Raw genomic sequence first — 48,375 nt, forward strand, 5'->3', positions numbered from 1 at the left:
GGAACGCTCGACGCGGGACCGTCCGGCGCACGCGGCTGGGCCGTGCGCCTCGCCCTTCCCCGGAGCGCGTCGTGACGGCCGTGCGCGTGCTCATCGCCGACGACCAGGCCCTGATCCGCGCCGGTCTCGCGATGGTGCTGGGCGCGCAGCCGGACATCGAGGTGGTCGGCGAGGCGCAGGACGGCATCGAGGCCGTGGCCCTCGCGAAGGTGCACCGGCCCGATGTCGTGCTGATGGACGTGCAGATGCCCCGCATGGACGGCCTCGAGGCGACGAGGGAGCTCGTCGCCTCCGGCAGCGGCATCAGGGTGCTCGTGCTCACGACCTTCGACCTGGACGCCTACGCGTTCGGCGCGATCGACGCCGGAGCCAGCGGCTTCCTGCTCAAGGACTCGGATGCCGACGACATCGTCGCCGCGATCCGCGCGGTGGCCGCAGGCGACGCCGTGCTCGCGCCGCGGGTCACGTCGGAGCTGCTGCGGCGCTTCGGCGCGCTCGCCCGCGCCGCGGAGGATCCGGGCCGCCGCGCGAGGGAGGACGACCGCCGCGCCGCCGCCGCCCGGCTGCAGGTGCTCACCGACCGGGAGCGCGAGGTCTTCGACGCCCTCGTGCAGGGGCTGTCCAACGCCGAGATCGCGGAGAAGCTCTGGCTCAGCGAGTCGACCGTCAAGACCCACGTCGGCCGGGTGCTGCAGAAGCTCGGCATGCGGGACAGGGTGCTGGCGGTCGTGTTCGCGTACCGCAACGGTCTGACCGATCCGCAGTGACGGCAGCGACTACGCTGAAACCGTGCTGCTGAGCGACAGGGATATCAGGGCGGGGCTCGACGCGGGGCGGATCGGACTGGATCCGCTCGAACCGTCGATGATCCAGCCGTCGAGCATCGATGTGCGGCTGGACCGCTACTTCCGGCTGTTCGACAACCACAAGTACCCCTTCATCGACCCGGGGGAGGACCAGCCCGAGCTGACCCGGCTGATCGAGGTCGAGCCGGACGAGCCGTTCGTCCTGCATCCGGGGGAGTTCGCGCTCGGTGCGACGTTCGAGCAGGTGTCGCTCTCGGACGACGTCGCCGCCCGCCTCGAGGGCAAGTCGTCGCTGGGCCGTCTCGGGCTCATCACGCACTCCACGGCCGGCTTCATCGACCCCGGCTTCACCGGGCACGTCACGCTCGAGCTCGCGAACGTCGCGACCCTGCCGATCAAGCTCTGGCCCGGCATGAAGATCGGTCAGCTGTGCTTCTTCCAGCTGTCCTCCCCGGCGGAGAACCCCTACGGATCCGGTCCGTACGGCAACCGCTACCAGGGGCAGCGCGGCCCGACCGCCTCGCGCTCCTTCCAGAACTTCCACCGCACCGACGTCGGCGTCACCGACGCGGGATCCACCGGAGGTTGACATGACCGCGGACGAGACGGATCCGAGCCAGGACGAGCAGTCCGCACCGAAGCCGTCCGCCGCGCCCGAGCCCGAAGGCTCTGTCACGGACCGGTTCCTGAGCGAGCTGGGCGAGGCGGAGGCCGCCCCCGTGCCGGTGGAGACCGAGGGGCTGGCCGACATCCTGGCCGACCCCGAGATCGCCCCGGCCGAGGTCGCGGCGGGGCTCCCGCCGGTGCTGCCGCTCGTCTGACGGCGCGGTCCACCCGCGACACATGCACGATCCGGTGACACCTGCACGACGCATCCGCCGGATCCCTCGTGCAACTGTCACGGGATCGTGCAGATGTCGCAGGATCGGCGATCGGGCCGCGGGCCACGCGCTGCGCGAGCCGGTCCTGATCCGATCCGGACGATCGGTCGGATCCGCCGGACGCATGGTCGGGCGCGCGCGGGGCCGGTGCGGAAGGCTGGAGGCATGACCACGACCGCCCCCGTTCCCACGATCGAGGCCGCCCCGCGCCGGCTGAACTATGGCGCGCTGCTCGCCATGATGGCGACCGCGTTCCTGCTCGTCACCGCGGAGTTCCTCCCCGGTGGTCTGCTCACCGACATCGCGGCGGAGATCGGGGTCACTCCCGGTCAGGCCGGCCAGATGGTCACGGTGACGGCGCTCGCGGGGCTCATCGTGGCGCCGACCATCGGCCTCATGCTGCCCCGCCTGGACCGCCGCTCGCTGCTGGTGTGGATGGCGATCGGCGCGGCGGTCTCGAATCTGATCGTCGCGGTCGCGCCGAACCTGCCGCTGCTGCTCGTCGCGCGCGTGCTGCTGGGCGCCGCACTGAGCGGCTTCTGGTCGATGTCGGTGACGGTGGCGGCGCGGATCGCCGGGCCGGAGCGCCTGGGCCGGGCGATGATGTTCAACTCGGCCGGCGTCTCGCTCGCGACAGTGGCGGGTGTGCCGGCGGGCGTGCTGCTCAGTCAGGTGCTCGACTGGCGCGGGGTGTTCGGGATCGCCGCAACGGCCAGCGTCGTCCTCGCGGTCCTTCTGCGGATCCTGCTCCCGAGCGTGCCCGCAGAGGGGACCGCGCGGTTGTCGACCCTGCTCGAGACGTTCCGTCGTCGCGGCATCGGTCTGGGCGTGGTCGGCCATGTGCTCGTCGTGCTCGGACACTTCATCGCCTACACGTACATCCGGGTCGCCCTCGAGCGGGTCCACGAGGGCGGCGCCCCCATCACCGAGGGAACGATCATCCTGCTGCTCGCGCTGTTCGGCATCGGCGGCTTCATCGGCAACATCGCGATCGGCGTCATCGTCGACCGCAGCTACCGGACGCTCGCCGTGATCACCCCGCTCGTGATCGCCGGGGTGGTGCTGCTGATGAACGTGATGGTCGGATCCCTGTGGGCGATCGGCGTCGTCGCCTTCGTCTGGGGCTTCTTCTTCGCCTCGTGGCTGCTGATCGTGAACACCTGGATCGGGCACCGCATGCCGGACCGGCTCGAGGCGGGCGGGAGCCTGGTGGTCATGGGGTTCCAGGCCGCGATCATGATCGCGGCGGGCATCGGCGGACTGCTGGTGGACGGCATCGGCATCGGTCAGGTCTACGTGATCGGCGCGGCCGTGCTCGTCGTCGGTGCGGTGCTGTTCGGGTTCTCGAGCCGGATCAGCGCCCGCGCGGATCGCTGATCGGACCGGCGGCCTCGCAACTCTGAAGGACGATGGCGACTCTGCAGGAGTATTCGGACGGATCCATCCTCGGAAGTCGCCATCGTCCTTCACGGTCGAGGCGAGGATCCGGCCGGATCGGCGCGTCGTCAGGCGGTGCGGGCCTCGCGCCAGGCCGACGGGGTCTGTCCGGTGCGGCGGCGGAACGCGCGGCTGAAGCCCTCGTCGGAGCTGTAGCCGAGGTCGCGGGAGATCTCGCTCACGAGGCAGCCCAGCACGAGCCGGTCCTGGGCGGCGCGGATGCGCACCTCGGTCACGTAGCTGGCGGGAGAGGTGCCGAAGGCGGCGCGGAAGCGTTCGGCGAACACGGTCCGCGACATCGCGCCGACGCTGGCGAGGCCCTCGACGCTCCAGTCGTTGCCCGGTGCGGCGTGGATCGCCTCGATCACCTTCTCCAGGAAGGGATCGCTCGTCCGGGCGGGCCAGCCCGCGGGGGCGCAGCCGTGCGCGGCCCAGGCGCGGATCACCGATGCCAGCACGGTATTCGCCATCATGCGGCAGATCACGGCGTCGCCGTCGCGGCTCGCGTCCTCGAGGGCTGCGGCGTCCACGGGCAGCGCGGTCAGATCGAGCCCGACCTGGGACGCCAGCGCGGCCGCGGCCGGCTCGTGGTGGGCGAAGTCACGGACGAGAGCGACGTCCGGCAGCGCGTTCGCGACGTGTGCGGCGTGCGCGACGAGCGTGAGGGTCGACACGAGGATCCGGGTTCCGGGATCCGTCTTCACCGACATCGGCACCCGGCCCGGCGTCAGCATGGCGTCGCCCTGGGAGAGCGTCATGGGCTTGTCGCCGCAGCGGGTGTGCACGACGCCCTCGATGACGTAGACGATCGAGAGGGCGTCCCGATCGAGCGCGATGGTCTCGGCCGGATCCGGCGCGATGCGCACCTGTCGTCGCAGCCGGACGTCGACCGCCGACAAGAGAGCCTCGACCGCGCCGCCGGTCTCGGCGACCGCGCCCGCGGCCGCGATGCCGGACGGCATCGGGTCGGGGGCGAGGAGCGTCATGTGAAGGGGAAACCGCTTCCGCGGGGAGTGTATTCCGCCGCCTGCCCGGGAGACGGGTCCGGCCCCTGCCGCGGATCGCGGGCAGGGGCCGGATGACGTCTGCGGATCAGCCGTTGCGACGGCCGTCGTGCAGGTGGATGTGGATGTGCTCCGCCGGGTGCCGGTGCCCGCCCCGCCGGCCGAGACCGCGAGGGTGCTCCCCGTGACCGTGGGCGCCGTGCCGGTGCTCGCGGTGCAGCCACTCGCGGCCGAAGCCGGGGTGCTCGGCGAAGCGGTCGTGATCGAAGCCGCCTCGGAATCCGGCCTCGTGACCGGGGTGCTCGCCGTGGCGCGGGGCGAAGCCGCGGTGCTCGTCGAAGCCGTGGCGCGGGCCGAAGCCGCGGTGGTGGCCGCGATGACCATGACCGTCGCGGCGCGGTGCGCCTGCGCGACGGGGGAGGCGCTTGCCCTCCTCGTAGCCGAGGCCGCGGGCGAGCTTCTCGAGCGAGGCCGCCATCGCGGCGAACTCCTCGGGATCGAGGGCGCCGGCGACCTGCGCGCGGATCTCCTCGACGGCGGCGGTCAGGCGCGCCTTCGCGGCGGCGCCTTCTGCGGTGAGCGTCCAGCCGTCCGGGCCGGGCTCGACCCAGCCGAGGGCGGCCAGGTGGTGCACCTTCCCGTCCGGGAGATCCCGGCCGAGCGGCACGGTGCCGTCGACGGCGTTGAGGATCCGCCAGTCGCGGCGGGTGATCCCCTCGTCCTCGAAGGCGGTGGCGAACTCGGCCGCCAGCAGGCGGTCGACGGCGGTGACCCAGAAGCCGAACGGGCGGCTCTGGTCGGCGGGCGTGTTCTCTGGGGTGTTGTCTGTGCTGTTCATGCGAAGTCCTTCAGGTATCGGGGCGATGACGGCGGCTCGTCGCGGTGGCGGCCGTCTCTCCGAGTCCTGCTCGGATTCATGTCATCTGCCATGTACATGCAGTGTGACATGCAATTGGGATCCATGTCAAGTCGCATGTAAAATCGGAGCATGCCTCACGATGCCGAGAACCCGGATCCGCTCGACGCGATCGTCGCCGCGCTCGGCCTGCTGCGCGGTCGGGGGCCGCGCCCGCCCCGTGAACACCGCCACGGGATGCACGACGGAGATCCGCGGCATGGGGAGGGGTTCCGCGGGCACGGCGGACTGCACGGTGAGCACGGCGATCATGGTGCGCACGGGGGTCCGCACGCGGATCCGCGCGCACGCGGTGCTGGGCCTTGGAGCGGCGGGCCCTGGGGTGGCGGGCGCGGCGAGGCGCCCGCGCGCCTGCGGATGCTCGAAGCGCTGGCCGCGGGGCCGCTCAGCGTCAGCGCGCTGGGTGAGGCGATCGGCGTGGATCAGCCGCGCGCCTCGCGCCTGGTGCAGCAGGGCGTCGAGCGGGGCTGGCTGAGCCGCGAAGCGGATCCGGACGACGCCCGCCGCACGCGGATCGTGCTCACCGACGAGGGGCGGCGGATGGGGCGCGGCGTCCGCGGCGACCGGCGCGAGGCGCTGCGCGGCGCGATGTCGGCGCTGACCGCCGAGGAACAGGCCGAGTTCGCCCGCCTGCTCGCCAAGGTCGCCGCGAACTGGCGCTGACCGGCGCGGCCGCCGCTCATGGCGCGGCGATGACCTGCGCTTCGGCCGGGCGGTCGATGCGCGGCCCGGACTGCACGGCGCCGTCGCCGGCGGACTCGGTGCGCCCCTCCTCGTATTCGCGCGCCTCGAGGCCCGCGATCCCGGCGCCCGCGAACGCGACGACGGCGTCCAGGACCGGATCCGCCTGCAGCACGCGATTGTGTCCGAACCCGTCCGTGCGCAGCAGGTGCGAGCGGCCGGCGTGCGCGGCGTGCAGGCGCAGCGCGTCCGCGTCGGGCATGCGGCGGTCGGCGCGATCGTGCACCACGAGCAGCGCGGTGCCGGCCGGCAGCGGGTCCTGCACCGCGTCGTAGGCCGCGACGATGCCCTCCCGGTCGAGGCCGAAGCGCGCCCCGAACCGCTGCTCGAAGCGCGCGGCGACCGCGGGCTCGAGGCGCAGCGTGCGGGAGAACTCCGCGAGGAACGCGGCCGGCGCGGAGGCGCCGGCGACGACCGCGACACGGGGGGAGGGCACCGTCGTCCGCGCCGCGGTGAGTGCGGCCAGGCCGCCGAAGGAGTGGCCGACGATCGCGTGGAACGGGCCGTCGCTGCGCTGCAGCTGCTCTGCGGCGGTGATCCAGTCCCGGAGGTCGGTGCTCCGCCCCGCGGAGTCCCCGTGCGCCGGGGCGTCGAAGGAGACCACGCGGAAACCGTCCGCGACGAGCTCGCGCACGAGCGGGGCGAACTGCGAGGCGCGCCCCTGCCAGCCGTGCAGGAGCAGCACGGAGCGCTCGCCGCGCCCCCAGCGGTAGGCGACGATCTCGGATCCGCGGATCGGGATCCGCTCGCGCTGCGCGTCCCGATGCGTCGCGAGGTCGGCGTCGCGCACGGCCATGCGGGGCGTCGTCGTGAAGAACAATCGCAGGGCGAGGCGGCCGGCGAGGCGCGGCGACACGGCTCCGGCGGCGCGGATGCCGCCGAGGATCAGGCGGGCGGAGGCGGACATCGGTTCCCCTTCGGACAAAGAATACGAACGGTCATACGTAGAATAAGCGAACGATCGTTCGTACACTAGGGGCATGTCGGAAGTCGTCATTCACGAAGCGTCCGTCGCAGGGACCGGACAGGGCCGGGCATCGGACGGACGCCGCCTGCGCGGCGACGCCTCGCGGCGCACGGTGCTCGAGAGCGCGACCGACATCGCATCGGTGGACGGCCTGGACGGCCTCACGATCGGGCGGCTGGCGACGGCGTCCGGGCGGGGCAAGAGCAGTATCGCGACCCTGTTCCAGAGCAAGGAGGGGCTGCAGCTCGCGACGGTCGCCGCCGCACGAGAGGTCTTCACCGCGCTCATCGTCGAGCGGGCCCGTGTCGAGCCCCGCGGGGTGCGCCGGCTGTCTGCCCTGCTCCGCAACGCCCTGGACTACTCCCGCGACCGCGTCTTCACGGGCGGCTGCTTCTTCGCGGCGACCGCGGCCGACGTGGATTCCAAGCCCGGTCCGGTGCGCGATGCCGTGCGCACGGCCCTCGTGGACTGGTACGGGTACGTCGAGGCGCAGGTGCGGCACGCGATCGCGGCGGGAGAGCTCGACGCCGGAGCGGACGCCGAGCAGCTGGCGTTCGAGCTCGTGGCGCTGAACGAGGAGGCCAACTCGCGTTCGCTGCTCCTGCAGGACGAGCGCCCCTACGCCCTCGCGGCGCGGGCGATGCGCGATCGACTCCGCACGGCGGGGGCGGGGCCCGAGCTCCTGACCGCGCTCGGCGCCTAGGGATCCGCCGGGCGGAAGAGGCCCTCGAGTCCTGCTCGGCCGGGATCCGACCTATCGCGCGAGCCGGACGCTCCGCCGCGTCTCCGTGACCGGCAGGAGCAGCAGCAGGCCCACCAGCAGCACCGCGACGATGCCGAGGATGCCGAACTTGGTGTTCCCGGTCAGGATGATCAGCACAGTCCAGGCGCCCTGGGCGATCCAGCTCGCAGCGCGGCCGGTCGTGGCGTAGAGGCCGAAGACCTCGCCCTCGCGGCCGGCCGGGGTGACCCGGGCCAGGAACGAGCGCCCCGCGGACTGCGCCGGTCCGACGAACGCGCACAGGATCAGACCGCCGACCCAGTACGCGACCTGGCCGGTGTCGACCAGCGCGAACACCGCGATGCCGGACACGATCATGCAGGCGAGCGAGATGATGATGAGCCGCTTCGGGCCCCAGCGGTCGTCGAGGCGTCCGGCCAGGATCGTGGACACTCCGGCGATGAGGTTGGCCGCGACGCCGAAGATCACGAGCTCGATGAACTTGAAGCCGAAGACGGTGCTCGCGATCACCGCGCCGAAGGTGAACACGGCGCTCAGGCCGTCGCGGAAGACCGCGCTCGCGACGAGGAACCAGAACGTCGTGCGGGTGCTCGGGTTGCGGTAGAGGCCGATCACGTCCTTCACGAGCAGCACGTAGGAGGCGAAGAAGCCGACCTTCCGATCCGGACGGCCGAGCGACGGCTCCGGCACGTTCAGGAAGATCGGGATCGAGAACGCGATCGCCCATACTGCGCAGCCGACCGCGATGAGGCGGAACGGCAGCCCGCCGTCCGCGGAGAGCCCGAACCAGTCCGAGATGTAGAACACGATCACCAGGACGAGGGCGACGATGCCGCCCAGGTAGCCGAAGCCCCAGCCGAGGCCCGAGATCCGGCCGACCGTCTTCGGAGTCGCGATCGAGATGAGCATCGCGTTCGAGTTCACCGAGGCGATCTCGCTGAACACGACGCCGGCGGAGATCAGGGCGACCCCCAGCCAGAACAGCGACGGCGTCGGCGTGACGAACCAGAGCCCGAACATGCACAGGATCAGGGCGCCGGTGCCGATCCCGAGCCACAGCTTCTGCCGGCCTGCCGCGTCGGCGCGCTGCCCGAGCACGGGCGCGAGCAGCAGGATCGCGAAGCCGGCGATCGTGCCGCCGAGCCCCAGACCGCTCGTGAGCTCTGCGATCCCGGCGACCTTGGCCGGGTCCTTGTCCGCGAGAGAGGCGAGGCCCGCCGGCAGGAACGCGTCGGACGTCAGATACAGCGCCGTGAAGATGAAGGTCAGGATCACGGAGTGGAACGGCTGCGTCGCCCAGTCCCAGAGCGCCCAGGAGTAGATCTGCTTCTTCGGCGCCGGTTCCTCCCCGCGGAGGTCCAGGCCCACGACCGCGACGGCCCCGCTGTTGGCCGTCGCCTGGGGTTCGGGATGATCGCCGTTGCTCATGCAGGAAGTCTCGTGCGTGCCAGTGAACGAGAGGTAGCGGCGCGCCGGTGCGGGATCCGCGATCCACGACGCCGCGGTCGGTGACGCCCGGTAGCGTCGGGGGATGGTGCTGCCCGTCGTGCTCGTCGAGGGGGAGAGCGATCGGCTCGCCCTCCTCGCCGCCGCGCGCGTCCGCGGGGACGACCTCCGTGCGGACGTCGTCTCGCTCGGCGGGATCACGAACCTGCGCTCCTGGCTGGAGCGGCGGGATCCGACGGTGCCGGTGCGCGGACTCTACGACGCCGCCGAGCTGCGCTACGTGATCGGGGCGCTCATCGCCGGCGGACTGATGGCGGATGGCGAGACGGATCCGGCGGTCATCGCCCGGGCGGGGTTCTTCGGGTGCGAACGGGATCTCGAGGACGAGGTGATCCGCGCGGCCGGTCCCGAGCTCGTGCTGGAGACGCTGGCCGCCCGCGGCGAGCTGGCGCTGTTCCGGGTCTTCCAGGGGCAGCCGGCGCAGCGGGTCCGCTCGGTCGAGGCGCAGCTGCATCGCTTCGCCGGGACGGCGAGCGGCCGCAAGGCGCATTTCGCGGCCGACGTGGTGGCGGCTCTGTCTCCGGACCGGATCCCGGATCCGCTGACGGCCGTGCTCGACGCCGCCGTGCGCGGCTGAAGGTCAGGAGCTCTTCCGCGGGGGCGTCACCCGGGCCGTCCCGGGCCCGCCCCGCGGCGGTTCCCCATCGGCCGCGTCCCGCTTCCGGCTGCCGGGTGGGCCCAGGCTGACCGGAAGCGGGACATGGTGCGACCGAACCACGCCGGGTCAGTGCGCCGTCGCGACGCCGATCGAGTCGTGGATCATCACGGCGGCGACCCTGGCGCCGGCGCCCGCGGCGACGATGAGCTGCTGCGGGCCGGGGGAGGCGACGTCGCCGGCGGCGTAGAGGCCGGGGACGCTGGTGCGGCCGGCGCGATCCGCGGCGAGATGGCCGTGCGCGTCGAGATCGGGTGGCAGCGCGGGCAGGAAGGAGAGGTCGGTCTCCCACTCCGGGCGCACGAAGCCGCCCTCGACCGCGTGCTCGGATCCGTCGGCGAGGCGGATGCCGGTGAGCGCGCCGCGCTCGCCGTGCAGTTCCGCGATCGGGCTGCGCTCCACTCCGATGCCCGCAGCCGCGAGCTCGGCCTCCTCCGCGGCGTCGACCACGTCGGCGCCGTTCGTGAAGACCGTGAGGTCGCGGGTCCATCGGGCGATGAGCCGGGCGCGGGCGGCCAGGTCCGGCGTCTCGCCGATGAGGGCGAGTGCGCGGCCCTGCAGCTCCCAGGCGTCGCACGCCGCGCAGCTGAAGAGGCTCACGCCGTAGAAGCCGCGCAGATTCGGCACCTCGGGCAGCGTCTCGCGCAGCCCCGTGGCGAGCAGCACGCGGCGCGCCGTGACCCGCGCCTCGGGCGCGCGGCGGCCGATCTCGGCGACGAAACCGGATCCCTCGGCCTCGATCTGGAAGACGCGCTCCCTGGTGCGGATCGTGACCTGGGGGTAGGCGGCGAGCTCCTCGCGGGCGAGGCGCCGCAGCTCGTGCGGGGGGATCCCGTCGCGCGTGAGGAATCCGTGCGAGATGAGCGTCGCGGCGTTGCGCGGCCGGTCGGCGTCGACGACGAGCACGCGCGCGAGCGAGCGGGCCAGGTTCAGCGCGGCGGAGAGCCCGGCTGGCCCTCCGCCGACGATGAGCACGTCGTAGACGTCGTCAGTCATGGCCGTCGGCCTGAGGCGGGAGCGCGGCCACCAGCGGGTGGTCGAAGGCGTAGACGCCGACCTTGGCGGCGCCGCCGGGGGATCCGATCTCGTCGAAGAACTCGACGTTCGCCTTGTAGTAGTCGGTCCACTCGTCGGGGAGGTCGTCCTCGTAGTAGATCGCCTCGACGGGGCAGACGGGCTCGCAGGCGCCGCAGTCGACGCACTCGTCGGGGTGGATGTAGAGGGAGCGCTCGCCCTCGTAGATGCAGTCGACAGGGCACTCGTCGATGCATGCCCGGTCCTTCACATCCACGCAGGGCAGCGCGATCACGTACGTCATCGGGCGAGCGCTCCGCTGCGCGAGATCTCCACCTGCTCCTCGCGCGGCACGACCTTGACCCGCTCGCGGGTGTGCGTGTGCGCGGCGCCGAGGGCGCGCTCGTGCGCGTCGAGCTCGAGCCAGCCGTCCCACGTGGTCACCTCGACCTCGCGCTCGGCGAGGAGCTCCAGGACGTCGGCGGTCTCGGCGGGCGCCACGAGGCGGCCGGCCTCGGCGTCCTCCAGCAGGTTCGCGATGGTCTCCGTCGCATCGGACTTGGTGTGCCCGATGAGCCCGACGGGTCCGCGCTTGATCCAGCCCGTCGCGTACAGCCCCGGAACGCCGTCGACGCGGCCCGCCTCGTTCGGCACGACCCCGCGCTGCGCGTCGAAGGGGGCGTCGACGATCGGTGAGCCGAAGTAGCCGACGGCCCGGTACACGGCGGTGATCGGGTACTCGACGAACTCGCCGGTGCCCGAGACGGATCCGTCCTCGCGCGGCGCCGTGCGCTCGAAGCGCACCGACTCGACGCGGTCGGATCCGGCGATCTCCACGGGCGCGTGCCAGAAGTGCAGGTGCAGACGGCGGGTCGCCCCGGTGCTCTCGCCGCGGTTCTCCGGACGGTCCCGCCAGGCGTTCAGGGTCCGCAGCATGATCTTCAGCTGGTTGGTGGGTACGGCGGCCGGATCCACCCCCTCGAAGTCGGCGTCGTCGAGGATGATGTCGACGCCGGCGACCTCGCCCAGTTCGCGCAGCTCGATCGGGGTGAACTTGATGTCGGCGGGCCCGCGGCGGCCGAACACGTGCACGTCCGTGACGGCGGAGGCCTCGAGCCCCGCGAGCACGTTGTCGGGCACCTCGGTGCTGCGCAGATTCTCCGGCAGCTTGGCGAGGATGCGGGCGACGTCGAGCGCGACGTTGCCGTTGCCGATCACCGCGACCCGCTCGTCGACGAGCGGCCAGGTGCGAGGCACGTCGGGGTGGCCGTCGAACCAGGACACGAAGTCGGCGGCGCCGTAGGATCCGGGCAGGTCGACGCCGGGGATCCGCAGGGCGGCGTCGCGGATCGCACCGGTCGCGAGCACGACGGCGTGATAGCGGGCCTGCAGCTCGTCGAGGGACACGTCGCGGCCGATCTCGATGTTGCCGAGGAAGCGGATCACGCGGCGGTCGGCGCCGACGGCCTGGGCGTCGAGCATCTCGTGCAGCGAGTTCACGATGCCCTTGATGCGGGGGTGGTCGGGCGCGACGCCGTAGCGGATCAGGCCGTAGGGCGCGGGCAGCGATTCGAACAGGTCGATCTCGACCGCGTCGTACCCGAGGCCGCCGGCGGTGGTGTCGGCTGCGTCGGCGTCGGTGTCCTCGGGGCCGCGGCCGGCGCGGGCCGCCACGGCGTTCGCGAGGATGTTGCCGGCGTAGATGCCGGCCGGGCCGGCGCCGACGATCGCGACGCGGAGCGGGGCGGAGGGGTTCAGAGCGGTCACGGCTGCAGGGTCTTTCGGTCGGTTCGATCGGTGCGGTCGGCGCGATCAGTGCGGTCGGGTCGGGCGAAGTATGACCGCGAGACTCCATCTCCGCGACGAGACTGCACGCCAGAAGCGCTGTCTCGTCGCGGAGTTGGAGTCTCGCGGGTAAGGGAGGGGGAGGCGTGGGGGCTCAGGCGCACCACGTCGCCGACGACGACGACCGCGGGGTTGCGGACCTGGCGTGCTGCGGCGAGGGCGGCGATCGTGCCGAGCGTCCCGATCGTGACGCGCTCGCCGGATCCGTAGCCGTCCTCGACGATCGCGACGGGGCAGTCGGCCCCGCGGTCGCCGCCGGCGAGGACGCCGGCGGTGTGCGCGAGCGTTCCGATGCCCATGAGCAGCACGACCGTGTGGTCGGATCCGCCCGGCAGCTGCTCGATCGGATCGTGCGCGCTCGCGACGGTGAAGGCCGTGGCGACGCCGCGGTGCGTGAGCGGGATCCCGGCCACGGCGGGCACCGAGATCGCGCTCGTGATGCCAGGCACCACGCTGACGGCGATGCCCTCGGCCTCGCAGTACAGCGCCTCCTCGCGTCCGCGCCCGAGCACGAACGGATCCCCGCCCTTGAGACGCACGACCTCGCGCCCGGCACGGGCGTGCCGCACCAGGAGGGCGTTGATCTCGTTCTGCGGCACGGGGTGGTGCCCCGGGGTCTTGCCCACGTCGATCACCTCGGCGGGGAGGACGACGCCCTCGGCGGCGAGCTGGTCGAGCACGGCGCGCGCGCCGAGACGGTCGGCGACGATCACGTCGGCGCGCTCGAGCGCGCGCAATCCGCGGATCGTGAGCAGTCCGGCATCGCCGGGTCCTGCACCCACGAGGGTGACGGTTCCGTACTGCGTGCTCATCATGCGCCTCCGAGCAGAAGTCCGCGGCGGCGCAGCACGGCCCGCTCGAGCGGCGCGAACAGCACCAGCTCGATCAGGATGCCGATCGCCAGGATCAGGATGATGGTGGCCAGCACACCCGGGAGGTCGGCGAGCTGACGGGACTGATCGAGCATGGATCCGAGCCCGAAGCCGATGGATCCGCCGGTCGCGATGATCTCCGCGGCCATGAGCGAGCGCCAGGAGAACGCCCAGCCCTGCTTGAGCCCGGCGAGGTAGCCGGGAAGGGCCGCCGGCAGCACGATCGCCGTCGCGGCCTGCCAGCGGCTCGCGCCGAGCACGGTGCCCACGCGGCGCAGCTGGGGCTGCACCTGGTCGACGCCGGCGAGCAGGCCGTTCACGATCGAGGGGATCGCGCCCATCAGGATCACGAAGTACACGGTCGCATCGGACAGACGGAACCAGATGATCGCCGCGGGCACCCAGGCGACCGACGGCAGCACCTGCAGCCCGGAGATCAGCGGACCCGCCGCGCGGCGCAGCAGCTTCCACTCCGCGAGCAGCAGGCCGATCGGGGTGCCGACCACGATCGCGATGAGGAAGCCGAGGCCGCCGCGCTCCAGGCTCGTCAGCACGGCCTCCTGCAGGCGCCCCGCCTGCCAGGCGTCGCCCAGCGCGCCCAGCACCTGCAGCGGGCTCGGGGCCATGTCCGGCCGGGGCTGCGCCAGGACGACGTAGAGCTGCCAGGCCGCGAGCAGCACGACCAGCAGGACGACCGGCGGGAGGATCGCGCGCAGGCGCTCGCGAGTGCGGGATCCGGATCCGCTCTCGACGGTCTGCAGGCGATCGAGACCCGCCTCGAGGCGGGCGAGGTCGTCGTCCCGCTCCGTGCTGCGCGATCCCGCGAGGGCACCGCGTTTCGTCTCGGCCGGCGCCGGCGCGCCGTCCTCGCTCAACGACCCCGGGGGGACGGCGCTCGCGGAGGGGAAGGTGTCAAGAGGCATTGCGGCGGATCTCCTTCCGCAGCTCGACGGTGATCTCGGCGGCCAGCGCCGACACCTCGGGCGATTCGATCCTGCGGCCGCGGGTGCGGGTGACGCGCCATTCGCGCGAGATCCGGCCGGGGCGGCTGCCGAGCAGCACCACGCGCTCGCCGAGGCGGGCGGCCTCGCGGACGTTGTGCGTGACGAACACGATCGTGCGTCCGGTCTCGCGCCACACGTTCTCCAGCACCTCGTGCAGCAGGTCGCGGGTGATCGCGTCGAGCGCGGCGAAGGGCTCGTCCATGAGCAGCACCGGCCGGTCCTGGGCCAGGGCGCGGGCGAGCGCCACGCGCTGCCGCATGCCGCCGGAGAGCTCGTGCGGGCGCTTGTCCGCGGCGTCGGCGAGGTTCACGATCCCGAGCAGGCGCAGCGCCTCGGCCCGGCGCTCGGCGCGGGGCACTCCGCGCAGGCGCAGCGCGAGCTCGACGTTGCGCCGGGCGCTCAGCCACGGCATCAGGGCCGCGTCCTGGAACATCACGGCCGCACCCTCGTCGGGCGCGCTGAGCGAGCCGGAGGTCAGGGGTTCGAGGCCCGCGATGAGGTTGAGCAGGGTGGACTTGCCGCAGCCGCTCGCGCCGAGCAGGCAGACGAACTCCCCCGGCGCGATGTCGAGCGAGACGTCGTCGAGCACGACAGGGCCGGATCCGTACCGCTTGGTGACGTGCGCGAGGCGCACGGCCGGATCCACCGGATCCGGAGCGGGCAGGACAGGGGCGACCCCGTCGAAGCTCGGCGCGAGCGGAGCGGTCATTTCTTCGTTCCCAGCCCGCCGTCGCTCACGGTCTTCTCGCCGCGCTCCTTCAGGGCGGCGTTCAGCGCGGCGAGGTCGAACAGCCCCTCGATCGAGCCCTTCGTCTGCGTGCCCGCCGTGACGCCGTTCTTGACGAGGGTCGCGAACGCCTTCGCATTCGGATCCGCCGAGAACGACACGTTAGACAGGGACTTCGCCAGCACGGCATCGGCCAGGGGCTTGCCGGTGGCCTTCTGCAGCGCGGCGTTGACGACCCCGCCGAGCTCGGTCGGGTTCTTCGCGATCCAGTCGAGGGAGTCGAGGTGCCCGGCCACGAGTTCCTTCACGGCATCGGGGTGCTTGTCCGCGAAGTCCTTGCTCACGAGCAGCACCGTGGTGGGGAACTTCCCACCCGGCCAGAGGTCGCGCTCGTCCTGCAGCACGTGCGCGCCGGCCTCGACGACCAGGCGGGATGCCCACGGCTCGGGCAGCCAGGCGCCGTCGAGCTGCCCGTTCTTGAAGAGCGTCAGGGTCTGCGCGTTCTCGGTCGGGGTGATGTTCACATCGCCGCCGCCCGTGACGCTGGTCTTCAGCCCCTTCGAGTCCAGCCAGGTGCGCAGCGCGACGTCCTGGGTGTTGCCGAGCTGCGGCGAGGCGAGCGTCTTGCCCTTCAGATCCGCGGCGCTGTTGATCCCGTCGCGCACGACGAGCGACGCACCGCCGCTGGTGGCGCCCGCGATCACGCGCGCCGAGGCGCCGCCCGACTTGATGAACGTGTTGATCGCCGGGTTCGGGCCGATGTAGGCGGCGTCGATCGCGCCCGCGGAGAGCGCCTCGACGGCGGCCGGGCCGGCGTTGAACACCTCGGTGTGCAGCTTCGTGTCGCCGAGCTCCTTCTGCAGGAAGCCCTTCTCCACGCCCACCAGGGCCGGGGCGTGGGTGACCGTGGCGAAGTAGCCGAGGCGCAGCGTGTCGAGCTTCTCCGGCGTGGACGTCGGGGTCGCCGCCTGGGCGGAGGCGCAGCCGGCGAGCATCGCCATCGCGAGTCCGAGAGAGGTGAGGGCCGTGCTGATGCGGGTCTTGCGATTCACTGTCGCCTCCTTAGGCGTTCTTTGGTGGGGGGTCTTATCGGTCGTTGAGCGAGCGAAGCGAGACGAAACGCGGTGCTCTTGCGGGATCGCCGCGTCGCGTCGCCGTCCTCGCTCGGCGTCCGCCTATGCCGCCGTGACGACGGTCGCGGCGGCGAGGGTGGCGCCGTCGGACGGGTGGATGAGCAGCAGAGCCCCGCCCTCCCGGTCCTCGGCGTAGGGCTCCAGGGGCAGGGCGGAGGCGAAGCGGATCCGCACCCGGCCGATCTCGTTCACCGCCAGCTCGGCGGCGTCCTCGAGGGCGAGCGTGTCCAGGTCGCGGCGCGAGAGCACCTCGGTCACGATCGCCTGCACCGTGGCGGTGCCATGCTTGGCGAGGACGCGCGCACCCGGCGCGATCGGCCGCACGTCGAGCTGGAAGATCTCGACCTCGGCCTCGGCGTGCCCGCTCGGCACGGTGCCGGCAGTGGCGATGAGGGCGCCGCGGGCGGCGTCCACCTCGTCGGCGAGCGTCACGGCGATCGACTGCGCGGTGTGCGCGGACTCCGCGACGCGGCCGGCGACGCGGATGCCGGTGACGGTCGTCTCGTGTCCGCCGGGGAAGACCTGCACGCGGTCGCCGACGCGGACGGATCCGCTCGACACCCGCCCGGCGAAGCCGCGGTAGTCGCGCAGGTCGTCGGCCTCGGCGCTGTCGATGAGCGCCGAGAGGCCGCCCTGCGGACGGATCACGGTCTGCACGGGGAGGCGGAAGGCGGCGTCCTCCTCGGCCTGACGGGCGGGGAGGGTCTCGAGCAGCTCGCGCAGCGTCGGGCCGTCGTACCAGGGGGTGCGCGCGGAGCGATCGACGATGTTGTCGCCCTCGAGCGCCGAGACCGGGATCACGTGCGTGTCGATCAGGCCGAGCTCGACGGCGACCGCGAGCGCCTGCTCCTCGACCGCGCGGAAGCGGTCCTCATCGAAGCCGGTGAGGTCGATCTTGTTGACCGCGACGATCACGTGCGGCACGCGCAGCAGCGACACCACGGCGAGGTGCCGGCGGGTCTGCTCGACGACGCCCTTGCGCGCGTCGATGAGGACGACCACGGCGTCGGCGGTCGCGGATCCGGTGACCATGTTGCGGGTGTACTGCACGTGGCCGGGGCAGTCGGCGAGGATGAAGCTGCGCGCGTCGGTCGCGAAGTAGCGGTACGCGACGTCGATCGTGATGCCCTGCTCGCGCTCTGCGCGGAGGCCGTCGGTGAGCAGCGCGAAGTCGAACTCGCCATGGGCGAAGCCGCGGTCGGCCGAGGTGCGCGCGACCTGCTCGAGCTGGTCGGCGAGGATCGCCTTCGCGTCGTGCAGCAGCCGGCCGACCAGCGTCGACTTGCCGTCGTCGACGGATCCCGCCGTCGCGAACCGGAACAGCGTGGTGTCGCCCAGCAAGCGTCCCCCGCTCAACGCCTCCCGCCCCTCTCCTGACCGCGAGACTTCATCTCCGCGACGAGACTGCACGTCTGCGGTGCTGTCTCGTCGCCCAGTTGCAGTCTCGCGGTCAAGGGAGGGGGATCCGATGTCGGTGCTCATCAGAAGTATCCGTTCTTCTTGCGGTCCTCCATGGCGGCCTCGCTGATCCGGTCGTCGGCGCGGGTGGCTCCGCGCTCGGTGAGCGTGGAGCGGGCGACCTCGGCGACCACCTGGTCGACGGTCGCCGCGTCGGACTCGACGGCGCCGGTGCAGCTCGCATCCCCCACCGTGCGGTAGCGCACCACGCGGCGCTCGACCTGCTCGCCATCGCGGGGCAGGGCGTGCTCGTTCACGGCCCACCACATGCCGTCGCGGCGGAACACCTCGCGCTCGTGCGCCAGGTACAGCGGCGGCAGCGCGATCCGCTCGCGGGCGATGTAGCGCCACACGTCGAGCTCGGTCCAGTTCGAGATCGGGAACGCGCGCACGTGCTTGCCCGGCGTGTGCCGGCCGTTGTACAGGCTCCACAGCTCCGGGCGCTGGTTGCGCGGATCCCACTGCCCGAACTCGTCGCGCAGCGAGATGATGCGCTCCTTGGCGCGGGCCTTGTCCTCGTCGCGGCGGGCGCCGCCGAACACGGCGTCGTGCTTGCCCGCGGCGATCGCGTCCAGCAGAGGCTGGGTCTGCAGCACGTTGCGGGTGCCGTCGGGACGCTCCGCCAGGCGGCCGTCGTCGAGGTAGTCCTGCACGCGGGCGACCTCGAGCGTGAGGCCCAGACGCTCCACGGTCTCGTCGCGGAACCGGATGACCTCGTCGAAGTTGTGCCCGGTGTCGACGTGCAGCACGGGGAACGGGATCCGGCCCGGCGCGAAGGCGCGAGCGGCGAGATGCAGCACGAGCACGGAGTCCTTGCCGCCGGAGAACAGCAGCACGGGGCGCTCGAACTCGGCCACGACCTCGCGGATGATGTGGATCGCCTCGGCCTCGAGCAGGTCGAGTCCGGTGAGGGATCCGGCGTCGGCCGGCGCGGGCGCGGGCAGGGTGTCGATGATGCTCATACGTGGAGTCCGCATTCGGTCTTGGCGAGTCCGGCCCAGCGGCCGGAGCGGGGGTCTTCGCCCGCGGCGACGGGCTTGGTGCACGGCGCGCAGCCGATCGACGGGTAGCCGTTCGCGACGAGCGGGTTCACCACCACGTCGTGCGCGGTGGCGTAGGCGATGAGGTCGTCGAAGGACCAGGCCGCGACGGGGTTCACCTTGATGAGTCCGTTGCGCTCGTCGAACGTGATCAGGGGGGTGTTCGCCCTCGTGGGCGCTTCCTCGCGGCGCACGCCGGTGAACCACACCTCGTAGCCGCCGAGGGCCTGGTGCAGGGGAGCGACCTTGCGCATCTCGCAGCACAGCGCCGGATCCCGGGAGAACAGGTCCTTGCCGAACTCGGCGTCCTGCTCGCGCACGGTCTGCGCGGGCTTCACGTCCACGATGCGCACATCGAGCGTGCGGGCGACCTCATCGCGCGTGAACGTCGTCTCGAGGAAGTGATAGCCGGTGTCGAGGAAGAGCACGTCGACACCGGGGAGCGCCTCGGCGACGAGGTGCGGCAGCGCCGCATCGGCCATCGAGCAGGCCACGGCGGCCAGGCGCGGGGAGACGTTCGCGGCGACCCAGGCGACGACCTCGGCGGGCGAAGCCTCATCCGCGGATCCGCTGCGCAGCTCCGCCGCACCGCGCTCGGCGAGTGCGCGCAGCTCGTCGAGCGAGCGGCGGGCGGGACGTCCTTCGTCGGATCCTGAGCGAGCGGAGCGAGACGAAGGGCGCTGCGCTCCTCGCTCAGGAACCGGGGAAGTCGCGGTGCTCACTGCAGTGCCTCCTCGTCGGCGCGGTGCGCCCAGACCGCGAAGGTCTCGTCGGCCTCGCGGTCGGCGAGGAACCGGCGCACGACCCGTTCCGTGTAGTCGGCGATGCCGTCGGCGGTGACCTTCAGGCCGCGCACCGTGCGGCCCAGCCCGGCCTCCTCGCGCAGCGGAGACGCGAGTCCGCCGCCGAGGTGCACCTGATAGCCGGGCACCTGCTCGCCGTCGATCGTGACGAGCTGGCCCTTCAGGCCGATGTCGGCGGTCTGGATGCGGGCGCACGAGTTGGGGCAGCCGTTGACGTGCAGCGAGATCGGGTGCGGCAGGTCGATGCCGGCCAGGCGCTCCTCGAGCTGCTCGACGGCGGCGGCCGCGTTCACCTTGGTCTCCACGATCGCGAGCTTGCAGAACTCGATCCCCGTGCACGCGATCGTGCTGCGTCGGAACAGGTCGGGACGCGAGGACAGTCCGAGCGCGTCGAGCCCTGCGACGAGGGAGGGGACGCGGTCCTCCGGGACGTCAAGGATCACCAGCTTCTGGTGCGGGGTCGTGCGCAGCCGCGCCGAGCCGTGCTCCTCGATGAGGTCGGCCAGCTTCGCCAGCGAAGGCCCGGAGATCCGCCCGACGAGCGGGGTGACCCCGATGTAGAAGCGGCCGTCCTTCTGCCGGTGGATGCCCACGTGGTCGCCGGGGCTGGTCGGCTGCGGGGCCGCAGGACCGTCGGGGAGCGGCGCCTCCAGGTACTCGGTCTCGAGGATCCGGCGGAACTTCTCGGTGCCCCATTCGGCCAGCAGGAACTTCAGCCGGGCCTTGTTCCGCAGCCGGCGGTACCCGTAGTCGCGGAAGATCCTGGTGACGCCGTGCCACACCTCGGCGACGAGCTCGGGGGCGACGAAGACGCCGAGGCGCTCGCCGAGGCGGGGGGTGGTCGACAGCGCGCCGCCGACCCAGAGGTCGTAGCCGACTCCGAGTTCCGGGTGCACGACGCCGACGAACGCGACGTCGTTGATCTCGTGCACGACGTCCTGGCTGGGGTGTCCCGTGATGGCCGTCTTGAACTTGCGGGGCAGGTTCGCGAGCTCCGGATCGCCGATGAAGCGCTCGGTGATCTCGTCGATCTGCGGGGTCGGGTCGATGATCTCGTCGGCGGCGATCCCGGCGACGGGCGAGCCGAGCACGACGCGCGGCACGTCGCCGCAGGCCTCGGTGGTCTGCAGGCCGACGGCCTCCAGGCGCCGCCAGATCTCCGGCACGTCCTCGACGCGCACCCAGTGCAGCTGGATGTTCTGCCGGTCGGTGACGTCGGCGGTGTCGCGCGCGAAGTCGACCGAGATGCCCGCGATCACGCGCAGTTGCTCGGAGGTCAGCTGCCCGCCGTCGATGCGCACGCGCAGCATGAAGTACTCGTCCTCGAGCTCCTCCGGAGTGAGCGTCGCGGTGCGTCCGCCGTCGATGCCGGGCTTGCGCTGCGTGTAGAGACCCCACACGCGGAAGCGGCCGTGCAGGTCGGTCGGGTCGATGCTCGCGAAGCCGCCCTTCGAGTACACCTGTTCGATGCGCTCGCGCACGCTGAGGCCGTTGTCGACCTGCTTCCACTCCTCGTTGCCGTTGAGCGGAGCGGTGCCGTCGATCTTCCACTGGCCGTTGGGCTTGGACGACGGGCGCGGCGGGCGGGCGCGGTCGATCGTCGGTCGTGCGCCGCGCACCTCAGCGGTCGGTTCGGGAGACATGCGGACACGCTACGTGCGGATCCGTCCCGGCGCCCGTGTGTGTCGGCGCCGCCGACACGGGGCGTCATTGTTCGACATGGTGCAGATTCCTCCGGGGTGGATGCGGTTGAATGGTGCGCCGCCGCATCGCCGTGCCGGGGTCGCCCGTCGGCGTCTCCCGCGGACGACGACGGCGCGGCGCCCTCTTCCGAGAGCCCCGCGCCGTCGTCCCGCGGAGGTCAGTGCGCGAGGTACGGGACGCGCTCCCAGCTCAGCACCTGCGCGGCGCCGGGCCGGTTGATCGTGACGCGCAGCCAGTCCTTGTTGTTCGAGGATCCGTCGACCGTCACGCGCGTGAGGTTGTCGGCGGATCCGGTCACGCCGTAGGTGGTCAGCCACGGGGATCCGGTCGCGAGCGGCTTGTCGGAGTTGTAGACGTGGCTGTCGCCGTTGACGAGGTAGACCTCGCCGTCGAAAGCGCTGGACTGCTCCACGAGAGTCTGCACGAGCGGCTGGAACGCCGAGATGTCCGACCAGGTGGGCGTGTAGGTCGGGTCGAACATGTCGGCCTGAAGCAGCACCATGACGGCACGGTCGTGCTTCTGCTTCGCCGTCGCGAACGTGCTCTTCACGACCGAGATCGCGTTCGCCATGCGCGCCTGTTCGGCGGCGAGCTGCTCGGGTCGCGGGGCGGTGTCGCCGAGGCCCGCCCACGGCTGGACCCCGTCGTTGCTGCCCACCACGTGGATCGCCGCGAAGTCGACGCCCTGGCGGCGCAGGGTCACGTTCTCCGGGAAGCCGGCCGCGGTCTGCGCGTCGACCTTCACGGGGTTCTGCCCGAGGGAGACCCCGGGATCGGAGAAGAACACGGAGCGGTCGTAGGCGAGGCGCTCGAGCGGGTTGTACGCGCCGTTGTTCGCACGGTGGCAGTCGGTCCACTCGTTGTCCCCCGGGGTGTAGATCAGGGGGTTGACGAAGGTGTCGAAGTCGCCCTTGATCTGCTGGTAGAGCGCGTCGTCGCAGCGGGTGGATCCGTTCTTGATGTCGCCGACGTGGAACGTCATCGCGGGATCGGCGGCGTTGATCTCCTGGATCCACTGCGGGAACAGCGCCTGCTGCGCGGCGCCGTAGGGCACGTCGCCGATGACGGCGAACGAGTAGTGGCCCGGCTTGTCCTGCCCCGGGGCGTCGGCGGAGGCCCCGGCGGCGAACGCGGGACTCGCGCCGGCCGCGACGGCGGCCAGTGCGGCCGCGAGGGAAAGAAGCGCTCGAGAGGCGCGCATGCGTAGCTCCTTCGGTAGGCGATGGCGCTCCGGGAAGAGCGTCGAGAGCCACACTGCTCCGCCCACGCGATCCCGAGGTTGCGCGCGGGTGAACGGGGCGGGAAGAAGTCGCGTGCCCTGGCCGAGGCGGCGTCGCGTCGTCGAGGGGCGTCTGCGCTCACCGACCGGAGGCGGGCGGATCCGCGAGCCGCGCAGCGCCCGCGAGATAGCGGTCGATCACGAGGTCCACGAGCGGGGCGGGCGGCTCGCCCGCATCCAGCAGCGGCTCCGCGAGGGCGGATCCGGCCGCGCGCCCCGCGACGTCGAAGAAGTAGCCGTGCGCGAGCAGGTAGGTCGCCACGGGGGCGCCGGGATGCGCGGAGAGGGCGTCGGCGAGGCCCGGCTCCCGGGCGGCGAGGTAGGCGGGCACGACCGGGCGGCGGAGGCGGTCGCCCAGCTGCGCCGCCATCGCCTCGGCATCGGGCAGGGAGCGCGGATCCCGGGATCCCGCGACGGCGAGCACGACGGGGCGATCGGCGTCGCCGCCGGCCGATGCGTCCGCCTCGGCCTCCGCCAGCCGGAGCGCGAGCACCTCGGCGAGGCGCGGGTCGGGGCCGAGCGGATCCGTCACGACCGCATCGCTGCGCGACCGGGCGGCGCCGCCCAGATCCACCCGCACGTGGAAACCCTGGGACAGCAGCAGCGGCACGACGACGACCGGCCCTTCGACCGCGGCCAGGGCCGAGGGCGCGTCGGGCTCCTGCACATCGACGAAGCCGGAGTGCACGGCGACGTCGGGGAGACGCTCGGCGACCCGGCGCACGAGCAGCGCGATCGCGGCGGCGCCGGCGGCGTCCGAAGTGCCGTGCGAGACGGCGAGCAGCGCGGGGCGGGGCATGGTTCGCCAGTGTAGGCGCGGGGGAGACGCCCCGCCCACCGCACGTCACATGCCGAAAGACGCCTCACCCGAACGACTCCGCGACCAGCTCGCCGAAGAGCTCCTCCGCGTCGACATCGAGGCGCTGACGGGCGAACCAGTCGCACACGTTGACGCAGTCGCGGTGCAGCAGATCCAGCCCCTGCGGGTTCGCGACCGTGTCGACGATCTGCGGCAGGTCGATCACGACCACGCGGCCCTCCTGCACGAGCAGGTTGTAGGGCGAGAGGTCGCCGTGTGCGACACCCGCCCTGGCGAAGGTCCGCATGAGCTCGGCGACCTGCGCGAACAGGCCGGGGAGCGCGTCCGGATCGTGCCGCACCTGCGCGAGCCGGGGCGCCGCGGCGCCGTCGGCGGATCCGATGAACTCCATGAGCACCTCGGTGCCGCTCACCTGCACCGGGTAGGGCACGGGCGCGCCGAGCTCCCACATCCGGCGCAGGGCCTCGAACTCGGACAGCGACCACTGCGCGGCGGCGACCCCGCGGCCGTGCTCCGACTTCTTCGCGAGGGCGCGGGCGTCGCGGGAGTTCCGCGTGCGCCGGCCCTCGGTGTAGACGGCGGAGCGGTGGAACGAGCGGTGCTCGGAGCCGCGGTAGCGCTTGGCCGCGAGGAGCGTGCGCTGGGCCGGATCGCCCGGCACGGCGCGCTCGAGGAGGAAGACGTCGGCCTCCTTCCCGGTCTTCAGGATGCCGAGCTCGGTGTCGACGGCGCCGGCCGAGGTCACCACCCAGCCGGGGCGGGGTTCCGGGCCGCGCTCGGTGGGCGTCGTGGCGGGCCAGGTGGTCCAGCGCTGGCCTTCGCCGAGTTCGACATCGGCGAAGGACAGGCCGAGATCGTCGTCATCGGCGGCGGAGAGGAACAGGGAGGCAGAGGCATCCGAGGATGCGGAGGAAGGGATCACGAGAGGCTCCGGGTCGGGGCCGCTCGCGAGGGGATCGGGCGGGCGGCCTCAGGGAAGAAGGTCGGCGAAGGGCGCGACAACAGAGACGTTCATCGTCAGCTCCTTCCCTCGGATCCCGGGGCGATCCCGGTGCCCGACGAGTCTATGGGGATGCGACCCTCGCGCGGAAGCCCTCGGGGACGATCCCGAAGACCCATCGAAAGGTGGAGGCCGGCGGGAGGCGGGCGGTGCACCCCGCTCCCTACGCTGGAAGGGACCCGACCCGAGGAGAGACGTGTTCACCACTCCCGCCCGCCTGTTCCGCGTGCTCGCGATCGCAGAGGCCATCACCTGGACCCTGCTGATCGGCGCACTGATCGGCCGCGCCACGGGTCTGCCGCCGGTACTCGTGACGGTCGCTGGATCCATCCACGGCTTCGTCTTCCTCTCCTACGGAGCCGCCGCCGTGCTGCTCGCGTTCCACCAGCGCTGGGGCGTCGGCGTCGCGGTCCTCGCGATCGCGAGCGCGATCGTGCCCTACGCCACGATCCCCGCCGAGATCTGGCTGCACCGCAGCGGACGCCTCGCCGGCGAGTGGCGTCTGGAGCAGACCGAGGATCCGCGCGACGCGGCCTGGTACGACCGCACGATGCGCTGGTTCCTGCACCGTCCGTGGGTGCTCGCGCTGCTCATCGTCGCCGCGGTCGCCGCGCTCTTCGCGGCGCTGCTGCTGATCGGCCCTCCCGGCGGGAGCCACTGACCGTCGTCCGACCGCGGAAGAGTCTGGATCGGGCGCGGGGTGCCGTGCGAGGATGGCGGTCATCCGCGCCCGCCGTCCTCTTCCGGAGTCGTCATGACCGTGCTCGAGATCCGCTCCTACGTCCTGCATCCCGGTGCCCGCGCGGGCTTCCACGACCTCTTCCGCACGAAGGTCATGCCGATGCTCGCCGAGCAGGGGATCCGCGTGGTGCGCTACGGCGCGAGCGAGCACGACGACGTGTCCTACGTCCTCATGCGCGCCTTCGATTCCACGGTCCACCGGGACGAGCAGGAGGACCGCTTCTACGGCAGCGCGCTCTGGCGCGAGGGGTATCGCGATGAGGTGCTGGCGATGATCGCCTCGTACCAGGAGGTCGTCCTCACGCTGGACGACGCGACGGTCGACGCTCTCGGATCCTGAGCTCCGAGGGGATCCGGATCCCCGTCGCCAAACTTGAGTCGAGAGGTATCAAGTTTGTTGACAACTCTTGACGGCGGGCGTATCCTTGAGTCATCGCGACTCAGGTTTCGGAGGGATCTTCTCCGGCGAAGCAGGGGATCGCGCAGACTTTCCCAGAAACTTCCGACTGAAGGAGAAAACAAATGGCACGTGCTGTCGGTATCGACCTCGGTACGACGAACTCCGTCGTCAGCGTCCTCGAGGGCGGCGAGCCCAAGGTCATCGCCAACGCCGAAGGCTTCAGGACCACCCCCTCGGTGGTCGCCTTCACCAAGGACGGGGAGGTGCTCGTCGGCGAGACCGCGAAGCGCCAGGCCGTCACCAACGTCGACCGCACGATCGCGTCGGTCAAGCGCCACATGGGCACCGACTGGTCGTTCGACGTGGACGGCAAGAAGTGGACGCCGCAGGAGATCTCCGCGCGCATCCTCCAGAAGCTCAAGCGCGACGCCGAGGCGTACCTGGGCGACACCGTGACCGACGCGGTCATCACCGTCCCCGCGTACTTCAACGACGCCGAGCGTCAGGCCACCAAGGAGGCCGGCGAGATCTCGGGCCTCAACGTCCTGCGCATCATCAACGAGCCCACCGCCGCGGCCCTCGCCTACGGCCTCGACAAGGGCAAGGAGGACGAGCTCATCCTCGTCTTCGACCTCGGTGGCGGCACGTTCGACGTCTCGCTGCTCGAGGTGGGCAAGGACGACGACTTCTCCACCATCCAGGTGCGCGCCACCGCCGGCGACAACCGCCTCGGCGGCGACGACTGGGACCAGCGCCTCGTCGACTACCTGATCAAGCAGTTCAAGGACTCGACCGGCGTCGACGTCTCGGGCGACAAGATCGCGCTGCAGCGCCTCAAGGAGGCCGCGGAGCAGGCGAAGAAGGAGCTCAGCTCCTCGACGTCGACCAGCGTCAACCTGCCGTACCTGTCGCTCACCGAGAACGGCCCCGTGTCGCTGAGCGAGACGATCACCCGCGCGAAGTTCGAGGACCTCACCAAGGACCTGCTCGACCGCACCAAGAAGCCCTTCGAGGACGTCATCCGCGAGGCCGGCATCAAGGTCGGCGACATCGCGCACGTCGTGCTCGTCGGCGGTTCCACCCGCATGCCCGCCGTGGCCGAGCTCGTCAAGCGCGAGACCGGCAAGGAGGCCAACAAGGGCGTGAACCCGGACGAGGTCGTCGCCGTCGGCGCCGCCCTGCAGGCCGGTGTCCTGAAGGGCGAGCGCAAGGACGTCCTCCTCATCGACGTCACCCCGCTGAGCCTCGGCATCGAGACCAAGGGCGGCATGATGACCAAGCTCATCGAGCGCAACACGGCCATCCCGACCAAGCGCAGCGAGACCTTCACGACCGCCGACGACAACCAGCCGTCGGTCGCGATCCAGGTCTTCCAGGGCGAGCGCGAGTTCACCCGCGACAACAAGCCGCTGGGCACGTTCGAGCTGACCGGCATCGCGCCGGCTCCGCGCGGCATCCCGCAGATCGAGGTCACCTTCGACATCGACGCGAACGGCATCGTGCACGTGTCCGCCAAGGACAAGGGCACGGGCAAGGAGCAGTCGATGACCATCACCGGCGGCTCGTCGCTCTCGAAGGACGACATCGACCGCATGGTGCGCGAGGCCGAGGAGCACGCCGCGGAGGACAAGAAGCGCCGCGAGTCGGCCGAGGTCCGCAACCAGGCCGAGACCCTGTCCTACTCGATCGAGAAGCTCATCTCGGAGAACGAGGACAAGCTGCCCGAGGACGTCAAGACCGAGGTCAAGGCCGACGTCGACGCGCTCAAGACCGCGCTGGCCGGCGAGGACGACGAGGCCGTGAAGACCGCGTTCGAGAAGCTGAACCAGTCCCAGACGAAGCTGGGCGAGGCGATCTACGCGCAGTCCCAGGCCGAGGCGGCCCCCGGTGCCTCCGAGGGCGCACCCGCCGGCGAGAGCGCGGCGTCCGATGAGGACGTCGTGGACGCCGAGGTCGTGGACGACGAGGACGAGAAGAAGTAATGACGGATCCCAAGGACTTCGAAGAGCCCGGAGAGGGCCGTGAGGTCGGCGGTCAGGGGTCGGACGCGAACGCGTCCGGCCCCGCGGCCGGATCCGACGACGCGCAGGACGCCGACGAGCTCACGGTCGACGACATCCTGAACATCGCGCAGAACGACGACGCGCTCGCCGAGGACGCCGCGGAGGACGCGGCCCTCCACGACGCCGAGCACACCCTGCTCGTGGACCTCAAGCGCCTCCAGGCCGAGTACGCGAACTACCGCCGCCGCACCGAGGAGCAGCGCGGCATCGAGATCCAGCGCGCGAAGGGCGAGGCCGCCAAGGGCCTGATCCCCGTGCTCGACGACCTCGACCGCGCCGCCGCGCACGGCGATCTGCAGGAGGGGACCCCCTTCGCCGCGATCGCCGACAAGGTCCGCTCGGTCGTCGAGCGTCTCGGCGTGGTCTCCTACGGCGAGAAGGGCGACGAGTTCGACCCGCAGCAGCACGAGGCGATCTTCCAGCAGCCCACGCCGGGCGTTGCGAAGGCCGTCGTGCTCGAGGTCGTCGAGGTGGGCTACCGCCTGGGCGATGTCGAACTGCGTCCCGCCAAGGTCGTCGTCGCCGTTCCCGCTGAGTAGGGGGGTGGTCGATGGCTAGCCAGGACTGGTTCGACAAGGACTTCTACAAGACCCTCGGCGTCTCCAAGGACGTGTCGGAGGCGGATCTGAAGAAGACCTACCGCAAGCTCGCGCGCAAGTACCACCCCGACTCCAACCCCGGCGATGCCGCGGCGGAGGCGAAGTTCAAGGAGATCAGCGAGGCGTACTCGGTGCTCTCCGACACCGAGCAGCGCGCCGAGTACGACCAGATCCGCGCGATGGGCGCCGGCGGTGCGCGCTTCACGGCTCCGGGGAGCGCCGGCAACGGCGGCTTCGAGGACGTGTTCAGCGCGTTCGGCCGGGGCCGCGGCGGGCAGCAGGGCGACTTCGACGACATCTTCGCGATGTTCAACCAGGGCGGCGGATCCTTCGGGTCCGGGCGCTTCGGTCAGCCGTCCGGCGGCTTCCGGGGCTTCGGCGGCCCGCAGAAGGGCGCCGACGTCACGGCCCGCACCACGCTGTCGTTCGCGACCGCGGTGCAGGGCGAGACCGTGACGCTGCAGGGCGAGGACGGACGCCCGCTCAAGGTGAAGATCCCCGCGGGCGTGAAGGACGGGCAGAAGATCCGTCTCCGCGGCCGTGGCCGGCCTTCGCCCGACGGCGGGGAGAACGGCGACATCGTGGTGCAGGTCGCGGTGAAGCCGCACCCGGTGTTCACCCGTGACGGGCTGAACCTGCGCGTCACCGTGCCGATCACCTTCACCGAGGCGGCGCTCGGGGCCACCATCGAGGTGCCGACGCTCGGCGGCGACCCGGTCAAGCTCAAGGTCGCGCCGGGCACCCCGTCCGGTCGCGTGCTGCGGGTCAAGGGCCGGGGCGTCACGACGTCCAAGGGCACCGGCGATCTGCTCGCCGAGGTCCAGGTCGCGGTGCCGTCGCACCTCGACGACGCCGCGCGCGAGGCGCTGGAGCGCTTCCGCGCGGCCGAGCCTGCGGAGAACCCGCGCGCCGAGCTGCTGGCGAAGGCGCGGGCGTGATGAGCCTCTCGGTCGTTGAGCGTCCTTCGTCTCGTCGCTGCGCTCCTCGCTCAGGAACCGATTCATCGGTCCCTGAGCGCCTCGCTTCAGGAACCGATTCATCGGTCCCTGAGCGAGCGCAGCGAGACGAAGGGCGTCCGACGACCGGAACGGCAGTGCCGGGGGTGCGTCATGGGCGATGAGCGCATGAGCGCCGACACCCCGGTCTTCGCGATCGCGGTCGCCGCCGAGCTGGCCGGGATGCACCCGCAGACCCTGCGGCAGTACGACCGGATCGGCCTCGTCGTACCGGGTCGCACCCGCGGTGGATCCCGCCGCTATTCGATGCGCGACATCGAGCAGCTGCGCGAGGTCGCCCAGCTGTCCAGCGAGGGCATGAGCCTGCCCGCGATCGCGCGTCTGCTCGACCTCGAGGACGAGGTGCGCACGTTGCACCGCCGCGTGGTCGAACTCGAGCTCGCCCTGCGCGAGGAGCGTGCCAACCGCCCCGGCGTGCGCGTGTTCGCCGCGGGTACGACCGGATCCGTCATGGCCGTCCCGTCCGGGCGCCGGATCCGCCGCTCCACCGAGGTCGTGCTGTGGCGGCCGTGGGGGAGCGCTCAGGATCACCCCGACGACCTCGCCGACGACCCGGACGACAGCGCGCGCTGAGCGCCGCCGACGGGCGGGGTCCGCGCGCCCGCGATCCGTTCCCCCGGACCGTCGTCCGGCGTCTTCTCCGGTGCCCCAGGACGGGAAAACTCGCCTGAAATCGATTTCTGTCATGACGGGTCTGCGGGCCGCGGAGAGGATCTGAAATCGCAACCCGGAGTTCCGCAGGAGTCCGGATCGACACCCGCAGCACGGAGATCGCGAATTCCGGAAGAGCGTCTTGTGTCTGAAATCGATTTCGCCTACTCTGAGTGCAGCCCGGTCGATGCCGACTCAGCGCGACCGCGGACCCGGCCCCCTGTGCCGGACCCAGCACCGATTCGACGAGGAAGTCGTGTTCCCGAGGAGGAACCATGAAGACGGACACACAGCGCACGCGCCGGGTGGTGATGGCCGCTCTCGGCGGCCTCACGGCGATAGGACTGCTCGCGGGCTGCGGCTCGAGCACCCCCGGCCAGGCCGCGGGAGGCGGGGGCGACTCCTCCGGCAAGACCACGGTCGAGTTCTGGCACCGCACGTTCACGCCGCCCGAGAACGCCTGGTACAAGGACATCGTCAAGAAGTTCAACGCCTCGCAGGACAAGATCGTCGTCAAGGACACCGAGATCCCGGCCGACGCCTGGGACCAGAAGATGAAGGCCGCCCAGGCCGCGGGCAAGGCTCCCGACATCTACACGCACTCCGGCAGCATCCAGGACGCGGTGAACGCGGGGCAGCTCTACGACCTCGGCAAGGTCGTCGACAAGGCCAAGCTCGGCGAGATCATCGACTCGGCGAAGTCGGTGTCCGAGATCGGCGGGACGTACTACGCGTATCCGCTGCTGCAGGAGGCCCAGACCGTGCTGTTCTGGAACAAGGACATGCTCTCGAAGGCCGGCGTCGATGCCGACAAGGCCCCGGCCACCTGGGACGACCTGCTCGCCGCCTGCGCGAAGATCCAGCCGACGCTCGCTCAGGGGCAGTACTGCATCTCGCCCGCGTCCGACGCGATCACCTTCGCCTGGTCGACCGTCGGCCAGCAGTACAACTTCGCCGGGCACACCGCGCTGACGGACGACTGGAAGTCGCCGAACATCGACAACGCGGCCTACCGCGACCTGATGTCCAAGTACAAGGAGCTCTGGGACAAGGGCTACATGCCCAAGCAGGCGCTCGCCGCCTATGTCGAGGGCAAGGACTTCGGCCAGAAGAAGGTCGCCTTCAAGGTCTCCGGCTCGTGGATGATGTCCGAGATCGGATCCGACTACCCCGACCTGCTCACCAAGACCGGGATCGGCGCCTTCCCGAACGCCTCGAACGCCGATGGCCGCACCGCCACCACGCTCGGCAACTTCAAGTGGGTGATCGACGCGAAGACCAAGAACGCCGAGGCCGCGGGGAAGTTCCTGGAGTGGTCGCTCGCCGGCGACCCGCAGAACCTCGTGCCCTTCTTCGTGAACACGCAGTTCACCAAGGTCCCGGTGCGGAAGTCGGTGCAGGAGGCCGTCGCGAAGGACGAGGCCGCGGCCAAGGCCCCGTGGTCGAGCGTCATCACGAACGACATCGCGCCGGACGCGATCCCGGAGCCCACCTACCCGTGGGACGTCTCGCTCGCGGTCGGCACCGCGATGGAGTCGGTGATGAAGGGCGCGGCCTCGCCGGATGACGCGATCAACACGGCGAACGCCGCGATCCAGAAGGTCATCCAGTCGCAGAACCTGGCCGGCAAGGCGCCCCAGAAGTGAGCACGGCGCGGTCGGGGACCGCTGCGCGGCCGTCCCCGACCGCGCAGCCCGCGCCCAGCACCTCAGAACGACGGGGAGAGACGATGGCCACCGAAGCGATCGACGACCGGCGCGCGGTCAAGCGCCGGCAGGCGAAGTATCGGAACCGCGATACGAAGCTCGCCTATCTGATGCTCGCGCCGGTCGTGATCCTGCTCGGGATCTTCGTCGCGTGGCCCGCGGTGTACGCGGGGTTCCTGTCGTTCCAGGACTGGAGCTTCTACAAGGATCCGCAGTTCGTCGGCTGGAAGAACTACGCCGACGTCCTGACGGACCCGCTGTTCGTCGCCACGATCGGCCGCGGCTTCCTGTTCGTTCTGCTGACGGTGCCGCCGATGCTCGTGCTCGCGTTCCTGTTCGCGAGCCTCGTGGTGAGCCTGTCCCGCCGGCTGGCCGCGATCCTCAAGGTCAGCATCTACATCCCCACGATCATCTCCGGAGTCATCGCCTCCATCATCTTCGTGGTGATCTACGCGTACGACGGCGGCATATTGAACGCCGTGCTCGCCGCCTTCCACATCGACGCGGTGTCCTGGATCGGGGATCCGGCGTGGGCGCTCCTCTCCGTCGCCGTGCCGGCGGTCTGGCTCGGCATGGGGTTGACGTCTCTCATCATGGTCGCCGCGATGGTCGACATCCCGACGGAGTACTACGAGGCGGCGGCGATGGAGGGTGCCGGCTGGTGGCAGAAGACCTTCTACATCACGATGCCGCAGATGAAGAACGTGTTCCTGTACCTGCTCATCACCGGTTTCGTCGCCGCGATCCAGCAGTTCGAGCTGCCCCTCGTCATGACCCAGGGCGGCCCGCTGGACTCGACCACCCTGCCGAACCTGTTCATCTTCAACCACTTCCGCAACGACGTGAACGTGGGCTACTCGATCGCCGCGGCGCTGCTGCTGTTCGTGGTGCTGGGATCCGTGTCGGCTCTCGTGTTCAAGTTCATCAACTCCGAAAGGCTGGTCGACTGATGAGCGCGACGCGCCAGAGCACCGTGCCGGAGACCACCCGGATCGTCCTGGACGGCAAGGACCATCGCCGGCTCAGGATGCCGCACGGCGTCGGCGGCTGGGCCGCACTCGTCGGCAAGGGCCTCGCGGGCCTGATCTTCCTGCTCGCGGCGCTGTTCCCGCTCGCGTGGATGGTGATCGCCGGCTTCAAGGCGAAGACCGAGGTGCTGAGCACGCCCTTCCAGTTCTTCCCCGAGGTGTGGCACTGGGAGAACTACGGCCAGATCCTCGGCGACGAGACGTTCCTGCGCACGCTCGGCTGGACGTTCCTCGGGGCGATCCTGTTCACGGTGCTCAGCCTCACCGTGAACTCGTTCGCGGCCTACGCGTTCGCCCGGCTCGAGTTCCGGTTCCAGCGGACGCTGTGGGTCGCCGTCATCACGACCATGTTCATCCCCGGGATGACGATCCTGCTCACGAGCTTCATCGTGGTGACGAAGCTCGCGATGCTCGACACGCTCGCCGTGCTGGTGATCCCGGGGGCGGCGAGCGCCGCCTCGGTCTTCTTCATCCGGCAGTTCTACCTGAACATCCCGGCCAGCCTCGAGGAGGCCGCGATGCTCGACGGCTGCGGCAGGTTCGGGATCTTCGTGCGGATCTTCCTGCCGCTGTCGAAGCCGCCTTTCGTCGTGATGGGGATCACCGCCTTCCTCGCGTACTGGAACTCCTACGTGTGGCCGATCATGACCATCACGTCGCCGGAGAAGTTCGTGCTGCAGCAGTACCTCGCCGAGTTCCGCACCGGACGCGGCTCGAGCGAGCTCGGCCTGCTCATGGCCGGATCCGTGCTGGCCGCGGCACCGGTCGTGATCCTGTTCCTGATCTTCCAGCGTCAGATCATCGGCAACATCAAGATGGCCGGGCTCAAGTAGCCGGCCGCGTTCTCGAAGGGGAGAAGGCCATGTCAGAAGAAGCGATCCGTCCCGCCCACGGACTGACCCGGCGGGGTCTGCTGCGGGGAGCGCTCGCCGCAGGAGCCGCGCTCGGCGTGTCTGCGCTGGGTGCGGGCCCCGCGGCGGCCGCCGGGCTCGCCGTCAGCCGGATGAAGGTGCTCGCGGGCACCCAGGCGGGGGTGCAGTACGGGATCGGCGCGACCGATCTCGGGATCCCCGCGCGCACGCCCGACGGTCGGCTGCTGTTCGTGTTCGGCGACACCTGGGCCGATGCGGTGGGCGGCACGAACTGGCGCTCCCCGGTCGCGCTGTACTCCTCGACGGCGAACCTCGCCTCCGGGGTCGTGTTCGACGGGGCGGCGGGGGCGGGCGCCACCACGCAGGTCACCGCGCCGCAGCTCTGGTACTACCCGCACGACGCCTACTACGAGACCGTGATCCCCTCCGACGTGATCACGATCGGGTCGCGGATGTACCTGCACGCGATCGTGAACGGGCCGACCTTCGGGGCGGTGCGCTGGACCGAGCTGTGGCAGTCCGACGATTCCGGCGCGACCTGGCAGCACACCGGGCTGAAGTTCCCGGCCGACATGGCCGGCGGACATTTCCAGTGCATCACGTGGGGCCAGGGGAACGACGGCTACGTCTACATCTACGGCACCGGCTTCCAGCGCGACAAGGGCATCGTGCTCTATCGGGTGCCGCAGAACAGCATGACCGCGCTCTCGGCCTACCAGCCATGGGGCTTCGCGAACGGCGCCTGGGGCTGGGGCAACCCGGCCACGGAGGTGCTGCCGGGCAAGTTCGGCGAGATGTGCCTGCGGCCGCTCGGCGGCAGGTGGATCCTGACGTGGTTCAACGCCGACGCCTACCGGATCGACGCGATGATCGTGAACACCCCGACCGACAACCTGTACACGGCGGCGAAGACCACGCTGCTGTGGGGCGGGAACTGGGGCGCCGAGGATGCGACCCATGTCGCCCAGCTCTACGGCGGCTACATCCTGCCCGGCTCGACGCTGTCGGACCTGCACCTGAGCGTGAGCCAGTGGAACACGGGCGACAACAGCGTCTATCACGTCGAGCAGTTCCGGATCCAGGGCCTCGCCTGAGGGGCGGGGGCGCCGTCAGCCGGCCGTGCCGACGCGGACGACGGTCGACTGCCATCCCGTCGATCCGTTCGGTGCGATCGGGGCGCGCTCCTGCTCCTGCATCCGGCCGTGCCGGTCGGTGGCGCGGACCACGAGGGTGTGGCTGCCGCTCGTCGCGTTCCAGTCGAGGAACCACTGCACCCAGGTGTCGGCGCTGACGGGTGCCGACAGGGTCGCGGTCTGCCAGGGACCACCATCGATCTGCACCTCGACCCGCTCGATCCCCACGGTCTGCGCCCAGGCGACTCCGGCGATCCTGGCGGTGCCGGGAGCGATCTCCTTGTCGATGCGGGGCGTGTCGATACGGCTCGAGAGCTTGATCGGCGCCTGGGCGCTATAGCCGCGCGGCGTCCAATACGCCTGGTCCTTCTGGAACGTCGTCACCGTCATGCGCGTCAGCCACTTGGTCGCGGAGACGTATCCGTAGAGTCCCGGGACCACCATCCGCACCGGGAATCCGTGCTCCAGGGGAAGCGGCTCGCCGTTCATCGCCACCGCGAGGATCGCGTCGCGGCCCGGATCCGTGAGCGCCTCGAGCGGCGTGCTCGCGGTGAATCCGTCGATGCTGCGGGAGAGGATCATGTCGGCGCCGCCCGCGGGGGCGGCGAGGGCGAGCACCTCGCGGACGGGGACCCCCAGCCACCGTGCAGTGCCGACGAGGTTGCCGCCGACCTGATTCGAGACGCAGGTCAGCGTCACGGCGTACTCCCGCAGTCCCATCCGCAGCAGTTCGTCGAAACTCAGCTCGACGCGTTTCGCGACCATTCCGTCCACCGTCAGCCGCCAGTCCGCGGGCGCGATCGAGGGCACCGTGAGCGCGGTGTCGACGCGGTAGAAGTCGGCGTTCGGCGTGAAGAGCGGCGAGAGGCCGGGGATGCGCAACTCGGCGCCGGCGGGCACGGCGACCCGGGACAGCGGCTCGGGGAGCCGCAGCGCCTTCCGCACCGCCGCGACCGAGGAGGTCGCCGCAGTGCCGATGCGCGCCCCGGTTCCCAGAACGACGGCCGTGACCGCGCCGATCGTGGTCAGGAGCAGGAAGCGTCGTCGATCCGTCGTCGGCCCTGGCGCGCCGCCCGCCTCGGCGGTGCGCCACCGGCGCAGGGCTCCGATCGACGCCCTCAGGAACACGCAGCCGGCGATCGCGCCGACGAGCGGGGGAAGGGCGGACAGGGGCGTCGCTCCCGCACGGGTCGTGGTCGCCACGAGACCCGCGACACCGGCGAGCGCGAACACGGCGACTCCGGCCCAGCGCCGGCGGCGCTCGAGGAGTCCGGCGGCCACCGCGGCCAGGGCGACCCCGACGCCGAGCGTCACCAGGAGGAAGAGCTTGTCGTTCGCGCCGAAGAGCTCGATCGCCAGCTCCTTGGCCCACTGCGGCACGATGTCGATGACGAATGAGCCGGCGGCCAGCAGCGGGCTCGCGTCCCGCGCGGCGAGGAATGCCGTGATCTCCGCGGCGGCGACGAACACCGCACCACTGGCGGCGCCGGCGACTCCTGCCCAGCTCCGCCCGCCGGGAAACGCTGTCTTCTCGTCCATGCACCTGGTTCGGCGCCGGCGGCGAAACGGATGGCGATCCGAGCCGGATCCAATCCGGCGCGGGTGCGGCTCCGAAGGCATGGTGTCGGCCGATGAACGGTCGCGATGCACCAGTCAAAAGGAGAAGACCATGCGATCCACCACTCGCCTGCACACCAGGGCCTCGCTCGTCGCCGCCGGCCTGCTGGCCGCCACAGCCCTCGCACTCACGGCGTGTTCGTCGACGTCGGGCTCGATGTCCGAGTCGACGAAGCCCGCTGCCAGCGCACCCACGGCGTCCCCGACTCAGACGATGAATCCGGCGGCCGACCTGGTCGGGCCCGGATGCGCGGCCTACGCGCAGCAGGTGCCGTCCGGCGCAGGCTCCGTCGCCGGAATGGCCCAGGACCCGGTCGCGACGGCGGCGAGCAACAACCCGCTGCTGACCACGCTGGTCGCGGCCGTCTCGGGCAAGCTCAACCCGAAGGTCAACCTGGTCGACACCCTCAACGGCAGCGAGTTCACCGTGTTCGCCCCCGTCGACGACGCCTTCAAGAAGATCGACCCCGCGACGATCGACACGCTCAAGACCGACGCGGGAGCCGACACCCTCAGCAAGATCCTGACCTATCACGTCGTGGCCGGTCAGATCTCGCCGAAGGACATCGTCGGCACGCACAAGACCGTCGAGGGCGGCGAGGTGACCGTGACGGGCTCGGGCGACAGCCTCAAGGTCAACGACGCGAACGTGATCTGCGGTGGCGTCCACACGGCCAACGCGACCGTCTATCTCGTCGACTCCGTCCTGATGCCGCCGGCCAACTGAGGCCCAGAGCCCCAGGGCCACCGGACCGCATGAGTGCAGACGCCGTCTGATCATGCGGTCCGGTCGGTGGGAGCGAGAGTGCTCGCCACGGACGCATTGCCGGATTCGGGCGGGGAGGTGAGGCATGCTGGACACGATGGTGATCGACGACAGAGAGCACAGCGAGCGGGACGGCGGCGACGACCCCGCGTCCGCACTGCTGCTGCGCATCGCCGGCGGAGATCAGGCGGCGTTCGCCGATCTCTACGACCTGCTGTCCTCGCGCGTCTTCGGCCTCATCCTCCGCGTGCTGGTGAACCGGTCGCAGAGCGAGGAGGTGCTCCAGGAGGTGTTCCTCGAGATCTGGCAGACCGCCGCGCGCTTCACCGCCGAACGCGGACGGGGAAGGACCTGGATCCTGACGATCGCCCACCGCCGCGCGATCGACCGCGTGCGGTCCTCGCAGGCCAGCGGCGACCGCGATGTCCGCGCCGGTGCACGGGATCTCGACGTCGCGCACGACAGCGTGGCGGAGCAGGCGGAGCTGTCGATCGAGGCGGAGCGCGTCACGCAGGCGCTCGGAACGCTTCCCGAGGCGCAGCGCGAAGCACTCGTGCTGGCCTACTACGGCGGATACTCGCAGAGCGAGATCGCCACGATCACGGGTTCGCCGCTGGGAACGGTGAAGACCCGGATGAGAGATGGACTCACACGCCTGCGGGCGCACTGGGGGGTGAACGCATGAACGAGACGGAGTTCGCAGAACTGGCGGCCGGCCACAGCCTCGGCGCGCTGTCGGCGGGGGACGAGCAGCGCTTCCTGGCCGCTCTGGCGGAGCACCCGGAGTGGACGGTCATCGCCGAGGACGACGCCGGCACGGCCGCACTGCTCGCTGAGGGCGCCCCCGTGGTCGCTCCGCCGTCCGGGATCCGCGACGCGCTCCTCGCCCGCATCGCGATGACGGCGCAGGAGCAGGACACCGTGGAGCCCGTGGTCCCGACGCGGCCGGAGGAGGCTCCGCCTGCGCCGGTGGTCACCGGCTCCGGCGCCGGGGACGACGCGCCGTCGATCCGCCGGCCGCGGCGACTGCTCTTCGGACTCGCCGCCGGCCTCGTGCTGCTCGTCGGTCTCGGGGTGGGAGCCTCCGTCGTCATCCCGCAGCTGCTCCGTCCGGCCGCCGTCGTCGCGCTCGACCGGATCGAGAACGCGCCCGACGCCGCGCAGAAGACCGTGCAGCTGCCCGAAGGGGGCAAGGCCACGGCGCACTGGTCCGCGTCGATGGGCGCCGCCGTGCTGGTCGCGGACGGGCTGGGCCGGCTGGACGCGGCGAAGACCTACGAACTGTGGTTCGTGCGCGGCAGCACCCCGGTCTCCGCCGGGGTGTTCGAGGCGGCGCAGGGCACCACGACCGCGCAGCTGAAGGGCGCCATGCACGCGGGCGATGCGATCGCCGTCACGGTGGAGCCGGCCGGCGGATCCCCGACGGGGAAGCCCACCAGCGAGCCGATCGTGGTCATCCCGACCTCATGATCCGGACGGCACGGACCTGTGCCGAACGCGCAATATCCGTCTCGTGTTCAGAAACATGACAGGCGCGGCTCCGTAGCGTGGAAGCACGGGGCGGACGCCCCGAGCCGCGCTCGCCGCGGTGTCCTGCCACGAAGGAGCTGTCCGGAATGACGAACACCACGAAGCCCGCCGCCTCTCTCGGACTCCTGGTCCTGCGCCTCGTGATGGGCGGCGTCTTCGCCGCGCACGGCGCGCAGAAGATCTTCGAGTTCACCCTGCCCGGCACCGTCCAGGCTTTCGCGGGCATGGGCGCCCCGCTGCCCGAGATCGCCGGACCCGTGATCGCGTTCCTCGAGCTCATCGGAGGGATCCTGCTCATCGCCGGCCTGTTCACGCGTCCCGTCGGCGTGCTGCTGGCCGCCGACATGGTCGGCGCCATCGTGCTCGTGCACCTGGGCAACGGCATCTGGGTCGGCGACGGCGGCTGGGAGTTCGCGGCCGTGCTCGGCGCCGGCGCCCTCGCCCTCGCCTTCACGGGCGCCGGCCGGTACGGCCTGGACCGCGCCGTGCTGCGCGGACCCGTGCGCGCCCTGGCCTGACCCTTCCCCCTGGGACGGATGCACGATCGCGATACGGATGCACGACGGATCCGGCGATCCGGTCGTGCATCCGTGCCGGGATCCTGCAGGTGAACCGGTGCGGCGAGGTCAGTCCCGCGGCGGGGTCAGTCCCGCGGTGCGCGCGGAGGAGTGGATCCCAGGTCCGGCACGGGGGCCGTTCCTAGGTGCACCTCCATGTCGTCGGCGTTCGGCGCCTTCGGGCGGCGGGCCGTCGGCCGGTCCAGGTAGAACATCGCGGTGGAGGCGATGTCGTCGCGCAGCGGAAGATAGCGCCAGCCGCTGCGCCACCCGAGCGCCTGGATGTCGACCTTCGGGATCCCCGTGGAGAAGTGGATCGGGTCCGCGAGGTGCCAGCGGTACATGCCGAAGCGCTGCTGCGACACGTAGAGCCCGTCGGGACGAATCACCTGCGGCATGCCCAGGTACGGGGTCGAGAACGTGGTGTAGCCCTGCCCGGGGATGTCGAAGTTCCAGGCGCCGCCGAAGTAGTCCTCCGTGCCGGTGCCGCAGATCGTCGGGTAGTCGGTGTCGTCGTCGAGGTAGAACTTGATCTCGCCCTCGCCCCACCAACCGTTGGAATTCACGCCCCACGCGATGTAGGTCCCGACGTACTGGCCCTGCCCCTCGATCCCCTCCAGGATCGTGTGCGGCACGAGTTCTTCGAGCGGATCGGAACGGCGCCACTGCGCGTGGAAGTAGCCGTCTCGGGAGTAGTCCCCTCCGATCTCGTAGGTGACCTGGTAGTAGACCCGCACGTCGAGGGCCGAGGTGTTCTCGATCGTGAGGCGGGCGCCGTCGCGGAACGGCATGGGCCAGTAGGAGTTGAAGCCGCCGTGCGGATTCGCGGCGATCACCTGCGAGTCCACCTGCGCGAAGACGCCCCAGCCGTTGCAGAAGAAGTCGCCGTAGGGCACCTCGACCGCGGGCTCGGACGCGCCGTCCCAGTACGCGCGCAGGATGAGCGTGCGCCAGTTGTCGGTGTGCGTCGTGATCCAGATGTGGGTGATCTTCCCTGCACCCTCGATCGCGGCGAGATCGAACGTCTCGCCGGCCGCGATGTCGACGCTCGGCGAGATCTTCCAGCCCGGTCCGAGGTCGCGCGCGCAGTCCGCACCGGTTCCCTCCGTCGCACGTCCGCCGCCGCCCGCGGCGCCGTCGAAGTTCTCCGGTGAGATGGACCGGGTCTGCACGGTCCGCAGGGCGGACAGGGACGACAGGTCGGGAAGAGTCATGGCGGGTGCACATCCTCGTGTCGGGTGGGTGGATCCGCGCGCGGGTCACGGCAGCGCGTGCGGCCACCCTACCGATTCCGCGCGGCTGTTGCAATCGATTTCATCGCGGTAGTGTGTCCTGACGGACAACGGAGGGGGCGAGATGGCGACCATCTATGACGTGGCGCGACTCGCGGGGGTGTCCCCGGCCACGGTGTCGCGCGTCTTCAACGGCGTCGGAGTCTCCGAGGAGAAGGTCGCGGCCGTGCGCCAGGCCGCAGCGCAGCTGAAGTTCTTCCCGAACCGCACCGCCCGCACCCTGCGCCGGCAGAGCTCCGAGGTGATCGCCCTGGTGATCCCCGACATCGAGAACCCCTATTTCACCGAGATGGCGCGCGGCGTCGAGGACGTCGCCTCCGAGGCCGGCTTCTCCGTGGTGCTGTGCAACTCCGACGCGCAGGTCGAGAAGGAGCAGACCTACCTGCGGATCGCGATCGCCGAGCACATGTCGGGCGTGATCCTGGCGGCGGCGTCCGACCGCACCAGCCTCGAGGAGATCATGGCGGCGGGGCGCCCGGTGGTCGCCGTCGACCGCAGCACGGGCTACGACATCGACGGCGTCGTGATGGCGAACCGCGATGCCGGGCGCAGCGCGACCGAGCAGCTGATCGAGGCCGGATACACGCGCATCGCCCACATCGCAGGGCCCGAGCACATCGAGACCGCGGTCGAACGCGTGGACGGGTGGCGGACGGCCCTCGCGGCGCACGGCCTTTCAGCGGACCCCGGCCTCCTGCGGTTCTCCTCGTTCCGGGTGGACGGCGGCCGCGCGGCCATGGAGGAGCTGCTGGCCCTGCCCGAACCCCCGGACGCCGTGGTCGCGGGCAACAACCTCATCGGCGTGGGGGCGATCCAGGTGCTCACCGAGCACGGGCTGACCCCGCCGGCCGTCGGCGTCGCGGTCGTGGGCTCGCTGCCCTTCACGACGCTGTCGCCGAGTGCGGTCACGGTCGTGCGCCTTCCCGCGCGGCACATGGGCGTGACCGCGGCGCGCATGCTGCTGGACCGGATCGGCGGCGACGATCAGCCCGCGCGCACGATCGTGCTCCGCAACGAGGTCCAGGCCGCGACCGTCTCGCGCTGAGTCCGGACTCAGGGGCGCCGGAAGCGCTCGGCCAGTGCCGCCACATCCCCGTCGAGGGCGGAGACGTTCGGTTCTGCCGAGCTTGTCATCCCCCTGCGGTGAATGGATCGGTTTCATGGAATCGGTGGAAAGTCGCCGCAGATTCCGCGCTGTGTGGAGTGATTGCAAGCCGATTGCACTTGAAATCGATTTCGCGTAGTGTGATCGCCGTCCGGTCAGGACGAGCGATCGAGGAGGATGCGCGTGCGGTGCACCATCGGTGTCGACATCGGCACCTCCAGCAGCAAGGGCGTCCTGGTCGACGACGGCGGCGCGATCCTCGCCCAGGCGTCGCGGGCGCATGACGTGCGCCGCCCGCGCACCGGCTGGGTGGAGATGGACGGTCGGATCTGGTGGGACGAGTTCGTCGCGCTGTCCCGCGAACTGCTCGCCGCCGTGCCGGACGCCGAGGTCGCCGCCGTCGGGGTGAGCGGCATGGGGCCGTGCATCCTCCTGGCCGATGAGGGCGGCGCGCCCGTCCGCCCCGCCATCCTCTACGGCGTCGACACCCGTGCGGGTGCGCAGATCGAGCGGATGACGGCGGAGCTCGGCGCCGAGGCGATCGTGCGGGTGGGCGGATCCGGGCTCACCTCCCAGGCCGGCGGCCCGAAGATCCTCTGGATCCACGACGAGGAACCGGCGGTGTGGAACCGCGCCCGGCGGCTCTACATGCCGGCCTCCTGGCTCGCGCACCGGCTCACCGGCGCGTACGTGCTGGACCACCAGTCCGCCAGCCAGGTCTCGCCCCTCTACGACATCAATCGGGAGCGGTGGCACGAGGAGTGGTGGCAGCGGTACGCGGGGCCCCTCGAGCAGCCCGCCCTGCGCTGGGCGGGCGACGTGGCGGGCGCCGTGACGGCCGAGGCCGCGGCGCTCACCGGGATCCCCGAGGGCACGCCCGTCATCGTCGGCACGATCGACGCCTGGAGCGAGGCCGTCAGCGTCGGCGCGCACGGCGCGGGCGATCTGATGCTCATGTACGGGACGACCATGTTCATGGTCTTCACCCGCAGCACGGTGGCGGGGGAGGGAGCCCTCCGCACGCCCTCGATGTGGACCACGGCCGGCGCCTTCGCCGGCACCCGCAACCTCGCCGGCGGGCTGTCGACGTCCGGCGCCCTCACGGCGTGGCTGAAGGACCTCACCGGATCCGACTATCCCGATCTGCTCGCCGACGCCGAGGCGTCGGGAGCGGGCGCGCGCGGCCTCGTGCTGCTGCCGTACTTCGCGGGGGAGCGCACGCCGATCCAGGATCCGGACGCGCGCGGTGTGATCGCCGGCCTCACGCTCGCACACGGCCGTGGCGACCTGTATCGGGCCGCGCTCGAGGCCACCGCGCTCGGGGTGCGGCACAACCTGCAGACCATGCGCGAAGCGGGCGCCGACATCCGGCGGATCGTCGCCGTCGGCGGCGGCACGCAGGGGCGGCTCTGGCTGCAGATCGTCTCGGACGTCACCGGCCTGGCGCAGGAGGTGCCGCGGGTGACGGTCGGTGCGAGCTACGGCGCGGCCTTCCTCGCCGCGGGCGCCGTCTCCGATCCCGTCCCGGCGATCGCGGACTGGAACCCGGTCGTCGAGACGATCGCCCCCGACCCCGACCTCGCCCCGGTCTACGACGCGCTGTTCGACCGCTATCTGCGGCTCTACGCGGGCACGGCCGAAGTCGTGCACGAGCTCGCCGCGCAGCAGAGGGCCGACGACGAGAAGGAGACACCCCTATGACGCGCCGCGCCCGTCCCATCCCGCACACCGCCGAGCGTGCGGCGTTCCTCCTCGGCGGCATCGGCACCGGCAACGTATCGCTCGGCGCCCGCGGCGAGCTGCGCGACTGGGAGCTGGAGAACCATCCCGACAAGGACCGCCGCAATCCCCGCACCTTCTTCGCGATCCACGCGGCGCCGCAGGGGGCGGACCCGGTCACCCGGGTGCTCGAGGCCAGGGTGACCGGCCGGCGCGACCTCGACGCCGGGTTCTCGTTCGACGATCTCGCCGGTCTCCCGCGGCTCGATGCCGCCACGATGCACGGCGAATACCCCGTGGTCGACATCGACTTCGCCGACCGCGTCCTTCCGGTCGCGGTGACGCTGCACGCATTCACCCCGCTCGTGCCGCTCGACGCCGACGCCTCCGGCATCCCGGGGGCCGTGCTGCGCTACCGGGTCACGAACCCGGGCGACGCGCCGGTCGCGGTCACGGTGGTCGGCAGCGTCTCGCACACGGCGGGCCGCGGCGAACCGGGGCAGGATGCGCCATGGGGGATGCGCGGCACGCAGACCGTGCGCTGGCGCGACGACGGGGACGTGCGCGGCCTCGACTTCGGCATCGACCTGCCCGAGGACGATCCGGGCTACGGCACCCTCAGCCTCACCACGACGGACACGTCCACGACGGTCAAGCCGCAATGGGTCACGAGCTACTGGCCCGACGGCGCCCGGATGTTCTGGAGCGACCTCACGGACGACGGGCTGCTCGTGCCGGAGCCGCGCCTCACGCTCGAGGACAGGCCGCGCGGCCTGTTCGCGGAGCCCGGGGGCCACCGCGCGGATCCGGATGCGCGCCCGCTCACCGAGGAGGAGATGCTCGCGAAGCTGCCGCGGCTGCGCACCGGATCCCTCGGGATCGTGCATACGCTCGCGCCCGGCGAGGAGAGAGACTTCGAGTTCACGCTGAGCTGGTCGTTCCCGAACCGGCGCCGTGGCTGGCACGGGCACATCGTCATGGACGACGAGCCGGAGGACCCGGCGCTCCCGCCGATCGTGCGCAACCACTACGCGACCCTCTGGCCCGACGCGTGGGCGGCGGCGGCCCACCTGCACCGTGCGCTTCCGGCGCTCGAAGCGGCCACCGACGCCTTTGTCGAGGCCCTGTACGGCGGCACCCTGGATCCCGTGCTCGCCGAAGCGGCCGGGGCGAACCTCGCCGCGGTGCGCTCCACCACCTGCTTCGTCCTGGAGTCGCCGAACCCGGTCATGGGGGAGGGGCCGGTGTTCGCCGCGTGGGAGGGATCCTTCGACCACGGCGGCTCCTGCGAGGGCACCTGCACGCACGTCTGGTCGTACGCGCAGACCGTCGCCTGGCTGTTCCCGTCGCTCGAACGCAGCGCCCGTCGTGCGGAGTTCCTGCTCGAGACCGACGCGGACGGTGCGCAGAAGTTCCGCGGGAACAGGGTGTTCGGCGCGGCCCCATGGTTCATGGGGCCGGCGGTCGACGGGCAGCTGGGCACGTTCCTGCGCCTGCATCGCGAGTGGCGCTTCTCCGGCGACGACGCGTTCCTGCGCGAGCTCTGGCCGGCGGCCGTGCGCACCCTCGAGCACGCCGCCCGGGAGTGGGATCGCGACGGCGACGGCCTCCTGGACGGCGAGCTGCACAACACCTACGACATCGAGTTCCACGGGATCGATCCGCTCGCCAATGGGATCCACCTGGCTGCGCTGCGCGCCGGATCCGGGATGGCCGCCCATCTCGGCGAGCACGAGCGCGCCCGCGTCTGGGCGGCCCGCGCCGATCAGGTCGCGGCGGCGATGGACGAGGTGCTTTTCAACGGCGAGTACTACCGCCAGGTGATCGACGACGTCGACGCGCATCGCTATCAGTACGGGGACGGGGTGCTGTCGGATCAGTTGCTCGGACAGTTCCACGCGTTCGTGAACGGGCTCGGCCCGCTGCTGCCGCCGGCGCACCTCGACAGCGCGCTCGCCGCGATCGTCGCGCACAACCACCGTGCCGACCTGTCCGCGCACGAGAGCACGCAGCGCGGGTACGCCCTGAACGACGAGGGAGGGCTGCTGCTCGCATCGTGGCCGCGCGGCGGTCGCCCCGCGATCCCGTTCGTGTACTCCGACGAGGTGTGGACCGGGATCGAGCACCAGGTCGCGGCCACCCTGCTCTACGCGGGGCGGGTCGACGACGCGCTGCTCGTCGAACGCACGCTGCGCGCCCGCTACGACGGGGTGCACCGCAATCCGTGGAACGAGATCGAGTGCGGCAACCACTACGCGCGCTCCCTCGCATCCTGGGCGCTGCTGCTCGCGGCGAGCGGCGCCCAGTGGGACGCCCCCGCCCGCGCGCTGTCCTTCGCCCCCGCCGCGGGCGCATTCGCGGGCAGCGAGGTACGGCGCTTCCTCTTCACCACCGGCACCGGCTGGGGCCACGTCGAGATCGACGCCGACCGGCTCCTCCTCCACCTCGACGGCGGTCTGCTGGATCTCGCCGAACTGCGCCTGCGCGACGCGGTCCTCGCGCGCGAGCTGCGACTCGACGCCGGCGAGAGTCGTTCCTTCTCCATCCCGGCCCCCGAACGTTCCATCCCCGTCCCGGCCCCAGAGCTCGTCGAGGGGCCACCCATCAGCACTCGGAGAATCCCATGACCTACGCCATCCCCGCGCCGACCGCGCGCCCCGCCTCCGCGCCGAAGACCGCCTACCTGATCACCTCCGGCGACCTGCGGGAGTCGGCGAACATCGCGGGGTGGCCGGTGCAGGCCGCGACCGAGGCCGCCGTCACCGCGGCCTTCGAGGACCTGGGGTGGACGGTCGTCCGGCCCTTCGGCGTGGATCCGGCCACGGGTCACGGGTACATCTCGAGCCAGCGCATGGGCATGGAGGTGTTCAAGGGGATCCCCGAGGACGCGCCGCTCATCGTCGCGACCGCGAACTGGCAGTACTCCCACCACGTGCTCGCGGGCCTGCGCACGCACCGCGGTCCGATCCTCACCACGGCCAACTTCGCGCCGGACTGGCCCGGCCTCGTCGGGCTGCTCGGCCTGAACGCCGGGCTCACGAAGATGGGGAAGCTCTATTCGACGATCTGGTCCGTCGACTTCACCGACGACTGGTTCCGGCAGGGGCTCCGGGAGTGGACCGAGACCGGCGGCATCACGCACGACGCCTCGCACGTGCGGGCTCTTCCCGAGCTGCCGGAGGGGCCGGAGCGCGAGCTGGGCGAGGCCCTCGCCGCGCAGCTGCGCGCCGACAAGGCGATCATCGGCGTCTTCGACGAGGGGTGCATGGGCATGTACAACGCGATCATCGACGACGAGCTGCTGAACGCGACCGGCATCTACAAGGAGCGCCTGTCGCAGTCGGCGCTGTACGCGGAGATGCTCGGGGTCGGAGACGCCGAGGCCGATGCCGCCTACGACTGGCTCGTCGCGCACGGCATGACCTTCGTGTACGGCGAGGACGCCGCCACGGAGCTCACCCGCGACCAGGTGCAGTGGCAGCTGAAGATGTACATCGCCGCGCTCCGCATCGCCGACGACTTCGGCCTGGACGCCGTCGGGATCCAGTACCAGCAGGGTCTCAAGGATCTGGTCCCCGCCTCGGATCTCGCGGAGGGGATCCTGAACTCGACCGAGCGCCCGCCCGTGTTCTCGCGCGACGGATCCCGGATCCTCACGAGGGGCGCGCATTCCCGCACTTCAACGAGGCCGACGAGGGCGTCGCCGTCGACGCGCTCGTGACCGACCGGGTATGGCGGGCCATGGGACTCGTGCCGGACAACACGCTGCACGACGTGCGCTGGGGCGAGGAGTACGACGGCGAGTTCGTGTGGGTGTACGAGATCTCCGGATCCGTCCCCGCCTCGCACCTCGGCGGCTGGGACAGGGCGGAGGGCTGGCGGCAGGGGCACGTGTTCTTCCCCGCCGGCGGCGCCACGATCAACGGGGTCTCCCAGCCCGGCGAGGTCGTGCTCTCGCGCATCTTCATCGCCGACGGCGTGCTCCAGGCCGACGTGTTCCGCGGCACGGTCGTGGAGCTGCCCGCGGAGGAGACGCAGCGCCGCAAGGACGCCACGAATCCGGAGTGGCCGATCGCGCATGTCGTGCTGCACGGGCAGAGCCGCGACCAGTTCATGGCCCGTCACAAGGCCAACCACGCCCAGCTCGTCTACGCCCCCGACGCCGAGACCGCGGACAAGGCGCTCATCGCCAAGGCCGCGATGCTCGACGGCATGGGGATCAGGGTCAACCTCGTGGGGGACGTGAACGTCTGACGCTGCTCGCACCTGCCTGCGGCTGGTCCGTGCGTCGAGCGCACGCCGCCCGTGTGTCGGGACGGATGCACGATCGCGATACGGATGCACGACGGATCCGCGGATCCGATCGTGCATCCGTGCCGGGATCCTGCAGGTGAACCGCGGCCCGGGTCAGGAGCGGGGCAGCAGTCCCGCGACTAGAGCGTCCACGACATCGTCCGTCGGGGTGGCGGGGTCGATCGACGAGGTGAGCCGGTCGAAGACGAGGCCCTCGATCGCATAGTGGAACAGGGCGATCTCCGCGCGTCCGCCCGGGAGCCCCGCCGCGGCGTTGAAGGCGACGTCGCCCTCGAAGCCTGCGCGCTGCCACTCCTCGAGCGCCGTGGCGAGCTCGGGCCGCCGTGCGGCCTCGAGCCGCAGCTCGAACAGGGCGAGGGTCACGTCGCGCTCGCCGAGAAGGCGGCGCACGATGTCGCGCAGGTAGCCGGCGAACAGGGCGGGGCTGGGCGTCTGCGCTGCGCGTTGCGCGAGATCCTCCGCCGTGGGGGCTAGACGCTCCCCGATGCGCTGGAACAGGCCGGCGATCAGGGCTTCCCTGCTGCGGAAGTAGTTCGAGGCTGTGCCGGTCGGTACGCCCGCCTCGTCATCGATCGCGCGATGGGTGAGGCCGCGCGACCCCTCCCGTGCCAGCACTGCGATGCCGGCGTCGGCCAGGGCCGCGCGGCGGGCTTCGTTCTTGGCCATGCCTTCAGAGTAGCGCAACCACGACATCTGTTGTAGTCTCTAACCACTGCACCTGTTGTGAATGGTGCCGAGGATCGGAGGACCTGTGCGAGAACTCACCTACTACGTCGCCGTCAGCCTGGACGGCTTCATCGCGGGTCCCGAGGGCCAGTTCGACGCGTTCCTCTTCGAGGGCGACCACATGGCGGCGATCAGCACCCGCTTCGCCGACGCGATCCCCACATCCTTCGCGGAGGCGCTGGGCAT

The 48,375-nt window shown here is 71.2% G+C and carries 47 protein-coding genes (1 of these 47 only partly in view); 26 read left to right on the forward strand and 21 right to left on the reverse strand.

All coding sequences use genetic code 11. From position 1 onward, the window contains the following. From B7X32_RS21015 to B7X32_RS00305, 4 genes are all read left to right on the forward strand, one after another. Positions 1-767, forward strand: partial view of a response regulator gene (locus B7X32_RS21015; RefSeq protein ID WP_366246925.1) — the final stretch only. 1,315 nt of this gene lie to the left of the window's left edge; only the last 767 of its 2,082 coding nucleotides appear in the window; its start codon lies off the left edge, out of view; it ends in the stop codon at positions 765-767. Between the two features lie 22 nt (positions 768-789). Then, positions 790-1,395 carry a dCTP deaminase gene (dcd, locus tag B7X32_RS00295; protein ID WP_233311902.1) on the forward strand — a complete coding sequence of 202 codons (606 nt, stop codon included), beginning with the start codon at positions 790-792 and terminating at the stop codon, positions 1,393-1,395. Position 1,396: 1 nt separating this feature from the next. Further along, positions 1,397-1,627: a hypothetical protein gene (locus B7X32_RS00300; protein ID WP_292714291.1), complete on the forward strand. Its 231-nt coding sequence runs from the start codon at positions 1,397-1,399 to the stop codon at positions 1,625-1,627. A gap of 225 nt (positions 1,628-1,852) precedes the next feature. Beyond that, the gene (locus B7X32_RS00305) at positions 1,853-3,064 is read left to right on the forward strand and encodes an MFS transporter (protein ID WP_292714294.1); all 1,212 of its coding nucleotides are present in this window, start codon (positions 1,853-1,855) and stop codon (positions 3,062-3,064) included. A gap of 128 nt (positions 3,065-3,192) precedes the next feature. Here B7X32_RS00305 and B7X32_RS00310 read toward each other — a convergent pair whose 3' ends face one another. Further along, positions 3,193-4,110: an AraC family transcriptional regulator gene (locus tag B7X32_RS00310; protein ID WP_292714296.1), complete on the reverse strand. Its 918-nt coding sequence runs from the start codon at positions 4,108-4,110 to the stop codon at positions 3,193-3,195. Positions 4,111-4,216: 106 nt separating this feature from the next. Next, on the reverse strand, positions 4,217-4,966 hold the full coding sequence (locus B7X32_RS00315) for a hypothetical protein (protein ID WP_292714299.1): 750 nt from the start codon (positions 4,964-4,966) through the stop codon (positions 4,217-4,219). A gap of 150 nt (positions 4,967-5,116) precedes the next feature. Between B7X32_RS00315 and B7X32_RS00320 the strand changes: the two genes are divergently transcribed. Next, a complete protein-coding gene (locus B7X32_RS00320; RefSeq protein WP_292714302.1) occupies positions 5,117-5,707 on the forward strand; it encodes a MarR family winged helix-turn-helix transcriptional regulator in 591 nt (196 codons plus the stop codon). 16 nt (positions 5,708-5,723) lie between these two features. On the opposite strand, the gene B7X32_RS00325 is transcribed toward B7X32_RS00320, so the two are convergent. Then, complete coding sequence (locus tag B7X32_RS00325) at positions 5,724-6,692, reverse strand: alpha/beta hydrolase (protein WP_292714304.1); 969 nt, start codon at positions 6,690-6,692, stop codon at positions 5,724-5,726. A gap of 73 nt (positions 6,693-6,765) precedes the next feature. Here B7X32_RS00325 and B7X32_RS00330 point away from each other — a divergent pair, with 73 nt between their 5' ends. Then, positions 6,766-7,455 carry a TetR/AcrR family transcriptional regulator gene (locus tag B7X32_RS00330; RefSeq protein WP_292714307.1) on the forward strand — a complete coding sequence of 230 codons (690 nt, stop codon included), beginning with the start codon at positions 6,766-6,768 and terminating at the stop codon, positions 7,453-7,455. 51 nt (positions 7,456-7,506) lie between these two features. On the opposite strand, the gene B7X32_RS00335 is transcribed toward B7X32_RS00330, so the two are convergent. After that, positions 7,507-8,922, reverse strand: coding sequence for an MFS transporter (locus B7X32_RS00335; protein ID WP_292714310.1), 1,416 nt, complete (start codon positions 8,920-8,922; stop codon positions 7,507-7,509). A 103-nt stretch (positions 8,923-9,025) separates the two neighbouring features. Here B7X32_RS00335 and B7X32_RS00340 point away from each other — a divergent pair, with 103 nt between their 5' ends. Further along, positions 9,026-9,577: a hypothetical protein gene (locus tag B7X32_RS00340; RefSeq protein ID WP_292714313.1), complete on the forward strand. Its 552-nt coding sequence runs from the start codon at positions 9,026-9,028 to the stop codon at positions 9,575-9,577. A gap of 147 nt (positions 9,578-9,724) precedes the next feature. Here B7X32_RS00340 and B7X32_RS00345 read toward each other — a convergent pair whose 3' ends face one another. The 14 genes from B7X32_RS00345 to B7X32_RS00410 all read right to left on the reverse strand — a co-directional run bounded on the left by B7X32_RS00345 (position 9,725) and on the right by B7X32_RS00410 (position 24,276). Beyond that, positions 9,725-10,651 (reverse strand): NAD(P)/FAD-dependent oxidoreductase, encoded by a 927-nt coding sequence (locus tag B7X32_RS00345; RefSeq protein ID WP_292714316.1) that lies wholly within the window; start codon positions 10,649-10,651, stop codon positions 9,725-9,727. Continuing rightward, entirely contained in the window at positions 10,644-10,973 is a 330-nt protein-coding gene (fdxA, locus tag B7X32_RS00350; RefSeq protein WP_292714319.1) for a ferredoxin, read from the reverse strand. Before fdxA ends, B7X32_RS00345 begins: the two co-directional genes overlap by 8 nt. After that, positions 10,970-12,436, reverse strand: a complete 1,467-nt coding sequence (locus B7X32_RS00355) for an FAD-dependent oxidoreductase (RefSeq protein WP_292714321.1) — start codon at positions 12,434-12,436, stop codon at positions 10,970-10,972. Before B7X32_RS00355 ends, fdxA begins: the two co-directional genes overlap by 4 nt. Then, positions 12,433-13,326, reverse strand: a complete 894-nt coding sequence (cobA, locus tag B7X32_RS00360; RefSeq protein ID WP_292714324.1) for a uroporphyrinogen-III C-methyltransferase — start codon at positions 13,324-13,326, stop codon at positions 12,433-12,435. The genes B7X32_RS00355 and cobA overlap by 4 nt, the downstream gene beginning before the upstream one ends. Then, positions 13,326-14,309 (reverse strand): ABC transporter permease, encoded by a 984-nt coding sequence (locus tag B7X32_RS00365; RefSeq protein WP_292714327.1) that lies wholly within the window; start codon positions 14,307-14,309, stop codon positions 13,326-13,328. Before B7X32_RS00365 ends, cobA begins: the two co-directional genes overlap by 1 nt. Next, the gene (locus B7X32_RS00370) at positions 14,299-15,099 is read right to left on the reverse strand and encodes an ABC transporter ATP-binding protein (RefSeq protein ID WP_292714331.1); all 801 of its coding nucleotides are present in this window, start codon (positions 15,097-15,099) and stop codon (positions 14,299-14,301) included. The genes B7X32_RS00365 and B7X32_RS00370 overlap by 11 nt, the downstream gene beginning before the upstream one ends. Next, a complete protein-coding gene (locus B7X32_RS00375; protein ID WP_292714334.1) occupies positions 15,096-16,169 on the reverse strand; it encodes an ABC transporter substrate-binding protein in 1,074 nt (357 codons plus the stop codon). The genes B7X32_RS00370 and B7X32_RS00375 overlap by 4 nt, the downstream gene beginning before the upstream one ends. 123 nt (positions 16,170-16,292) lie before the next feature. After that, a complete protein-coding gene (locus B7X32_RS00380) occupies positions 16,293-17,606 on the reverse strand; it encodes a GTP-binding protein (RefSeq protein ID WP_292714340.1) in 1,314 nt (437 codons plus the stop codon). A gap of 125 nt (positions 17,607-17,731) precedes the next feature. After that, positions 17,732-18,670, reverse strand: a complete 939-nt coding sequence (gene cysD / locus B7X32_RS00385) for a sulfate adenylyltransferase subunit CysD (protein ID WP_292714342.1) — start codon at positions 18,668-18,670, stop codon at positions 17,732-17,734. Then, positions 18,667-19,359, reverse strand: a complete 693-nt coding sequence (locus tag B7X32_RS00390) for a phosphoadenylyl-sulfate reductase (protein ID WP_292714418.1) — start codon at positions 19,357-19,359, stop codon at positions 18,667-18,669. Before B7X32_RS00390 ends, cysD begins: the two co-directional genes overlap by 4 nt. Positions 19,360-19,466: 107 nt before the next feature. Then, on the reverse strand, positions 19,467-21,194 hold the full coding sequence (locus B7X32_RS00395; RefSeq protein WP_292714344.1) for a nitrite/sulfite reductase: 1,728 nt from the start codon (positions 21,192-21,194) through the stop codon (positions 19,467-19,469). Positions 21,195-21,412: 218 nt separating this feature from the next. Continuing rightward, positions 21,413-22,456, reverse strand: a complete 1,044-nt coding sequence (locus B7X32_RS00400) for a hypothetical protein (RefSeq protein WP_292714347.1) — start codon at positions 22,454-22,456, stop codon at positions 21,413-21,415. A gap of 157 nt (positions 22,457-22,613) precedes the next feature. Then, positions 22,614-23,333 (reverse strand): CbiX/SirB N-terminal domain-containing protein, encoded by a 720-nt coding sequence (locus B7X32_RS00405; RefSeq protein WP_292714350.1) that lies wholly within the window; start codon positions 23,331-23,333, stop codon positions 22,614-22,616. A gap of 64 nt (positions 23,334-23,397) precedes the next feature. Continuing rightward, positions 23,398-24,276: an RIO1 family regulatory kinase/ATPase gene (locus B7X32_RS00410; protein ID WP_366246927.1), complete on the reverse strand. Its 879-nt coding sequence runs from the start codon at positions 24,274-24,276 to the stop codon at positions 23,398-23,400. A gap of 274 nt (positions 24,277-24,550) precedes the next feature. On the opposite strand from B7X32_RS00410, the gene B7X32_RS00415 reads away from it, so the two are divergent. The 10 genes from B7X32_RS00415 (at position 24,551) to B7X32_RS00460 (ending at position 34,524) form a co-directional block, all read left to right on the forward strand. Beyond that, a complete protein-coding gene (locus B7X32_RS00415) occupies positions 24,551-25,015 on the forward strand; it encodes a DUF3817 domain-containing protein (protein ID WP_292714353.1) in 465 nt (154 codons plus the stop codon). Between the two features lie 93 nt (positions 25,016-25,108). After that, a complete protein-coding gene (locus B7X32_RS00420) occupies positions 25,109-25,435 on the forward strand; it encodes an NIPSNAP family protein (RefSeq protein ID WP_292714356.1) in 327 nt (108 codons plus the stop codon). Between the two features lie 182 nt (positions 25,436-25,617). Then, positions 25,618-27,477, forward strand: coding sequence for a molecular chaperone DnaK (dnaK, locus tag B7X32_RS00425; protein WP_292714361.1), 1,860 nt, complete (start codon positions 25,618-25,620; stop codon positions 27,475-27,477). Next, positions 27,477-28,097 carry a nucleotide exchange factor GrpE gene (locus tag B7X32_RS00430; RefSeq protein ID WP_292714364.1) on the forward strand — a complete coding sequence of 207 codons (621 nt, stop codon included), beginning with the start codon at positions 27,477-27,479 and terminating at the stop codon, positions 28,095-28,097. The genes dnaK and B7X32_RS00430 overlap by 1 nt, the downstream gene beginning before the upstream one ends. An 11-nt stretch (positions 28,098-28,108) precedes the next feature. Next, positions 28,109-29,095 (forward strand): DnaJ C-terminal domain-containing protein, encoded by a 987-nt coding sequence (locus B7X32_RS00435; RefSeq protein ID WP_292714366.1) that lies wholly within the window; start codon positions 28,109-28,111, stop codon positions 29,093-29,095. A 186-nt stretch (positions 29,096-29,281) separates the two neighbouring features. Continuing rightward, the gene (locus B7X32_RS00440) at positions 29,282-29,746 is read left to right on the forward strand and encodes a MerR family transcriptional regulator (protein WP_292714369.1); all 465 of its coding nucleotides are present in this window, start codon (positions 29,282-29,284) and stop codon (positions 29,744-29,746) included. 353 nt (positions 29,747-30,099) lie between these two features. Beyond that, a complete protein-coding gene (locus B7X32_RS00445; protein ID WP_292714372.1) occupies positions 30,100-31,470 on the forward strand; it encodes a sugar ABC transporter substrate-binding protein in 1,371 nt (456 codons plus the stop codon). A gap of 83 nt (positions 31,471-31,553) precedes the next feature. Then, a complete protein-coding gene (locus B7X32_RS00450; protein WP_292714375.1) occupies positions 31,554-32,480 on the forward strand; it encodes a sugar ABC transporter permease in 927 nt (308 codons plus the stop codon). Then, positions 32,480-33,391 carry a carbohydrate ABC transporter permease gene (locus B7X32_RS00455; protein ID WP_292714379.1) on the forward strand — a complete coding sequence of 304 codons (912 nt, stop codon included), beginning with the start codon at positions 32,480-32,482 and terminating at the stop codon, positions 33,389-33,391. The genes B7X32_RS00450 and B7X32_RS00455 overlap by 1 nt, the downstream gene beginning before the upstream one ends. 29 nt (positions 33,392-33,420) lie before the next feature. Continuing rightward, on the forward strand, positions 33,421-34,524 hold the full coding sequence (locus tag B7X32_RS00460) for a DUF4185 domain-containing protein (protein WP_292714382.1): 1,104 nt from the start codon (positions 33,421-33,423) through the stop codon (positions 34,522-34,524). Between the two features lie 15 nt (positions 34,525-34,539). Here B7X32_RS00460 and B7X32_RS00465 read toward each other — a convergent pair whose 3' ends face one another. Beyond that, on the reverse strand, positions 34,540-36,102 hold the full coding sequence (locus B7X32_RS00465) for a molybdopterin-dependent oxidoreductase (RefSeq protein WP_292714385.1): 1,563 nt from the start codon (positions 36,100-36,102) through the stop codon (positions 34,540-34,542). A gap of 130 nt (positions 36,103-36,232) precedes the next feature. Between B7X32_RS00465 and B7X32_RS00470 the strand changes: the two genes are divergently transcribed. The 4 genes from B7X32_RS00470 (at position 36,233) to B7X32_RS00485 (ending at position 38,994) form a co-directional block, all read left to right on the forward strand. Continuing rightward, on the forward strand, positions 36,233-36,907 hold the full coding sequence (locus B7X32_RS00470) for a fasciclin domain-containing protein (protein WP_292714387.1): 675 nt from the start codon (positions 36,233-36,235) through the stop codon (positions 36,905-36,907). Positions 36,908-37,043: 136 nt separating this feature from the next. Further along, positions 37,044-37,631, forward strand: coding sequence for an ECF RNA polymerase sigma factor SigK (gene sigK, locus B7X32_RS00475; RefSeq protein WP_292714424.1), 588 nt, complete (start codon positions 37,044-37,046; stop codon positions 37,629-37,631). Then, positions 37,628-38,416 carry an anti-sigma factor gene (locus tag B7X32_RS00480; protein ID WP_292714390.1) on the forward strand — a complete coding sequence of 263 codons (789 nt, stop codon included), beginning with the start codon at positions 37,628-37,630 and terminating at the stop codon, positions 38,414-38,416. Before sigK ends, B7X32_RS00480 begins: the two co-directional genes overlap by 4 nt. A 146-nt stretch (positions 38,417-38,562) precedes the next feature. Next, entirely contained in the window at positions 38,563-38,994 is a 432-nt protein-coding gene (locus B7X32_RS00485; RefSeq protein WP_292714392.1) for a DoxX family protein, read from the forward strand. Positions 38,995-39,119: 125 nt separating this feature from the next. On the opposite strand, the gene B7X32_RS00490 is transcribed toward B7X32_RS00485, so the two are convergent. Next, positions 39,120-40,247 (reverse strand): glycoside hydrolase family 172 protein, encoded by a 1,128-nt coding sequence (locus tag B7X32_RS00490; protein WP_292714394.1) that lies wholly within the window; start codon positions 40,245-40,247, stop codon positions 39,120-39,122. Between the two features lie 142 nt (positions 40,248-40,389). On the opposite strand from B7X32_RS00490, the gene B7X32_RS00495 reads away from it, so the two are divergent. From B7X32_RS00495 to B7X32_RS00515, 5 genes are all read left to right on the forward strand, one after another. Beyond that, a complete protein-coding gene (locus B7X32_RS00495; protein WP_292714397.1) occupies positions 40,390-41,370 on the forward strand; it encodes a LacI family DNA-binding transcriptional regulator in 981 nt (326 codons plus the stop codon). 237 nt (positions 41,371-41,607) lie between these two features. Next, complete coding sequence (locus B7X32_RS00500; RefSeq protein ID WP_292714400.1) at positions 41,608-43,131, forward strand: FGGY family carbohydrate kinase; 1,524 nt, start codon at positions 41,608-41,610, stop codon at positions 43,129-43,131. Next, positions 43,128-45,776: a GH116 family glycosyl-hydrolase gene (locus B7X32_RS00505; RefSeq protein ID WP_292714403.1), complete on the forward strand. Its 2,649-nt coding sequence runs from the start codon at positions 43,128-43,130 to the stop codon at positions 45,774-45,776. The genes B7X32_RS00500 and B7X32_RS00505 overlap by 4 nt, the downstream gene beginning before the upstream one ends. Next, on the forward strand, positions 45,773-46,870 hold the full coding sequence (locus tag B7X32_RS00510; RefSeq protein ID WP_292714407.1) for a hypothetical protein: 1,098 nt from the start codon (positions 45,773-45,775) through the stop codon (positions 46,868-46,870). The genes B7X32_RS00505 and B7X32_RS00510 overlap by 4 nt, the downstream gene beginning before the upstream one ends. Next, positions 46,867-47,403: a hypothetical protein gene (locus tag B7X32_RS00515; RefSeq protein ID WP_292714410.1), complete on the forward strand. Its 537-nt coding sequence runs from the start codon at positions 46,867-46,869 to the stop codon at positions 47,401-47,403. The genes B7X32_RS00510 and B7X32_RS00515 overlap by 4 nt, the downstream gene beginning before the upstream one ends. Before the next feature lie 153 nt (positions 47,404-47,556). On the opposite strand, the gene B7X32_RS00520 is transcribed toward B7X32_RS00515, so the two are convergent. Then, positions 47,557-48,129 (reverse strand): TetR/AcrR family transcriptional regulator, encoded by a 573-nt coding sequence (locus B7X32_RS00520; protein WP_292714413.1) that lies wholly within the window; start codon positions 48,127-48,129, stop codon positions 47,557-47,559. Between the last annotated feature and the right edge of the window lie 246 nt (positions 48,130-48,375).

It is taken from the genome of Microbacterium sp. 13-71-7, from assembly GCF_002257455.1.
Lineage (GTDB): Bacteria > Actinomycetota > Actinomycetes > Actinomycetales > Microbacteriaceae > Microbacterium.

Coding starts and splice junctions, on each gene's coding strand:
- B7X32_RS00395 (WP_292714344.1), bottom strand. CDS start 21,194: ATGTCTCCCGAACCGACCGCTGAGGTGCGCGGCGCACGACCGACGATC.
- B7X32_RS00335 (WP_292714310.1), bottom strand. CDS start 8,922: ATGAGCAACGGCGATCATCCCGAACCCCAGGCGACGGCCAACAGCGGG.
- B7X32_RS00455 (WP_292714379.1), top strand. CDS start 32,480: ATGAGCGCGACGCGCCAGAGCACCGTGCCGGAGACCACCCGGATCGTC.
- B7X32_RS00325 (WP_292714304.1), bottom strand. CDS start 6,692: ATGTCCGCCTCCGCCCGCCTGATCCTCGGCGGCATCCGCGCCGCCGGA.
- B7X32_RS00460 (WP_292714382.1), top strand. CDS start 33,421: ATGTCAGAAGAAGCGATCCGTCCCGCCCACGGACTGACCCGGCGGGGT.
- cysD (WP_292714342.1), bottom strand. CDS start 18,670: ATGAGCATCATCGACACCCTGCCCGCGCCCGCGCCGGCCGACGCCGGA.
- B7X32_RS00320 (WP_292714302.1), top strand. CDS start 5,117: ATGCCTCACGATGCCGAGAACCCGGATCCGCTCGACGCGATCGTCGCC.
- B7X32_RS00510 (WP_292714407.1), top strand. CDS start 45,773: ATGACCTACGCCATCCCCGCGCCGACCGCGCGCCCCGCCTCCGCGCCG.
- B7X32_RS00310 (WP_292714296.1), bottom strand. CDS start 4,110: ATGACGCTCCTCGCCCCCGACCCGATGCCGTCCGGCATCGCGGCCGCG.
- B7X32_RS00400 (WP_292714347.1), bottom strand. CDS start 22,456: ATGCGCGCCTCTCGAGCGCTTCTTTCCCTCGCGGCCGCACTGGCCGCC.
- sigK (WP_292714424.1), top strand. CDS start 37,044: ATGGTGATCGACGACAGAGAGCACAGCGAGCGGGACGGCGGCGACGAC.
- dnaK (WP_292714361.1), top strand. CDS start 25,618: ATGGCACGTGCTGTCGGTATCGACCTCGGTACGACGAACTCCGTCGTC.
- B7X32_RS00505 (WP_292714403.1), top strand. CDS start 43,128: ATGACGCGCCGCGCCCGTCCCATCCCGCACACCGCCGAGCGTGCGGCG.
- B7X32_RS00315 (WP_292714299.1), bottom strand. CDS start 4,966: ATGAACAGCACAGACAACACCCCAGAGAACACGCCCGCCGACCAGAGC.
- B7X32_RS00370 (WP_292714331.1), bottom strand. CDS start 15,099: ATGACCGCTCCGCTCGCGCCGAGCTTCGACGGGGTCGCCCCTGTCCTG.
- B7X32_RS00340 (WP_292714313.1), top strand. CDS start 9,026: ATGGTGCTGCCCGTCGTGCTCGTCGAGGGGGAGAGCGATCGGCTCGCC.
- B7X32_RS00470 (WP_292714387.1), top strand. CDS start 36,233: ATGCGATCCACCACTCGCCTGCACACCAGGGCCTCGCTCGTCGCCGCC.
- B7X32_RS00450 (WP_292714375.1), top strand. CDS start 31,554: ATGGCCACCGAAGCGATCGACGACCGGCGCGCGGTCAAGCGCCGGCAG.
- B7X32_RS00300 (WP_292714291.1), top strand. CDS start 1,397: ATGACCGCGGACGAGACGGATCCGAGCCAGGACGAGCAGTCCGCACCG.
- B7X32_RS00440 (WP_292714369.1), top strand. CDS start 29,282: ATGAGCGCCGACACCCCGGTCTTCGCGATCGCGGTCGCCGCCGAGCTG.
- B7X32_RS00430 (WP_292714364.1), top strand. CDS start 27,477: ATGACGGATCCCAAGGACTTCGAAGAGCCCGGAGAGGGCCGTGAGGTC.
- B7X32_RS00405 (WP_292714350.1), bottom strand. CDS start 23,333: ATGCCCCGCCCCGCGCTGCTCGCCGTCTCGCACGGCACTTCGGACGCC.
- B7X32_RS00305 (WP_292714294.1), top strand. CDS start 1,853: ATGACCACGACCGCCCCCGTTCCCACGATCGAGGCCGCCCCGCGCCGG.
- B7X32_RS00465 (WP_292714385.1), bottom strand. CDS start 36,102: ATGGACGAGAAGACAGCGTTTCCCGGCGGGCGGAGCTGGGCAGGAGTC.
- B7X32_RS00520 (WP_292714413.1), bottom strand. CDS start 48,129: ATGGCCAAGAACGAAGCCCGCCGCGCGGCCCTGGCCGACGCCGGCATC.
- fdxA (WP_292714319.1), bottom strand. CDS start 10,973: ATGACGTACGTGATCGCGCTGCCCTGCGTGGATGTGAAGGACCGGGCA.
- B7X32_RS00500 (WP_292714400.1), top strand. CDS start 41,608: ATGCGCGTGCGGTGCACCATCGGTGTCGACATCGGCACCTCCAGCAGC.
- B7X32_RS00330 (WP_292714307.1), top strand. CDS start 6,766: ATGTCGGAAGTCGTCATTCACGAAGCGTCCGTCGCAGGGACCGGACAG.
- B7X32_RS00485 (WP_292714392.1), top strand. CDS start 38,563: ATGACGAACACCACGAAGCCCGCCGCCTCTCTCGGACTCCTGGTCCTG.
- B7X32_RS00480 (WP_292714390.1), top strand. CDS start 37,628: ATGAACGAGACGGAGTTCGCAGAACTGGCGGCCGGCCACAGCCTCGGC.
- B7X32_RS00365 (WP_292714327.1), bottom strand. CDS start 14,309: ATGCCTCTTGACACCTTCCCCTCCGCGAGCGCCGTCCCCCCGGGGTCG.
- B7X32_RS00435 (WP_292714366.1), top strand. CDS start 28,109: ATGGCTAGCCAGGACTGGTTCGACAAGGACTTCTACAAGACCCTCGGC.
- B7X32_RS00490 (WP_292714394.1), bottom strand. CDS start 40,247: ATGACTCTTCCCGACCTGTCGTCCCTGTCCGCCCTGCGGACCGTGCAG.
- B7X32_RS00495 (WP_292714397.1), top strand. CDS start 40,390: ATGGCGACCATCTATGACGTGGCGCGACTCGCGGGGGTGTCCCCGGCC.
- B7X32_RS00445 (WP_292714372.1), top strand. CDS start 30,100: ATGAAGACGGACACACAGCGCACGCGCCGGGTGGTGATGGCCGCTCTC.
- B7X32_RS00420 (WP_292714356.1), top strand. CDS start 25,109: ATGACCGTGCTCGAGATCCGCTCCTACGTCCTGCATCCCGGTGCCCGC.
- cobA (WP_292714324.1), bottom strand. CDS start 13,326: ATGAGCACGCAGTACGGAACCGTCACCCTCGTGGGTGCAGGACCCGGC.
- B7X32_RS00345 (WP_292714316.1), bottom strand. CDS start 10,651: ATGACTGACGACGTCTACGACGTGCTCATCGTCGGCGGAGGGCCAGCC.